We start from the raw sequence: 47,749 nt of genomic DNA on the forward strand, positions 1-47,749 counted from the left end.
AACCTCTGCCGTGCTCCCCTGCGCGGGCTGACTCGATTGCTGCGTTCAACGCAAGCAAGTTGGTTTGCTCGGCAACGGCGGTGATAGAGCGCATTGCGTCAGAAATATGCGCGCACTGCTCGTTAAGCGCCGAGTTTGTCTGCGCTGCCGCATTTAATGTGTTGCGCAGCGAATCTATGGTGCGGCTTGTGTTGGAAATAGAGTCGCGCGTAGTCTGCGAAGAACTTTGTGCCGCAGAGGCTTTGTCGCTGGCAAGGGTTGTTTGTTCGGTAGACAGCTGCATCGTTTGTGCGATTTCTTCTGACGATGCCGATACCATGGCAATCTCTTGGTCAGTGTTTCTGCTGATTTCAAACATGTTGTTTGCCGCCAGCTCCATCTTGTCACAGCCTCTAACAACTTCGTCTGTTAAATTTGAAGCAAGCTCAATTAATGCTTTTACTTGGTCGATGAGCTCTGCGAAAGGTCTCACAATCTTGTGGCCTCGGTTAAGTTCAATAGATAAATCGAGTCTACCGTCACCCTTTTGCATGGTCTCAATAGCTAAGCGCAGTTCAGCCGCACCGGCACCTTCTTGATGGCTTTGTTTAGCCATGTACATCAAAACACCGCCCTCAGAAAGCGCGAATACGGCGTGCATCAGCAAGATAGGAAAGGTTACGTGACCTTCTTCAAAAACAAATAACGGCGCGCCGCCCGCTTGTAAAAAGAAGAACGAAATATGATGGACAGCAACGACTGCGGTGCCGGTTGCCACCACTTTCCAGTCTCTAAAGTAGGAAAGAAATGCCAGAAGAACAAAGATTTCAAAGTGGACTTCAATTAACCCGAATGACTGGTGGATGTGGAGGGCTGTTAGCAGTTGAACACCGATAGCCGTCGCATGGCGACTTATCGCTGAATAGGGATTTTGCAAACTAAGTACAAGTGGTACGACAGCAATTGGAATACCAAGAACAAATGCAGGAAGAATCTCGCCAGTATAAAAACCGATGCCAATCGCAATTAGCAGTTGGATAACAATTACAAAGCGAAAAATCTTGTGACCTTCTAGGAGCCAAGGATACTGCATGCCAATCTCCGACAAGTATTTGGGATTAAGTGTAGGTTAAAAATAAGGGGTGTGCTAACTTCGCCACAGTTTACGTAAGTCACGGTTTTTACGCCATTTAACTTTTGTATAGAAGTTACTGTTATTAAAAAAGTTTAATCTTCGAATGCCTAAATAAGCTAAAGGACACAATCATGCCTGCCATCGCCTTTCTTTCTACTGACCACCTTGAAGACTTCTTTGTGTACGACGAGCTTTTGATCCCGTTTTTCAATGATAACGGTTGGTCTGTAGAAACCATATCTTGGCATAGTCAGTCAGAGAACTGGGATAGGTTTGACTACGTGATTGTGCGCAGTACATGGGATTATCAGCAGCATCCAGAGGCCTTTCTGGCTTGTTTAACTCAAATTGATGCGTCGAGCGCAACCTTGCTCAATCCATTGCCTCTTATGCAGTGGAATATTGAAAAGCACTACTTAAAAGACCTACAGGGCAAGGGCGTGCCTATTGTAAGTACACGGTGGAGTAATACATTTAATAACAGTGTTATTGATGAGGCCTTTTCCCATTTCAATTGCGACACTGTGGTGGTTAAACCTACGCTTAGCGCTAATGCTGATGATACGTTTAAGCTCTCGGTCTCAAATTGGCATGAACAGCAACAGGCGCTTTCTGATACGTTTAATCAACGTGATTTCATGATTCAACCTTTCTTAAATAGCGTGGTTGAAGAAGGGGAGTACTCGCTTTTCTATTTTGGAGGGAAGTACAGCCATGCCATTAAAAAGGTGCCGCAGAAAGGCGATTTTCGCGTACAAGAAGAGCACGGGGGGAGCTTACATCCCGTTGCCGTAGATGAAGAACAACTTGATATTGCCCAGAAAGCATTATCAGCAATGCCTTGCGAAGCACTTTATGCACGGGTTGATTTAGTCAGGCAGGGCAGTGGCTGGGCGATAATGGAACTTGAACTTATTGAGCCCTCTCTTTACTTCAATTTAGATGAACAGTCTCCCCTGCGCTTTGTCGACGCATTGATAAGCTTTCATTTGAATAGGGCCTAAGCGTTGAATAAATGAAAAGTGAAGCCAGCAAATTATAGGTTTGCTGGCTTGCTGATAGGAAACTAACGCTCTAATTTAGTGCTAACGCAGCGTCTTCTCAGTTCGTCCCTGCTTTATCGTCCTGTTTCTGCTTGATTCAGAATTCTTAACTTGAGCACGGCTTACTGAAGAAGTCCTCGCCCGCTCAATTCGTCTTGGCTTACTGCTCTCTCGAGCCACCGGCTTGTTTTGCGGACTCGTTCTTTCAATTCGCTCTCGATTTATGTTTTGTTTAGCTGGGCGTTTTAGCGTGTTTTCTCTATTAGCATATCGCTTCGACTCTGACGGCGTTGATATCCGAGCGGGTTTGTCCTGCTTTAACTGGCTTAGCGTCCGGTCTCTAGTCGGCTTCTCGCTTCTGCTCGCCGCTTGATTGCGTTTTAGCGCGTGCTCAATGGATTGTTTGCGGCTTACCGAGTCTTGTTTGTTCTGAAAACGACTTTCTCTAAGTGGCGTTACCTGTTTTGGCTCAATAGTGCGTCTTACCGTCTTGGTATTTTCGGTACGCGCTATGGGTCTTACGGTATTTCTGTCATTTTGGCGTTTCGATGTGTTTACCGTGCTAGCGTGTTTATTCGACAAGTGCTTTGCCCGCGACACACCCGCATGTTCATATCGCGAAGGCGCATTGTGAACTACTCGAGTAGAGTAACGCGCACGACGATGCACCGTGTTGTGTTCCCAGCGACGATAGTCTCGGCTTATCACGCGTTTTCTTGGGCTACCGTGATAATACCGGCGTACAGGCTCGCGGTGAATAACCACATGACGGTTATGCCAATGCACGCTACCAAAGAAAAAGAACGTAGAAAGATGGATGCTTGGAGACCAATAGACATTGCTATGATGATGATAGCTTACGTGATGACGCCAGCGAACTGGTGAAGTTGTGTGCCACCAGTGACCGTACACAACATGTGGGTCGTAATAAGGCACATACACCACTTCCCGCTGACGGGGCTCAATGTAAATTATTTCGCGAGTAGGCTCACGTTCCCGTTCAACTTCAATGTAGTCATTGGTCACCAGATTGCCAGTGTTGAGGGCGTGTTGTCGAAGCACCTGCACGCGGTCTAGCACACGGCTTTGATCAATTAATACGTTATCACCAAGTTGCTGTAACCACTGAAGATCATTCGCCATGGTGCTGAGTAAGTCGGTGAACGGAGCAAGTGCTTTTACGCTGGGATCCCAGTTAACACTCGCCAGCACATTTTCGACCTGTTCCGGGGTTAAATGCTTGTTGCTTTGGCGCCAGCGGTCGGCTGCAACTACATCAAGCGGGTAGGTAGCCGCAATCAGTATGTGAGTAAGCAGGGTATCAGGATAAAGCGCAATGGGCGCAAGTACACTGTCTAATTCAGCGTCAGAATATTGCTGCGTTGACGCAGAAACATGTGCAAGGTTGGCGTTCGACTGGGCGATGACAGGTAGCGCTGAAACACTAGACAGTGCGACAATCACAGATAAGGTTATGTTTTTCATACATTCTCCTTAGCGCATGAGCAACGGCTTTTCGCGCGCCAAATGGTAAGTCTGTATACGTTATAATCAGTCTATGATTAACCCAAGCTGAATAGAAAACGCCCACATCGGTGTGGGCGTTTTTAAATAACTCGTCTATTTGAAAACGTGGGGGTCGAAAGCGTGCCCAAGCTTTTCTGTTTTCGTCTTTAAGTAATGCTTGTTGTCTTTGGTGATACCGTGGTCAATAGGCTTACGTGCAACCACGTCTATACCAAGCGCTTTTAGTGCTGCCAACTTTTTCGGGTTGTTTGTCATAAGCTCAACATGCTTCACATTCAGCGTATCTAGCATCAGCTTGCAGATATCGTAACTTCTTAAATCGGCGTCAAATCCAAGATGTTCGTTAGCTTCTACCGTGTCCATGCCACTATCTTGAAGGTTGTAGGCGCGAATTTTATTTAAAAGACCAATACCGCGACCTTCTTGGCGAAGGTATAACAGCACACCGTGACCATTATCGACGATATTTTGCATGGCTTTTTCTAATTGAAAGCCACAGTCACAGCGAGTGCTAAATAAAGAATCGCCTGTTAAGCATTCTGAATGGATACGAATTGGCACTACGTCGTCTTCTTTCCACTCTCCATAAGAAAGGGCAACGTGTTCTTGGCCGCTGGCTTCAACAAAGCCGTGTATTTTAAAATCACCCATGCGAGTGGGTAATTTTGCGGTACTGACATATTCGTATTTAGGCTGTTTGCTACTCATGTTACTTCTACACTTTGGACAGTAGGCAATAAGTGGGGATGACTTCTTTTTTTGCAAGTCTACCATTTTATTATACGCGAGTTGACGCTAGTGCTATCACTTTTTTCGTAAGACGTATATTAAGTGCAGTTATTAAAGTGGGGTAAACTCTCGCAGCGGGGCAGGCTTTGCAACGCTATAGCCTTGGGCAAAATCAACGCCCATTTTGCCAAGTTGTGCCATGGTGCCTTCATTTTCAACGAATTCCCCGACGGTTTGCATACCCATGGCTTTCGCTACATCATTGATTGACGCAACCATAGCCGTGTCTACACTGTCGTTCAGCATATCCTTGATAAACATACCGTCAATCTTTACCTGATTAACCGGCAAGCTTTTGAGATAACTGTACGAAGAGAAGCCGCTGCCGAAGTCGTCTAGGGCAAACGAACACCCAAGGCGATTAAAGGTACGCATAAAGGCAAGGGTGTCCTCCATTTTTATAATCGCTACCGACTCGATCACCTCGAAACAGATCTTGTTGTAAGGAATATTAAAGGTTTCGAAAGCGTTTAAAATGAATAACGTAAAATCTCTGTCTGCTAATGAATGGCAGTTGAGGTTTATACTGCATCGCCTTAACTCAGCGAGATGTTCAGGGTTTTCAGACAGCCATGTGAACGTATTTGTGACTACCCATTTGTCGACATTTACATTCATTTCAAAGCGCTCGGCCGTGGGTAAAAAATTAGCGGGCTCAACAATTTTTCCGTCTTTTTCCCTTAGGCGCAATAGCACTTCATAATAGTGACCATCGCTGGCTTTGCTCAAAGGTCTTAAAGACTGGTAATAAAGTTCAAAGCGCCCTTCTTCCAAGGCGTTGTTTATAGAAGAGACCCAGTCCAACTCACGCTGATAGCGCTGCATGCTCTCGTCATCTTTATTATATTTATGCACCTGATTTCTGCCATGCTCTTTGGCAAAATAACAGGCGGCGTCAGCCATACTTAAATACTGCCCTGAGCTAACGTTACTATCGTCGCACACAACCATGCCGATACTTACGCCTAGGTTGAATATTCGGTTATCCCACATGAACCGATAGGCCTGTACTGCATTGAGTATTTTCACTGCATTGAGATATACCGCATCAGCATCTAAATCTGAATAGATAACGCCAAACTCATCACCCCCGAGTCTTGCTAGCTGCGCGTTGGGTAGCAGCGTATTTTCAATCAGGCGGGCGACGTCTTTTATGAGTACATCTCCCGCTTTGTGACCGCAGGTGTCGTTAACCACTTTAAATCGGTCTAAATCTAAAAAGAGTAGGCACACAGGTAACGCGCTGTGGTTATTCACTTTTTCCTTGAAGACAGATTCAAATTGCCGTCTGTTGTATACGCCGGTTAGTGAGTCGTGAGTGGCCAAATACTGAAGGCTTAAATCGGATTGCTTTTTTTCCGTGATATCAATAATTGAGCCGTACAGGTAAGTTCCTTCATCGTTCTCGCGGATCTGGCAAGACAATGAAAACCAGAACTCAGTGCCGTCCCGACGTTTTCCCCGTATCTCTTTTCTGGTGACATGGCCTTGCTGTGATATCTCACCTAACAATACATGTCTGTCTTCTGGTGATGCGTAAAAGGCTTTTGTGCTTGCTCCCTCGCTAAGCATTTCTTCCTCATTCTCATACCCAAACACCGTGCACATCGCAGGGTTAACTGAAATTAGCTTACCGTCCCAGGTTGATGTGTAGTGTCCTTCAGCGGAGTTTCGGAACAAGTCATAAAAGTGATTTAAGCTAGAAATTGTTTCAGCTTGAGAGGAGAGTTTATGTTGATTGAGTACCTGCTCTTTTGTGATGACCGCAAATCCAAAACACAGGAAACCCAAGGTTAAGAAAAACAGCATTCCCATCGCGACATCGACAGTATAAATAAGGTCGCTGAAAAGGTTTTGGGTCACCAAAGCGTAAAACGCAAAGAAAGATAGCCAGGCCAGAATATAAGTGGTGCTGACAACACTACTGCCTTTGTCTTTAAAGATAAGAGCAAGGGTAACGTGATACAAACCCATCGCCGCAGTGAGTATAAGCAGCGTGATTGTGACCATATAAGCATTTACGGTAAAACAGTAAATGGTAGCAGCAATAGGTAGGGCATAATTTAGCAGTCTTAAAACAAAAGGCACACTAGAGAACAGGTGATGAGTCACTTTTCCAATACACAGTAGTAATACGCCGAAGCATACGGCGTAAAAATGCTCGCTGGCGTTAGTCAGGCTAGGCCAAAACGCGAGGCCACCCTCTGTAATGAACAATAATGCAATAAGCACCAATGACGACATGGTTAGCCAGAAGCGGGTAGGGATACGCTGATATAAGTAGGAAAAAAGAAAATAGGAAGCAATGAGTGCCATCACACCCGACACAGCACCAAGCAAAGTCAGCATATTAGTGTCATGTTGAGTAAGCAGGTCTCGCTCCCATAGTGACATTGGAAAGTACTTTAGCCCCTCGTCTTTCACTGCGATTAGTAACCGAGCGTCTTGGTATGGTTGAAGGGTGAAAGCAAGCCTAATATTTGGAAGCGGTTGTCTTAACGAATAGTCACCTTTACCGGCTTGATAACGGTACGATTTTATAATTCGCTGGCTGCTGTCTAGAAGATAAATCTGCAAATCATCAACGTTTAGTCGGTCGATATTAAGCATTAAGGGAATGGCACTATAGCCAGAGTGAACAAGCTCTGTTGAATACCACACACGTTCTGTTGAAGAAGCCGTTGCTGTTGGTGTTTTTGTGGAGCTTCCCGTCAATACATCAAAATAGGTTGCGCTATTAGGTGCAATTGATACCCGAGCATAATGGTTGATGATTTCCCTTTCGAAAGACTCATCGATAACAAGCCGCGGGCTGGCAAAGGCGTTTATGCTTAGAACCACCCAACTAATGAGCAAAGCTGCAACGTACTTTGTTAGCTGGGAGATTGGCACTAGCATGATCCTTGAAGCGCTAATTATGTGTTTTCTATAGAATAATACTAGTCTGTCCTAAAAGCCAAACAGAAAGAAAAAGGCACGGTAATACTTACGTGTTTTGAAGATACTGGTAGATCGCATTCGGTGATTGTTGAGTGCCTACCGGTTCCAGCCAAATCGCCTCGCAAAGCCACTCAATGCAAAGTATGCATTGAAAATTTGTATTGCTGGATTGGGTGGTAACAAGCGCCTGAAAGCGATCGGCTCCCCAATCTGCGTCGGATAGTGAAAAGTGAAAAATTTCACAAAACTGCTCTGCCCACTGCTGAGTTTTAAGAGGCGTTAAAGGTAATGCAACGCGGATTTCTACGCTTTGTTCGTTAACCACGGCGTGCTGTTGAATATCTTCTTTGGTGAGATTTTGCATAGAACTTATCAATTCGCTGGTTATTGTAAACCTGCTTGCTTTATAAAGTGTATATAGTACAACACAAAAACAATAGCGTTAATTTAAGCGTATTAAGGACGGGGTATGCTAACACTTCACCATTTAAATAACTCTCGCTCGCAGCGAATTTTGTGGCTTCTTGAAGAGCTGGGCGTAGAGTACAAAATAGAATTCTATCAACGAGACAGTAAAACAAACCTAGCGCCGGATTCATTGCGCGCTGTTCATCCGCTGGGACGCTCTCCGGTGCTTACTACGCCGCACGGTTCTATTGCCGAGTCTGGTGCTATTGTGGAATACCTTGTTCGCCACCACGCTACAGACGCATTTTCTGTACCTCAAGACCCAGAGGCACTTCAACAGTATTGGTTTTGGCTGCATTTCGCTGAAGGTTCGCTAATGCCGCCACTAGTGGCAAACTTAGTGCTGGAGAAAGCACGTCAAAAAGGTTCGAAGCCTTTCTTTATTAAGCCAATTACTAACAAACTGATAGACGGTATTTTAAATGCCTATTATGGCCCTAATTTAGCGCAGAGCTTACGCTATGTGGAATCTTACTTATCGAAAAATACTTGGTTTGCGGGTGACGCACCCAGTGGCGCTGATGTTCAAATGATATTTCCGTTAGAGTCGTTGGTAGCCAGCGGGCGTGCGAAAGATTTTACTGCTATTCAGGGTTACGTTAAGCGGGTTCATGCCAGAGAAGCCTACAAAGCGGCGCTTGAGAAAGGGGGAGAATACGCTTACGCCTAGTGTGTTTATCTCTACTGCGTGCACTTTTACTTTGTGCAAACTGCGGCCAGCTGGAAAACAGAGTCTAGTTGGCCTGCAAGCCCTCAGTGCTCTCGATTTATGTAATCATCAATAAGCTGGATAAAAGCCTCACCATAGCGCTCGAGTTTGGTTTGGCCTACGCCGCTTACATCAAGCAAGGTGTTGCGCGTAGTGGGGAGTTTATATGCCATATCCACTAAGGTGGCGTCACTAAATACCACATACGGCGGCACTTCATTTTCTTCGGCCAACACTTTGCGTAAGTGCTTAAGACGGGTGAACAACGTTCGGTCGTAGTTAGCAGGCGCTTGTTTTGCTTTTTTCTTGTCGGGCTTAAATTCAAGTCGCGGAACGGCAAGCTGAACCACTACTTCACCTTTTAGCACAGGCCGAGCGGCCTCGGTTAAGCGCAATGCGGCATGAGCGGTAATATCAACGCGTATAAGGCCTTTATGAACAAGCTGGTTGATAATGTTGTGCCAGTAGCTATCCGATTTATCTTTGCCTATGCCGTACGTGGAAAGCTGGTGGTGACCTGCTTCCTGAAGGCGCCTAAGCTGCTTGCCTCGCAAGACATCAATGACATACTGGCTAGAGGCTTGCTGTGAGAGCCGAAGTACACACGACAGTACTTTTTGTGCAATCACCAAACCGTCGATCATCTTAGGTGGGTCTAGGCAAATGTCGCAGTTGCCACAGGCGCTGTCGCTGAACTGCGAAAAGTAATTCAGGAGTACTTGTCGACGACAGGTTTGCGCTTCTGAAAAAGCTTCCATAGCTGCAAATTTTTGTAACTCTATTTGGTTACGCTCGGCTATTTCCCCTTGCTCTATCCACTGTTTTACGCGGGCTGCGTCTTTTTCATCAAACAACAATAAAGCTTCTGACTCCAAGCCGTCTCGCCCCGCTCGGCCGGTCTCTTGATAATAGCTTTCAACACTGCGTGGAACGTCGTGGTGAACCACATAACGCACGTTCGATTTGTTGATACCCATGCCAAAGGCAACGGTAGCCACCACAATATCAATTTTATCGTTAAGAAACTGGCGTTGTACCAGCTCTCGCTCGTCGTTATCCATACCCGCGTGATAGGCCGCGCAGCGAAAACCTTGTCTGAATAATTTAGCGTGCAGATCGTCGACTTTCGCGCGGCTGTTGCAGTAAATAATGCCGCTACCTTCTTGCTGTTTTACGTAAGCAACAACTTGATCAAAGGCTTTGTATTTGCTCATTACGCGGTAGCGAATATTGGGTCTGTCGAAGCTGCCTTTATAAACCAGCGGGTCGTTAAGGTTTAGCTGCGTCAGTATGTCTGCTTGGGTGGCCGAATCTGCAGTCGCTGTGAGTCCAATAACAGGAATAGAGGGGAAGCGGGATTTTATTTGCCCCAGAGCGCGATAATCCTGCCTGAAATCGTGCCCCCAATGGGAAACGCAGTGCGCTTCATCAATGGCAAATAAGGCAATGTCGGCGTGCGCAAGCGACTGCTGAAAATAGTACTGCATTAAACGCTCAGGCGACACGTAGAGCAAGTCGAGCTTTCCTGCTTGAAGTGCGTCATTTATGCGTGCTTGTTCGTCTGTTTCTAGCGTTGAATTGAGATAGGCAGCTTTTACGCCCAGCGCTTTAAGCTGTTCTACTTGGTCCTGCATAAGCGATATAAGTGGTGACACAACAATAGCGGTGCCTTGGCGCACTAACGCAGGAATTTGATAGCACAGCGACTTGCCACCACCTGTTGGAAGCAAAACAAGTGCGTCTTTACCTTCACATACTTGGTGAATGACTTCGCCTTGACCGTCGCGAAAAGCATCGTAACCAAATACATCTTTTAAGACGGTTTCTGGTGCTTTTACACGTTGCGTTTCTGGCGCTAATTCTGATGGAGCTATTGCAGTTGTCATGGCGCTGGATTTTACGCGTTTTTGGCGACGTCTTCACGGGGCAATTTAAAAAACTAGACTAAAATTCAGCGATAGTCCTGATCAGAGGGGCAGCAGCTCTTATAATTTATTTTGATTCAACATCATTGGTTGGATGAATTTCCGTCAAACTTACGTTCGGTAGTAATGTTGCTTATAAGCACATTACAAATATCAATTCATCAAGGAAAGCGAGTGGATAACAAAACGACTAATAAAGACGAAGCTAAGGGCAGCGAAACACTAAACCATGAACTAATGATTAAACATGTAATTGCGCTTTTTCGTGATACTATGCCGTTTAACCAGTTGCTGGGCTTGGAATTTGTTACTGAAGGAGAGGGGCTGGATACAAGGATCTCCCTGCACCTTGATTGGCAACCAGCGCTGACCGGCAATCCAATGCAAAAAATCCTACACGGCGGTGTAACAGCGACTATGCTAGACACCATCGGTGGTTTAGTTTCAATTGTAGAAACCATCAAACAAACCGCACGTGAACACCTTGCGGACCTTCAAGTTAGATTGCCCACCATGGGCACAGTCGATATGCGCGTTGACTACTTAAGGCCGGGAAGAGGCGAGCGCTTTGTTGCGACAGCCACGATTATACGCAAGGGCAGTAAATTAGTGGTTTGTAGAATGGAATTGCACAACGAAAAAGGCGATCATATAGCCTTTGGCACGGGTACGTATATGCTGGGATAGCAGTGTCTTAATAGGTTTGCATCATCCCACAATGCCTGTTGTGACGTTGTGTAAAGGAAGTGAGCGGTATTAACGGGAGGTGTAGCATGGCAGAGCCATTACCAGATTTAATTGAAGAGATTGTTACCGAAAGTATGGGTGACGATCCGGCGACCTTGTTAGCGACCCTTGCGGGACAAGACGAGGTATACATCGCATCACTGTTAGAATCGTTGCCCGTAGAAAAACGTTTGGCGGTATGGGAAGGCATTCCTCGCGACCGTAAGCTCGACGTATTGGTTGAGATGCGTAGCGACCCCCGTGAAATTCTTATCGACAATACGCCGCACGACGAATGGGCGTCTATTTTTGCTGATATTGACGCAGAAGATTTACTGGAACTACTCGATTCATTGCCAAAACGGCTTGTCGATATGGCCTATGAATCACTTGATTCTAAAGAGCGTAAGTACTTCAGAGAAGCGACACAATTCCCCGATAACCAAATAGGGCACTGGGTTAACCACGAGCAGTTAGTGTTACCTTCGAACGCGAAAGTGCGCGAAGGACTACGCTTATTAAGACGTGACATACCTCAGCATTGTGACAGCATTTTTTTGGTGAACCGCTCAGGTCAATTTTCCGCGCTAGTTAAAATTAGCCACCTCTTCAATGCGCAAGATCATGTGTCGCTATTCGACTTGTCGGAAGAAAGTGTGACGACCATTCAAGGGGCTGACGACACTATGAATGCGTCGCTACTTGTTCAACGTTCTGGGCTTGCGTCGCTGCCGGTAGTTGACGAAAACAACAAGCTTCTCGGCCGATTAGATGTGACCTCTGCAAGTGAGTTGGTTAACGAGTTTTACGAACGCCAAGTGATGGCTTCGGCCGGTATGGATGAGGACGAAGATTTATTCTCGCCTGTGGCCAAAAGTGCGAAAAATCGTGCCCTTTGGCTTGGCATTAACTTGCTTACCGCATTTTTAGCCTCGTGGTTTATTGGATTGTTCGAAGGCACCCTTCAACAAGTGGTTGCCCTTGCGGTACTGATGCCGGTAGTGGCAAGTATGGGAGGCATTGCAGGTAGTCAAACGCTAACCCTGATTGTACGCGGCTTGGCGTTGGGGCAGGTCACGCCTGCCAACTTACGGGCGCTGATGGTGAAAGAGCTTAAAGTAGGCGGCGTTAATGGCGTGATTTGGGCCTTGGTAATTGGCGTTGTTGCTTATTTCTGGTTTACCGATGCCATGTTAGGGTTGGTTATCTGTTTGGCTATACTGTTCAACATAGTAGCCGCCGCACTTGCAGGCGTGTTTGTACCTGTAATATTGGACAAGCTGAAAATAGACCCTGCACTGTCGGGGTCGGTCATTTTGACTACCGTAACCGACATTGTAGGCTTTGTAGCATTCTTAGGTTTGGGCACACTGTTTCTGCTGTAGCACCACTCCCGCGATAAACCTTGTCCTGTTTTTTCATGACGAACGCATCTTAGGCCCCATTGAATGAGCACATTTAGTGGGGCTTTTTCATTTTTTGTTAATTACGTTTCATTAATTATGCCGCTTGTTACACGCCCTTTGCCGCAATGGAAAGCGTTAAGGGTTGTGTATTCACCTAACCTGATAAACAATACGCGCCTTCTTCCCCCGAATTTCGTTGGAGTCAGTCTTGTCTAAGCAAGCCAGTGCCGCTCAAGTCGGCGTTATTTGTGCAATTGCCGCATATAGCATGTGGGGTGTCGCACCTGTTTATTTCAAACAGTTGATGGTATTGCCGGCTGCTGAAATCCTGATGCACAGGATAATTTGGTCTGTGGTGCTTTTGGTTGGGCTTATAGCCGCGCTAAAGCAGTGGCCCAAAGTGGGCGCCGCCTTTCGCAATAAGCGCGTTATGCAGATTTTATTCGTTGCAGGGTTGTTACTCGGGGCGAATTGGCTCTTGTTTATTTGGGCAATTAATAACGACCATATTCTTGATGCAAGCCTTGGCTATTACATCAACCCTCTTATCAACGTATTTTTAGGGCGACTTTTCTTAGGTGAAAGGTTGCGTAACTTACAGCGTGTAGCCGTTGGGCTTGCCGTTATTGGCGTGGCTATTCTTATTTTCTCTTACGGCCACGTGCCGTGGATTGCCCTGGTGCTTGCGGGAAGTTTTAGCGTATATGGCTTATTGCGCAAGCAAGTGGCTGTAGACTCGCTACCCGGCCTATTCATTGAAACCTTAATGCTCTCGCCATTCGCTATTATTTACTGGGTCTTCTTTGGCTCTGAGTACAGTAACTTATTTAATAACGACGCCACGCTAAATACCCTTATTTTAGCGGCTGGCATTGTAACTACCGCGCCACTACTTTGTTTTACCGCTGCAGCAAGGCGCATTATGTATTCAACGCTGGGCTTTTTTCAGTACATTGGCCCTACGCTTATGTTCATTCTGGCGGTTTACCTTTACGGCGAACCGCTTGAAGAGTCGCGCTTGGTAACCTTCGGCTTTGTGTGGTTTGCGCTTATCTTGTTTAGTGCCGACTCGCTAGTTAATTACCGCAGTCAGCGTAAAGCGCGAAAGCTAGCGGTGGAGTAGGTGCTTTTGCGCACAAGTCTTTAATGAAACGTCGGACAGCTTAGCGGCGGTTGATTGAGTGAAAAGCTAAAGCAGTGAAGCTTGCTCTTGCTGAGGAACATCTGGTGGTTCGCACTTCACTTGGTTACGCCCACTATTTTTGGCGGCATAAAGCTGCTTGTCGGCAAGGCTTAGTAGCTTATCTACGCGCTGAGTGTGGGCGCCACTTACCCCAATACTGCAGGTCACTTTAATGTCGCTTTTAGGCAGCTGAATAATTTCCGCTTCCACCACTTTTCTGAAGTCGTCTAAACGCTCACAGGCTTCTTTTAGTGGTGTTGACGGCATGTATATACAAAACTCTTCGCCACCAAAGCGGGAAATAATTTCGTCTGGAAAATAAAACTCAATAAGGGCCGCCATGGCTTTTAGCACAATGTCACCTGCGTCATGGCCATGGGTATCGTTTATCGATTTGAAAAAGTCTAGGTCAATAAGGGCGAGAGCGTGATCCTCAGACAGGTTTTGGTGTTGTACAGTAACCATGTAGAAGAAGTGGCGCCTGTTAGGCAAACCTGTTAAATAGTCGGTGTTGGCCACACGACGAATTTCTTCAACGCTCTCAATATATTCCACGTTCTGCATCACGCGACACAAGAACTCTTCATGACAGTAGGGCACTCGCAAGAAGTCATTTGCACCACTTTTAATAAAGTGCGCAGACATTAACATGCCTTTGCCTCCAGCAACGCCCATAATTGCCAGCTGTTCTTTCGAAAAGGCTTTTCTTAAACTGGCGACAAAGTGCGTGCCTGTCATATCAGGCAACGTGTTGTCAGTGATAACAAGACGTACGTTTTTGTGTTCAGACAAGCATTGCATAGCGTCTGTAGCCGTTAGGCATTCAAACGCAATAAAATTGTGGCGCTGAAGTAATGAAACGGTTTTTGAGCGCAACACCCGATTAGTGCTTACGACGACGACGCCAGTAGACTTGTTTTTTTCTAATCTGCTAATAAGACGATTGAGGTAGTCGTAGTTCTGCGAATTTTCTTTGGGAATGTAATCGACAACGTCACGTTCTAGGACTTTATCGCGAATAGCGCTATCTAAACTTTCTGTTGTAGCAATGGTGGGAATGAAAGACTCAACCGTAAAGTCGATGGCTTCGCCTTTTGGTGCATCGGGAAGCGAGTATGCAACAATAGCACACAGAAAGGTTTCCGGCATATTTTGCGAAAACCGTGCTTTGCCTTCTGTCAGCGACGTTGCGCCAACGGGGGTAAGACCTGCCCGGCGTACTAATTTCGCTATAAGTTCAAGGTTGCCTTCACCATTTTCGATGATCAGCACGTGTTGCTGCATACATTTCAACTTAGGTTTAGGCTACCTTGCCTATTAATAATGTTACGCTTTCTCCAGCTTTGCGTAAGCAAGTACCAGCCATTTGCTGCCAAATTCGTCGAAGTTTACTTGAACTCGACCGTGCTCACCACTCCCTTCGTAGTTAAGTACGATCCCTTCGCCAAATTTACGGTGTACAACTCGCTCACCTAAACTAAAGCCCGTTTCTTCAAAACTGGCGTGCGACGTCGCTTGGCTAAAGCGGTTGTGCACGGGCCGCGAAATCGTCGATTTCAGCCTAACCTCTTCAACGCAGTCTGCTGGCATTTCGCGAATAAATCGAGAAGCAGTATGATACTTATCTTGGCCATAGAGTCGACGACTTTCTGCATAAGTAATATACAACTTTTGCATTGCTCTGGTCATACCAACATAGCAAAGTCTGCGTTCCTCTTCCATTCGACCTGGCTCGTCGTTGGTCATTTGGCTAGGGAACATGCCTTCTTCTACACCTGCTAAGAATACCAGCGGAAATTCAAGGCCTTTGGCGGTGTGTATGGTCATCATCTGGACGGCGTCCTGGTCTTTATCCGCCTGGGTTTCACCCGCTTCCAGCGACGCATGAGCTAGAAAGGCTGCCAGAGGCGACATTTCTTCGGCTTCTTCAGGCACGATAAAGGTCTTACATGCAGTAACCAATTCTTCTAAGTTTTCTAGACGTGCTTGAGCTTTTTCTCCGCGCTCTGCTTGGTACATAGCGTACAGACCAGATTGGCGAATAGCTTTATCGGCTTGTTGGTCAAGGGGCTCATCTAACGTGGATTGCTCTAGCTCAGTAATTAGCAACACAAAGCTTTGCATAGCGTTTAGCGCGCGGCCTTTGAAGCCACCTTCATTAATGAGCAACTGACACGCCTGCCACATTGAACAGTTGTGCATTCGCGCGGTGTCGCGCACTTGCGATAAGGTTTTCTCACCAATACCGCGACTTGGGGTGTTTACTACACGCTCGAAAGCTGCATCGTCGTGCGGGTGGCTTACCATGCGCATATAGCCAAGGGCGTCTTTAATTTCTTGGCGTTCGAAGAAGCGCAGACCGCCGTATATGCGATACGCCAGCCCTTCGTGTAGCAAGGCTTCTTCCAGTACTCGAGACTGGGCGTTGTTTCGATAAAGAATGGCGGTATCAGTAAGGGCGTTGCCTTGATTCAGCCAATCTTTGATTTTCGAAACAATAAAGCGCGCTTCATCTAGCTCGTTGAAACCCGCATATACAGAAATCAGCTCGCCTTGCGCGTCTTCCGTCCAAAGCTCTTTCCCTAAACGGCCCGTATTGTTGTCGATAACCGTGTTCGCCGCTTTAAGAATGTTTCCTGTAGAGCGGTAATTCTGCTCAAGGCGAATAGTAGTAGGCTCGTTGAAGTCTTTCAGGAAGTGCTGAATATTATCTACGTTCGCGCCGCGCCAGCCGTAAATAGACTGATCGTCGTCGCCAACAATCATAATGTTATTATTACCACCACTACACAGCATACGAAGCCATGCATATTGGATATTGTTGGTATCTTGGAATTCGTCTACCAACACTGCACGGAAACGACGTTGATAGTGGGCTAATACTTCTGGGTTTTTAGCCCATAATTCATGTGCGCGTAGCAACAGTTCAGCAAAATCTACCAAGCCTGAACGGTCGCAAGCGTCTTGATATGCCGCATAGACTTCGCGCATGGTCTTTTGAATATGATCGCCGTGGGTTTCAATGTGCTGAGGGCGCAAGCCTTCGTCTTTGTTGCCATTTATGTACCACTGAATTTGACGAGGTGCCCAATGCTTTTCGTCCAAGTTCATGGCCTTCAGAATGCGGCGAATAAGTCGATACTGATCATCCGAATCAATTATCTGAAAATTCTCAGGCAAGTTGGCTTCTGCATGATGCGCGCGTAACAGGCGGTGTGCAAGCCCGTGGAAGGTACCAATCCACATATTGTGCAGGCTGCGACCCATCAACGACTCTATTCGGCCGCGCATTTCTTTGGCTGCTTTATTGGTAAAGGTCACTGCCAAAATAGAAAAAGGGGCGATGTTTTCGACTTCCATTAACCACGCAATGCGATGCACTAATACGCGGGTTTTACCACTGCCCGCGCCAGCCAAAACTAGGGCGTTAGATAGTGGGGCTGCTACTGCTTCACGCTGTTTGTCGTTTAGCTCGTCTAGCAGTCGAGATACATCCATAGTGTGGTACCTGTTAGTTGATAGTGTTATACATTCAGCAGCGCGCTATTATGCCACCTGCCTGTTAATTTATACAGTCCAGTTTTTCCCAGTGAAGATAAACTTCAACGGCATTATACGTTCTTGTGCAATCATGATTTTTAGTATTATTTAATGAAAGATACGAGCGCTCTGGACGTTCTATTAAATTAATGGAAGCACTCAGTTAGACGCAGCGAGAGAGCAGAGTGCTTTAACGATGTATACATGTACGATACGGTTATTAGCTATAACGAATTAATTCGATAAATTGATCGAATTATGCGCTTGGTCGGTATCACATCGGTATTGCATCACATCAAACTCAGGTAAACTTTTATGCGTTTCTTTTTGTCAGCATAGATATGCACAGCAAGGAACAAGTTTAGATTGCTTACCCAATTTTCTGATAGAACACAGCATTTTTATATAACGGGACATGCTCATGACCGCACTTACTACGCCCATCGATTTTTGGTCTACGCTGAAACAAGAAGCGCAAGTTGTTGCTGAAAAAGAGCCTTTGCTGTCTAGCTATGTGCATGCCAGTGTTCTTGCACATCACAACTTTGAATCGTCGCTAAGCTTTATTCTGTCGAACAAAATGGCAGACGACGTTATGCCTGCGCTCGCCATTCGTGAAGTTTTCGATGAAGCTTACTTACTTGAGCCAGGCATCAGCGAAGCGGCTATTGCTGACATTCTAGCGATTAAGGCGCGGGATGCGGCGGTCAACGATTACCTTACTCCCTTACTTCACTTTAAAGGTTTTCATGCTGTGCAAGTACACCGCATGGCGCATTACCTTTGGGTTCATGGGCGTCATCAGCTTGCTTTATTCTTACAAAGCCGCAACTCGGCAAGCTTTGGTGTAGATATCCACCCTGCTGCGCGTATAGGTAAAGGCGTCATGTTTGACCATGCAACTGGCATTGTAGTGGGCGAAACTGCAGTGGTTGAAGACAACGTATCTATTTTGCAGAGCGTTACATTAGGTGGTACCGGTAACGAGTCGGGCGACCGCCACCCTAAAATTCGCCAAGGCGTGTTAATTGGCGCTGGCGCCAAGATCCTTGGAAATATTGAGATAGGTGAAGGCTCAAAAGTAGGCGCTGGTAGCGTTGTACTCAATAGTGTTCCAGCTCACGTTACTGTGGTGGGTGTTCCAGCTAAAGTGGTTGGGAGACCGGTTTGTCAAAGCCCATGTGAATCCATGCGCCAAAACGTACTAGAAGATAACTCCCACGTATAAAATTGGGGTCAGAGTACATTTCTGCTTTCGTAATAACGGGGTCAGAGTACATTTTTGTCGTCAGCGTATTTGAGCGATTAAATGTACTCTGACCCCATTATTCAAGGGTTATTGTGTTGCCGCCTTTTTCTTTTGATGCGTAGAGTGCCCGATCGGCGCGCTGAATAAGTGTCTCGAGTGTATCGCTTTGCTGCATGAGAGTGACGCCGAAGCTCGATGATAATGACACTTCTGAAATAACGATTGCGTTTATTCCTTCACGTACTTTTTCCACCAAATTAAGGGCGTTTTGCTCGCTGATATTAGGCAGAAGCAATACAAATTCGTCGCCGCCGAAACGGGCAAAAACATCAGCTTTACGCACAATATCCTTCGTCACCTGACTTAGTCGGCGCAATGCGTTGTCGCCGTCTACATGGCCTAATTCGTCGTTAATACGTTTAAACTTATCTAAATCAAACATAACGAAATAAAGCGAGCTTCCAGATTCACGGCTCTGAGCCATTTCTAGTGCGCTGCGCTGAGCCAAATACTCCCGCGTATAAGCTTGGGTTAAGGTATCCACAAAAACACGGTCTTTGAGCAAAGCATTGTCTGCTTGTAACTGAGGAATGGCTATACCAAATAAAGCGTTGGCTGCAATAACGTTGAGTGCAAACTGATACACCTTGACGTAATCCATTAAGGCGAATATATGCACCAGCAAAACAATGCATAGGCTGCTTATTGCAAGGCTTATAACATTACGCTTCGTGCTTTCAGTACACGCTATCCACATGTGGGTAATGGCGAGAAAAAAGATAGCAAATGCACTGTCACGAGACTGGGTAAGTTTTGCCAATAACATGACGAATAGTATGAGGGCCAAATTGATTGCCACTTTTTTAAAGTAGCTGTGTAAATCGGATGAAGCGCAGTTAGAAAATGCTAAGAGGTCTATTTTAGAAGCCGCACTTATTTTTACTAACAAGCCAGCAAAAAGAGGTGCAAGCACTACAACACCAGCCATATCCCCTATCCAAAAGGGCAGCATCGCTTCTTTAATATCCGCCGCTGACATCTGATTAGTGAGAACAAGTGAACCAATGACTAGTTGCGTAGCAACTAACGACGAAATACAGCCGATGATTAAGAACGAGACGATTAATTGGGGTGTGGTGACGTCGGGCTTTCTCAATAGATGGCCGAGAACACTGGCTCCTGCATAGTAAGGGAGCATATGTGCAACGCCGAATAACACGCCGCCCCACATCATTTCTACGTTACTTAACGGCAGCGAGTAGTTATGACCATTCCAGACGGTAATCGCAATGGCGGCCACCATAATAGGCACTACCGCGCGCCAACCTAAAACTAAGAAGCATGCAAGGGTGTAGCCTGCCGCAGGAAACCAAACACTGGCGTGTTCAGTGTATTCAACAATGCGTCCAATTTGCCATATGGCAATCCAAGACAAGATAATAAATACATCTTGATACAAGCCAGACAGTGGCTTAAACGGCCAAAAAGAGCGACCTGTCTCGGCATGTTCATGAACATTCGAGGTTGGCTTATCTACCTTGGACGCTTGTTGCGACCTTGACTTCGAGATAGCAGGTTTTTCCATGAGGACACAAAAACTACGACTTCAGTTTTCAGTGTATAACGAGTGAGCGTTAAAATCTATACACCCTAAGTGCGGCTCTCTAGACCTTTAATAATGCGGCTTACTCAAAGGTTCACATCCCGCAAAAGAATGAGTAGTAGAGGTCTGTATTTTCGAGATAAATAGCGCCTAGACAAATTGAATAAGCTCTTCTAATGAATCAAGTTGAACGTGTGGAAGTACTGAAACGGGTTCTAATTTCAACTGCATTGGACGATTACATGCAAACCAAGCCGACTGATAGCCTGCATTAATGGCACCGAAGACGTCTTTAATAATATTATCGCCCACATGTAAAATGTGCGACGGCGTTACCTTTATCAGTGAGGCCGCTTCATCAAACATGTTTTGAGCAGGCTTCATAGGCCGTTCCACACTGGCGTGTAAGATCGCCGTGAAGTAACGGTCTAACCCTACTTTTTGCGCGTTTACATTGCCGTTAGTAATACCAACGAGCGGTAAGTGCTGGCTAAGTTTATCGAGGGTGTGGTGAACATTGCTGGCTAATGCAAAATCGCTTCTTGCGTCATAAAAACAATTAAAGCAGCTGTCTACAGCAGCACGTAATGCAGTGTCTTCTGTAGGGACTATTGATAACTGGTTTGCTGGCGTGCCAGATAGTGCAGCGTTTAAAACAACGCGACGAAGCTGCCCCATATCAGAAGCCAACCGCGCGTCTTTGGCGATAGCCGCACGTTTAAGCTGTAGCCAATCAAGTGATGTTAGCTTAGCCGCATGTTTGTGATGTTCAGCAATATGCGCTTGAAGGGCTTGCTCTGCGCGTCGAATAATAGGTTCATTATTGTAGAGGGTGTCATCAAGGTCGAAGGTCATAGCCTCGACGTTATTGATAGACCTGAAAAACTGCATGGGGAAACCTTCTAGTAGCGTTATTTCTTGTGTGCGCGAGGGTGAGCCGCGTCATAAACCTTAGCGAGATGCTGAAAATCCAGATGGGTATAAACTTGTGTCGTTGACAAGTTAGCATGACCTAATAGCTCTTGAACCGCACGCAAATCTCCGCTGGATTCTAATACGTGGGTAGCAAAGGAATGGCGCAGTTTGTGAGGGCTTACTTTTTGTGACAGCGACTGTTCGCTTGCCATTTTATCGAGGCGATTAGCGACTTGTCGATTGGATATGCGGGTTTTGCGCTTACTCACAAAGACCGCACTTTCGTAAGGTGATGCGTAGGCAGGGCGTACCTTTAACCATGCGTTAAGTGCTTTTTGTGCGTGTCGGCCTAACGGAAGTATTCGCTGTTTACTTCCTTTACCCATGACCTTCACGGTACCGTCCTTTAGACAGTCGGCCAAATTGAGCCCAGTCAGTTCGCTTAAGCGCAGTCCACAGCCATAAAGTAGCTCAAACATAGCCACATCACGTAATTGCATACCCTCATCGTCGTCACTGCTTCGGGGGGAGGCATTAAGAAGCTGCTGCATTTCATCCACGCTTAGTTGCTTAGGCAATGGCTTCCCTTGCTTCGGAGCTTGAATACCTTCTACAGGGTTGCTGAATAGTTGCTGATGATCGATAAGATATTGGCAGAAGGTTCTAAGTGCCGATAGGCGCAATGCTATACTGCGCGGGCTGTGCCCTGACATCTTTGCATCAGCCATTACCCGCTTTATGTCGCTTGGCGTTAGTCCCGACCACTCGTAAAGCCCAAGTAACTTTGCAACTTCGGTAAGCTGGCGCTGGTAGTTTTTGATGGTGTGAAGAGATAGCCCACGCTCCACCTGTAGATGTAGCAGAAACTTATCTAGCCATTGCTGGCAAGGCTCGCTTATCAATGCGTCCGTAGACACTACACCTAATATCCCATCATTTCAGGCAAGATGATATTAAGCACTTGCTGAAGCTGTTGAAGTAACAAGGTGTCCATATCTGGGGTGAAGTGGCTGGCGTCACTGCTGCTAATACCTAAAATACCGAGTTCACGGTTGTCACCAAGCAGCATTAGCGCTACAGACTCCGCAGGGCTTTCTCCGAAAAGAAGCTGTCGTTCGTGCTGAGATAATCGACCGAAGAAAAAGTTGGTATTTTTAAAGCGTTTTTCAGTAAATAAACGTTGCTGTAGTTCGGGGATCGCGTGCGGACCTTTAAAGCTTTTAATGACCGCCGACGACAATTGTAAACGCTCTTGAAGCACATCTTCCAAAGTAAACTGAACTTCGGCAACACTTTCACAGCGCAGAAGCTGCACGTTTAAATCGGTGTAAACGCGATATATTTTTTCGTTTTGTTTAGCGATGCTCACCAGCTGATTGAGTTTAAAATTAAGCTGCCTAACTTTCTTTCGAAGCTGATCGCTTTGAATTTCTACCAGTGAAACACTGCCTTTCTGCTCGTGGGGAAGCTTAATTTTTTCAAGAAGGTCGGAGTGCTCGGCAAAGAACTCAGGGTTTTGTAACAAGAACGCGCGCACATCGGCACTCGACAATTCCGTTGTGTCGTTGAATGGCTCAATCAATTGCGTAGCGTTAGACTGCCCTGATAATTCGCTCATAGATTTATATGTCCGTCGTACACGTGCTCAGCAGGCCCTGTCATTTTTAACACGTTATCTGGGCCAGGCCAGCGTATACGTAAACTGCCTCCGGGTAAGTCCACCCGCACGTCTTTTCCTAATTTACCCTGAATCTGGCCAATTGCAACCGCTGCACAAGCGCCGCTACCACAGGCCAAGGTCTCACCTGAACCTCGTTCAAATACGCGAAGTTTAATATGTGACTCATTGATTATTTGCATAAAGCCAACGTTTACGCCTTCAGGGAAGCGTTCGTGCTTTTCAACAAGCGGACCAATCTCGGCCACATTAGCAGTATCAACGTCGTCGACTTCCATCACGCAATGTGGGTTACCCATCGATGCCGAACCAATGAATAGCGTGCTCTCGCCGACTCGCAATATGTAGGTGTTTTCTTGCTTATTGGCTTTAAGTGGAATATTCGCAGGTTCGAATTCAGGTTTACCCATGTTCACAGTAACCTGACCATCTTTCTCAAGATACAGCACCATTTTTCCAGCTTTGGTGCTTACGACAATTTTGTTGCGATTAATGAGACCTTTTTGCTTAACAAAACGTGCGAAGCAGCGTGCGCCATTGCCACACTGTTCTACTTCCGAACCATCCGCGTTGAAGATACGATAGTGGAAGTCTTGCTCAGGATCGTAAGGCGGTTCCACCATCAACAGCTGGTCGAAGCCAATGCCGAAGTTTCGGTTAGCCAGTTGCTGAATTTTTTCTTTAGAGAAAAAGACGTTCTGAGTAACGTTATCAATAACCATGAAATCGTTACCCAAACCGTGCATTTTAGAAAATTGAACCTGCATTAAACGCGCATCTATCTTGTTAGTTTGTCTCTAGTTTACGGAAGTTTGTACTCACCTTGCCAGAGATCTTTTTGTTTTTCTCTTTCACGAACCACAATTGCTTCGTCACCATCTACCATAATCTCGGCTGGACGACAGCGGCTGTTGTAGTTTGACGCCATAACAAAACCATAGGCACCGGCGCTGCGAACTGCAAGTAAGTCTGTTGGCTCAATGGCTAATTCACGATCTTTTCCTATAAAGTCACCAGTTTCACACACTGGGCCGACTACATCGTAAATACGTGCTGTTGCCGTAGTTTCTTCTTTTACAGGAATAATTTTTTGCCATGCTGAGTAAAGTGCAGGGCGTAATAAATCGTTCATTGCAGCGTCGACAATGGCGAAGCTTTTTTCTTCACCTTCTTTAATGAATTCAACTTCGGTAACTAAAATACCGGCGTTTGCTGCAATAGCGCGGCCTGGCTCAAGAATAAGCTTTAGGTTTTCACGGCCTACCATTTTTTCAGCCATGGCTTGTGCATAGGCTTTAGGATGAGGTGGTTGCTCGTTGTAATAAGTAACGCCAAGACCACCGCCTACATCTAAATGTTCAATGATAATGTTGCGTTCAGCTAATTCATCAATAAGCAGAAGCAAGCGCTCCAAGGCGTCTACAAATGGGCCGATTTCTGTGAGCTGCGAGCCGATATGGCAGTCCATGCCAACAACATTTAAATGAGGTAGCGATGCGGCCAATTCATAGGTAGCAAGCGCTCGCTCACGAGCAATACCGAATTTATTCGCCTTCAAGCCTGTAGAAATATAAGGGTGAGTTTTGGCATCCACATCCGGGTTTATGCGCAGTGAAATAGAGGCTTTCACGCCCATTTCGCCCGCAACCTGGTTAATTCGATGAAGCTCTGGCTCTGATTCTACGTTGAAACACATGATGCCTTGTTCTAGCGCATAGCGAATTTCATCATGCTTTTTACCAACGCCTGAAAATACTACCTTACTTGCATCCCCACCGGCCTCGATTACGCGAGCGAGTTCACCTGCTGAAACGATATCAAAGCCTGAACCTAATTTGGCTAGAACGCTTAATACACCGATGTTCGAATTCGCTTTTACCGCGTAACACACAAGGTGAGGATGCTCACCAATGGCATCATTAAATGCGTGCCAATGACGCTCTAATGTTGCACGTGAATAGATGTAAACCGGCGTTCCATGCTGGGCTGCAATATCAGAAACAGCCACTTGTTCAGCATGAAGCTGACCTTGGCTGTAGGCGAAATAATCCACTAGTTCAGCTCTCCAGAAGTAGTTGCGGGTGAAGTGTTATTGGTGTCAGAGTCGGCGCCGGTTTCTGCATTTTCAGAAGACGCTGGTTCAGCAGAGGTGTTTTGTGCAGGCGCCTCAGGAATGTAGAGCGCCCCTTTGTAACCACAGCCACATAATGCTGTGAGTGTTAGCAAGAAAACAACTGACTTTTTAAGCACGAAAAATCCCGCGAAGAATACGACAAATGCCGCTATCATCGCATTGCGGCGTTAAATTGCAAGAGCCAATAATCGTTCTTGTGTTTTATCGCCATATCGAACGTTTTTCCAAAGCGCATCGCACAGGCTCTGCGTATCAGAAAAATCTTTGTTTTTAAGCCAATCGATAAGAATATTGGGGTTGTCTGGAAAGGCAATTGCTTCGTTGTCAGGAGCTTCTAGCCACTCTTCAACAATGTCGGTATCAAGTTGAAACAGGGTTTGGCATAAATCCAATTTATTTAACGTAAGCACATTCGATAGTTGCTCAAACTGGCCGTGTAAAGGTTTTATAAGCAGCTTCTTGCCCAGTTGAAGTGCCTCACTCGATAGCTCAAACCCCCCATTGGCGATTACGCCGCTGGCGTGCTGTAGGGCTTTTTGAAAGTGCTTCTTAGACGTTGGGTGCCAATGAATATGTCCCACTTCTTTCGCTTCATCGATGTTCGGGTGAAAGCATTCGAAAACCTGATCGCTTAGCGGTTCCAACATTTGTTGAACATCTTCAATATCTTCAAAAGGTAAGTAAACCAGAACGTGACCATTTCCCGAAGACACAATCGGTTTTTCTGCAACGAATGGCGGAATAATCGGTTGATTGAAGTGATACCAGTGTACACCCAGTTGCATCTCTGTTGGTGCAAACACTTTCATGAGCAAGGAATCGAAAATCGTGTTGCCACTTTTAGGGACGTCGTAGGCAAATGCAGCCTGATGGCTAATCGAAATAGAAGGTAGACCTTGCTGTTTAGCTGCCCACGCCGTGACGGGCTCAAAGTCATTGACCAGCAAATCGTAGTTGCTGGTATCAAAGGCTTTCACGTCTTTAATAAACTGGCTTACATTTGCATCTTTAACGGTCGCCCATTTATCAACCCGGCCTCCTTTGGTGATAAAGCTCAGGCCAGTAAAGGTTCGGTATTCTCCGAATATTTCCATGTCGAAATACTTCTCAGGGGGACGACCGGTAAACACAAAGTCAACGTTAATGTCATCGCGCTGTGCCAGAGCTGCAGCCATTATTCGCGCACGGGCGATGTGTCCGTTACCGGTGCCTTGCACACCATACAATAATCTCATGCTACCCCAGAATAGAAATGCTCAACGTTGCTATTGTAACGCCTAGAAGCGTCCCTGCGATCACGTCTGACGGGTAATGAACACCCAGTAACACACGTGAAAGACCAATTAACGCGGCCCAGCTGTAAGCCAATACCGCAAACGACGGATAATAATGAGCCACTATACTCGCCATCAATGTGGCTGCTGCCGTGTGGCCTGAAGGAAGAGAAAATTTATCAGAAGGCGTGACATGTGCTGTTAAATTCATTAGAAAATCGCAAGGGCGAGGGCGCTTGAACATTTTCTTAAGCAGCACATAAATGGGTAATTCCAGCGCATAAGCCATCAGCGCTGTGTAGAGGAAAAGCTCACCGTGTTCAGGCTCAAATGCCCAAAGCAGCGCACCGATAACAAGGTACAGGTAACCATCGCCGGTTTTCGACAGCCAGATAATACTTCTGCAGTCTCTTTTTTGCGTCAGTTTGTACAGGCGATAAAACAAGTCAGTATCGTATTTGGTCAAGGATTTAATCAACATCGCCTTGTCCCCTATCGGTTAATTACTGCACAGGCTAAAGTTCATCTGTGACCAGTGGGTGACGAAAAAAAGAAACTTTTTTGACAGCGAGCTTCGCTTTTACTTTTTCTTTTGTCCTGGCGAACAGATATTGGGAATGGCTGTAAAAGACAAAAAGCTAAGCAAAATATGTGCTCATTTTGGGGAGGGGAGAGCAAGTTTTGATGAGTTTTGAAAAAAGTAGAAAATTCGACGAAAGGCGTTAAATCAAACGTTTGCATTGCCACATTTAATGCTATGCTAGTTTTAGAAGCGTAAGCAGCGCTTTGTTTTCACTTAATTTTAGTCTTCTCAATTTTAGTAAGGCAGAACGATGGAATACAACACATCTGAATTATGCGATTTGTTTGCTGATAGCGTAGACGTGGTAGATCCAATTTTCGCGAGCTTTGGTGGCCGGTATTCTTTCGGTGGTGAAATTACCACAATTAAATGCTTTGAAGACAGAGGCCTTATCGACCGAGTACTTGCTCAGCCCGGCGCTGGAAAAGTACTGCTTATTGATGGCGGTGGTTCTAGCCGTCGTGCACTGTTCGATGCATCCTCTGCTCAAGTTGCAATCGACAACGATTGGGAAGGGGTTGTGATATACGGCAGCGTGCGAGAAGTTGATAGCCTTGCCGAATTAGATATCGGTGTTTTGGCGGTAGCCGCCATTCCAGTAAATGCTGAGTGTGAAAGTATTGGTGAGGTAGACGTGCCCGTTAACTTTGGTGGCGTTACGTTTTTACCAGAAGATCATTTGTATGCTGATAGCACGGGCGTTATTCTCTCTCCTGAACCTCTCGATCTGGACTGAGTGCCATAAATAGCGCGTAATTTTAGGGGCGCACCTAGCGTTTATTAACCGATAAGTTCTGCAAACTCAGTTTAAGCAGGGGCTTTTGGTGCGAGCAATTTACGGGTTATATCCTTTTTATCTTACCGTTTTTTGGGCGATGTTGGCGTTGCCCTCAAAGGCAGAGACGCTTACTGTCGGATGGCTGAATGATAACGTTAACGAACGTTACTTAATCTCTGACATTGAGCAAGAATTTGCCAAAATAGCGCCTGATATTACGCTCAATGCGGTGGGCGTACATACCGATAAGTATAAGCAGCAAGTTCTCAAATGGCTTAAAACGGGTGAAGGGCCAGACGTACTTTATTGGTATGGCGACGAGCGGCTGCTCGACCTTGTTCGCAGTGGATGGGTGAGCGACATAAGTGACGTTTGGCAAGCACAGCGACTAACAGATGCGTTTAGAGTGTCGGTGTCCTCTCAAGTTAGCCTTAATGGCCGCTTCTACGCTATTCCGGTATCCCATTATCCGTGGTCATTTTTTTATAATGCTGAGCTTTTTGATTCTATGGGACTCGCTGCACCAAATACGTGGGACGAATTTCTTCACCTCTGTCAGGCTTTAAAAGAGAAAGGTATTACGCCCATAGCCATTGGGTATGATGCGCCGTGGGTATTAACAAGCTGGTTTGAATTCATTAGTTTACGGCTTTATGGAGAGTCCTTTCACCACGAACTGTTATCAGGCAGTGTCTCATATAAAGATGAGCGAGTCGTGCAGGTTTTTCTTCTGTGGAAAGTACTCATTGATAAGGGTTATTTCATGGATACGGGAGAGAACATGGACTGGTATGATCCCATGCCTTATCTATACCGAGGCTTGGCAGGCGTTACGTTAATTGGACATTTTCTAAGCTCGCGTATTCCTGAAAGTGCAGAGTCAAAAATTAGGATATTTTCTTTCCCAGAGCTCAGTCCCGGTCAAGAAACCATTGAGCTAGCTCCTTTGGATGTGTTTTTTGTTCGGGCTAGTTCTTCGAAGCAAAAAGCGGCGCGACAATTTTTATCGTTCATGGCGACACACAAGGCCCAGTCGCGATTTAATCTTCACGCAGGGGGATTTTCTCCTTTGGCGGGAAGTGAGCATTTTCCGAATTACTTTAACGATATGGGCGCAAAGCAGTTAAATACGGCAGAAAGCACAAGTCCATATTTCGATAGGGTCGTGCCTCACGAATTCGCAGAACCTGCCATGACACTGTTGAGAGACTTTATGAAATCAGCAGATGTAGGTAGTACGACAGAGGCTCTTGAAGCGCTAAGGTTGGAAGTGTATCAGCTCGATTAACTATGAGATGCTAATCGAGCTCAACTTTTGACTAGTGCTCTGCTTCGTCAAACACGTTGTTCAAATACATGGCAATTCGAATTCCCGCCATCTGCAAACGCTGTTTTGCAGTAGGCAGGTGGTTGTATAAATAGTCATAGCTCATATTGTTTGCGTCATCAGGATAAATGGTATCGCGAATAGCGGTGCTTTCTTCAATCCACACCATAGGGTCGGTGGTGGCCCAACTGCGAATATCCTTAGCCGTAATAGCTTTTGTTAACCAAGACGTCCACTCCGAATAAGACAGGTCGCGCTGATCTAGCATTTGCGAGTCCCACACGCGGTGTAGGTTAGAGTCTTGCCAGAAGAAGCGCACTTTTACGTCGTTACCACCACGATCAGTACCATTGCCGGCATGAAGTGGTTGATGGAGATCGCCAATAATATGCACAATGAACTGAAGGGCCAGACGCTTTTCTTCAATGGTGGCGGTGTCGCTTTTTAACGTTTCAGTAAACTGCTTTAACGCGGTAACCGCATCACCTTGCTTTGGTGCGCCAACTTCTTCGTAGGTCTTTCCTTCAGGTACAGATACATAGTGCCAAGGGCTAGCGGTTTTCTGCCAAAATTCGCTGGGGTCAGAACGCATTTCGTCAGCGTGAGTTGAGGCTTCAGCCAACGAACCGTGTGGTAATAACTCCATTAGTGCAGCTCGTGAAAGAGGGCTAAGATATTGCTCGGCAATAGCGCCAGTCACTCGGTGACCGGTTTGCCCCCATCCGAAAGCGGGTGATGAAATACACAATGTAAATAGCGTGCTCAGCGCAACTGCGCAAATCCTGTTTGCAAACGCGAACATGGTTAATCCTCAGAATGTTTGGAAGACTGGTAGCCCCATCTTGCGACAAGAGACTGCTCAATACCTAGGTGGTCTAGTATGCGCGCCACCACAAAATCTACCAAGTCATCGATAGTTTTAGGATTGTGATAAAAGCCAGGCGCTGCAGGCATAATAGTAGCACCCATTTGCGAAAGCTTGAGCATATTTTCTAGATGAATAGAAGAAAGTGGCATTTCACGAGGCACCAAAATAAGTTGTCCACGCTCTTTTAGAACGACATCAGCTGCGCGCTCAATAAGGTTGTCGCTAGCGCCAATGCTAATGGCCGAGAGGGTGCCTGTTGAACACGGGCAAACCACCATTTTTGCGGGGGCCGCTGAGCCTGAAGCTACTGGTGAAAACCACTCTTCTTTTCCAAATACCTTGATTTGGTCAGGTTTTGCATTGCAATGCTCGGTAAAAAACGCGGCAGCGTCTTCGGGACGCCCGGGTATCTTGACGTTCTCTTCGGTGGCAAACACCACTTTGGCAGCGGAAGAGATTAATACATACACTTGGTACTCGGCGTTAACTAGCGATTTCAATAGTGTAAGCGCATAAGGCGCGCCAGATGCGCCTGTGATAGCAAGCGTGACTTGCTTGTCATGTTTCATTGTATAGCCTCTGTAGATGACAAGCATAATGCGCTTGTCTATCGGGTAACACTTCGTTTTATTCTGTCTATTTACAATTTGGACTTCATTTTTAGGGCGTCGAGTATTCGGCCATGAATGCCTTCAAAACCGCCGTTACTCATTACAAGAATATGATCGCCCGGTTGTGCTACGTTGCAAACGCCTTGAACGATCTTCTCTACATCTCTGAAGCAGTGCGTAGGCGCGTTGCTGTGCGCTACCGAATCGACTAACGACCAGTCCATGCCTTCAGGTTCATAAAGGTAAACCTCATCGGCTTTCTGCCATGAGTTTGCCAGCGTATCTTTGTGCACACCCATTTTCATCGTGTTAGAGCGCGGCTCTAGCACAGCCAGAATACGGGCATTACCCACTTTCTTGCGCAGTCCATCAAGTGTAGTCGCAATTGCAGTAGGGTGGTGTGCAAAGTCGTCATAAAGGGTGATGTTGTTTACTTCACCCTTTACTTCCATGCGACGCTTAACATTCTTAAAAAATGATAAGGCGTCTATGGCATCAGGTAAGGTAACACCTGCATGGTGGGCGGCAGCTATGGCCATTAAAGCATTGTCCACATTGTGTTGACCAACCAAAGCCCAGGTTACCCTTCCAGCTATAACGCCGTTATGTAATACATTGAATTCACTGCCGTCTTTCTTTAACAGTTCTGCATGCCACTCTTTGCCCAACGATTGGCGAGAAGACCAGCAACCTTTCTTGAGCATATCCTCAATTGCGGGCGTATTGTTAGGTGTAAGAATAAGCCCGTTTTCTGGCACCATGCGAATCAAATGGTGGAACTGGGTTTGAATAGCCCGAAGGTCAGCAAAAATATCTGCATGGTCAAACTCAAGGTTGTTAATTACCAAGGTTTTTGGGCGATAGTGCACGAACTTAGAACGCTTATCGAAAAATGCGCTGTCGTATTCGTCAGCTTCAATGACAAAAAAGGGGCTTTCACCCACGCGAGCCGATACGCCAAAGTTCTCTGGAACGCCGCCAATTAAATAACCAGGGTTAAGACCAGCGTGTTCTAAAATCCACGCGACCATACTGCTGGTGGTTGTTTTACCGTGGGTACCTGATAACCCAATGACCCAACGATCTTTTAGTAAGTTATCAAGCAACCATTGTGGGCCACTGGTATAAGGCAGGTTTCGGTTTAACACGTATTCAACGGCGGGGTTACCGCGCGACATCGCGTTACCAATTACTACCATATCTGGCGCTGGATCAAACTGGCTTTCGCAATAACCTTCGGTCAACTCGATGCCTAATGCTTCAAGCTGGGTGCTCATGGGCGGATAAACGTTTTTATCAGACCCTGTTACTTTGTGGCCGAGTGATTTAGCAATAGCGGCGATGCCGCCCATAAAACTTCCACAAATGCCTAAAATATGTACATGCATAGCGCATTCTCAATGAATTATCATGTTATTGGGGTACTGTATCAGAACCCCGTGGCCTAAAGATAATTCAATTTTAATCATTCAATAAATGCCTTAAGCCGTTGTAATACGCTAAACACCTATGAATCTATGATGTGCAAACTGGTATGGTGTGTGTATGACATTTTACGGGCGTGTTCCACTTACCAAAGAACACGGTTACAATCTAACCACAGGTTTAAAACCTGTGTGTGCTTCAGACAAACGCCGGTAAGGAAAGCTGAGCGACTGGTAGCACAACACCCTACACACGAAAAAAAGGCTTACATTCAATGAAACGTTTAAATTCCCAATTGCAACAAGACGGTGCACCGCTTGAGTTAATTTTACTCATTCGTACACTGCTAGCGGGCTGTAAAGAAATTTCTTTCCGCGTGAGTCAAGGCGCACTTGCTGGCGTGCTCGGTTCAACCCTTTCAGAAAACGTACAGGGCGAAACACAGAAAAAGCTCGACGTTATCTCTAACCACATTTTAAAAGACACGCTAAGGGAATCTGGCTACGTAAAAGCCATTTCTTCTGAAGAAGAAGATGACGTTGTGCCGTGTAATCCAGACGGTAATTACTTAGTAAGCTTCGACCCGCTAGATGGGTCGTCAAACACTGAAATTAACAGCCTAATCGGTACTATTTTCTCTATTACCCATGCGCCTCAGTGGATGAAACCAGATGATCCGTCTGCTTTCTTACAGCCTGGAACGCAGATGGTAGCTGCAGGCTATGTGCTGTATGGCCCGTCTACTATGCTGGCGTTGACGACGGGTCGCGGCACGCACATTTATACGCTTGATAAAACCCACGGTGGTTTCCTGCTTACTCACCCTAATATTCAAGTACCTGAGCAAACGTCAGAGTTTTCGATTAATGCGTCGAACCAGCGTCATTGGGAACCTGCAATGCAGGCATACATTGCCGACCTTCTAGCAGGTAAAGATGGCCCTAGAGGCAAAAACTTTAATATGCGCTGGGTAGCGGCAATGGTGGGTGATATCCATCGTTTGCTTTGTCGCGGTGGCATCTTTATGTATCCATTCGATAACAGGGACCCGTCTAAGCCAGGTAAATTACGCTTGCTTTACGAAGCTAACCCGATGGCATTCTTAATGGAGCAAGCAGGTGGAAAAGCAGAAACTGGCACTGGTCGAATTCTGGAAGTTATGCCTGAAGAAATTCATCAACGTGTACCGTGCATTATCGGCTCTAAAGAAGAAGTTGAGATGTGCTTGAGCTACAACGACAACGCGAAATAGCGAAAAAGCAGCAAAATTTAACGAAAAATAAAGAGATTAGTACGACATGGGTCGTAAAGCGTTTTTATTTTGCTGCTGTCACCGTATACTTAACCCAAAATTTCTTATACATCATTGAAAGGACCAAAGAATGAGCTTGAGTGCTATTTCTGCTGGTAAAAACGTACCAGACGAAGTAAATGTGATCATCGAAATTCCAGCACACGCTGACCCGGTGAAGTACGAAGTAGACAAAGACACAGGTGCACTATTTGTTGACCGTTTCATGGCAACTTGCATGCACTACCCAACTAACTACGGTTACGTGAACAACACGTTGTCTGAAGATGGCGACCCAGTTGACGTTCTAGTAATGACTCCGTTCCCACTACTTGCAGGTTCTGTCATTAAGTGTCGTCCAGTTGGCGTACTAAACATGACTGACGAGTCTGGTAAAGACGCAAAAGTACTAGCGGTACCAGTAGACAAGCTTTCTACTATCTATCGTGACGTTAAAGAAATTGCAGACGTACCTCCGCTTCTTCTTAAGCAAATTGAGCACTTCTTCGAGCACTATAAAGATCTTGAAGAAGGCAAATGGGTGAAGATTGACGGTTGGGCAGACGCTGCCGCTGCAAAAGAAGAAATTACCGCAAGCATCGCGCGTTTCGAAGCAGAATAATTCACGCTGCTTTAAATTGATGATACAAAGGGCTGGTGTAATACCAGCCCTTTTTGTATGTGGCTAAAAAGTGAAGATTGAAAACGACAAGCAAAAGCCGATACAAAAAAGCGAACAAAATACTCAACGATAGAGAGCAGTATGATCCACCATAAATTATCCATGACTTCATTGTTTGCTGTAATAATGATGGTTGTAACTTTCAACTCTTTGGCAGATGAAACTCCTACTGAAGTATACTGGGAAGACCTAGTGCCTGAGGGCTTTAATGAGCTCGCGCCACCTTCAGTTCAACATAATGGCGAGATGAGTCAGCTTCAGCCTGACGCACCCGTTGTCGATACCTTTGATGGTAAACGGGTGAAAATCCCGGGTTTTGTTGTGCCGCTAGAAGGTACGGCAGAGCTAACCACTGAGTTCTTACTTGTTCCATATTTCGGAGCCTGTATTCACGTACCACCGCCGCCGTCTAATCAAATTGTTTACGTAAAATTTGAAGAAGGTGTGCGCATAGATAATATTTACGATGCAATTTGGGTAACCGGCGAACTGTCGACTGACGGTTGGAAAGGCGACATTGCGTCTGTAGGTTACCGTTTGAAAGGCGAAGCCGTAGAAGGGTTTTAAGCATTAAACGTTTAAAAAGGATATCAGGTGTTTACAGGATTATCAGCGTTTCCCATTACTCCATTCAAACAAGAAGCTATTGATTATAAAGCGTTTAAAGGGCTTGTTGATAATTTGGCTTCGGCGAATGTAGATTCAATTTGCGCGATAGGCTCAACTGGGCTGTATCCTTATCTAACGCGAGAGGAAAAGTACGACGTAGCCAAGCTCGCCGTCGACCACGCAAATGGCATTCCTGTTATGGCAGGCGTTGGGGCGCTGCGTACCTATGACGTGCTAAAAAACGTTGAAGCTGTGCAGCAAGCAGGTGTTAATGCTGTGCTGTTAGCACCCGTTTCCTATCAAGTGCTTAACGAAGAAGAAGTGTATGGCCTATATGAGGCAGTGAGTCACGAGGTATCTGTGCCTATCTGCGTTTACGAAAATCCTCGCGTGACTAATTTTACCTTCAGCGATGATTTATACCGCCGTATTGGAAAATTACCGAATATCGGAGCGATTAAAATACCCGGAACTCCATTTGCCAAAAGCGCAATGGATAATAGTTCCAGCAAGGATATCCCACCCTCTGGAGCAAGCAATAGCGAAGGCGCTCGTCGATTAGCATCATTACGAGAGATAATGCCTGCACACATTGCTATAGGCGTGAGTGGTGATAGTTTTGGCGCAGCAGGAATGAGTGAAGGTTGTGACCTTTGGCTCTCTGTTATAGGGGGGATATTCCCGCGAACTGTAATGCGCATAATCGACGCCGCTCAGTCTGGTAATGCTGTTGATGCACAGGCTCAGTCACAAGCGTTAAGCGGAATATGGAGCATGTTTGCGCGCAATGGCGGCGGCTTGCGTGTGGTTGCAGCCGCGGCAGAAATTTTGGGCTATTGTGAAACGCCTAGCTTACCTGCACCCTTCTTACCTATCGACAAAAATGAGTACAGCGAGCTAGAGCACATCATCACGAAGTTATCGTTAAGCTAGCCCTGCGTATAAATCTGTTCAGCGCGGTTAAACAGAAGCCAAGACGTTAAAATGTACTTGTCGTTACTTTTTGGAATTTGGCCGCGATGCGTGTGAGTAAAATAGGCTGGCGCAATCACCATTCTGCCTGCTTTAGGCTTAACCGCACGGTTTTGATAATAAAATTCCGTCTCGCCGCCTTCTTCCACATCGTTTAAGTAGTACATAAACAGCAATACGCGGTGCAGTGCGTCGTTATGTTGAAGCTGTGGATAGACCTCTGAATGCCAGTACGGGTAGCCACCATTGCCCGCGGTGTAGCGCTGTGCATTTACATCGCCGACCCGAAACAGGTAATTCACCAAATTCGCCAAATTGGGTTTGCCCACTTCATCAAAATTTTCACCTGTTACTTTTACCGGTTCACCAGTTTTTGGATGGCGTACGGTCAAGCCAATAGGCCCAACAAGCGCAAAGTAGTACTTTTCAATGTAGGAGACCAGCTGCTGCCCGGTGTGCTGCATCACTTGTTGAAATAAGTCTTTAAATTCCGGGTTGCGGCTTATCGATACATCCATGCTGCGCTTTTTATCTAAGTCGACGCCACCACCGGTGCGGCCTTGAGACAAATTAGGGCTGCTTTCAAAGCGTTCCATGAGTTGTTTGCACAGCTCTGGTGGTAACACATCATCAATAACTTCAATTAAATCGCTCATGGATACCTCGTACTGCGCTTTATTACTGAGTTGGTACTTCTTTAAAGTGAGACTGTAGTTCTGATTTCACTTTATCTGGGATAGGCGCAGAGCGCTGTGTTTTATAGTCAAAATGTACCATGGTGGTGATGCCTGTTGAGCACAGCTTATCGTCTTGCCATAACTCTTGAAACACGTCGAACGCACTGTTGCCTAGCCGGCTAACGTAGGTTTTAACCGTCACAGGTTTGCCATAAAAAATTTGAGCTAAAAAATCGACTTTGTAGCTGGCTAAAATTAGCGGCCAATTTTGTAAGTCTAGTTCAGGGGTAAACATTCTGAAAATAGGCTCTCTGGCTGCTTCAAACCAAGCGACTAATGCTGTGTTACTTACATGCTGTAAGGCATCTGTTTCACAAAAACGTACGTCGAATGACGTAACTAATGGTACTGAATGGCTCATATTTTTTAGTAGGGTTCGTTGTTTATTTAGCTTTCACTCTAGCATTATGCCGCAGCTATTTCAGTCATTTATCAAACAGTAATTGATCCGGTTGGAAAACATTTTTAACACCTAACCAAAACATACACATTCAAAAATAAGTTGATTTGTGCAAAATTTTGCGCAAATATTTGCATAAATGAGTTTGAAGAAAAATCACAAGGTGCCTATTTATGATCAGAAGTCCTCAGTTTGGCGCGATACTGTTGCGTGCTAGCGAGCTTATTGCAACTCAAGGCCAAGAGGTATTTGAAGCGCTTAATATTAGTCTGCCTGCAAATCGTATTTCTCTGGTACTGGCGATTCATACTCAAGGGCCTCTTTCGTCAACTGAGCTAGCAAGTCACATTGGTCTTTCACGTCAACTTATTGAAAGTCGGTTGAAGCAAAGTGTTGCAGACGGCTTTTTTGTTTCTGTGCCCGATGAACGAGACTCGCGAAAGCGCGTGTACGATATTGCGCCTAAAGCAAAGGCCGAGGCGGCGCAGATAGTGACGATAATGCAGGAATTTGAAGACGTATATGATGCCCTTTGGGAAGAAATAGAGGTCAATCTTGAAGCCTCTCTTAAAAGCATGGAGCAGGCGCTAAAAAAACAATCGCTTCTTACGCGCTTAAATGAACAATTTCCTTATCACTCCAATTCATAATAGGGAACATTATGATTTATCGAATTATTTTATTGTTGTCACTACTTCTTCCGCTAAGCAGCTGCGCACAAAGCCAGGATTTCAATACGAAAGAAAGCTGGCAAGCCTTTGTTCAAACTGTTGAAGATAACTATGCCTACTTAGATACGGCACCTACCGACTGGGAAGCTTTAAAAGCGTACTACCAACCCCTTGCAATAAACGCGACAACGCAAGAGGAGTTTGTCGACGTATTGCAGGTGGTGAAGCAGTTTTTTATCGACCCGCATTTTAACGTATCACCGCTCAACGAAGAGGACTACAGCGTCACGCCAACGGGGTCTGATATTTGGGTGGAAAAGCAAGGCGATGACTTTGTTATAACACGTATTAAAGCGGGCAGTGCTGCTGCCAATAGCCAGTTAGCCTTAGGTGACGTGATTGTGGGTATTGACGGCGAGTCTACTGAAGCCGCAATACATCGCGTTTTTGGAAACACATCGCTACCGATTACTGACGCACACAAAACGTGGGCGGTTAACGTGGCTTTAGGTGGACGTCGCAATCAAGAAAGACACATTGAAGTGGCGTCTGATTTTGATGATGCCAAACGCGTGCAATTAGCAGCTAGTTACTATGCTATTAATCTACTTCGAACAAAAGCTCCTCTGGTAGTTAAGCAGAAAGAGGGAATCGGGTACATCCGCTTTAATAATAATCTAGGTAATTCTGAAACCGTTCGTGCGTTCAAAGAAGCTCTTGAGTCACTTGAATCAACACAGGGGTTAGTGATTGACCTGCGTAATACGCCGAGCGGGGGAAACACTGGTGTAGCTGAGCCTATCTTGGGGCACTTTGTAAATGCCAAAACCGCATATCAAGGTTACAAAATTCAAAATGCGGGAAAACCCTACCAAGAAGCAGAGCTACACTTGGCCTATGTTACCCCTTCATTACCTTATTACAGTAAGCCAGTAGTGGTACTCGTTGGTCATTGGACCGGCAGTATGGGAGAAGGTATGGCTATTGGCTTTGATGCCATTGGTGCAAAGGCGGTAATCGGCACACCCATGGCTGATTTACTTGGCGGGATAAATCAATTTCAACTACCTGAATCGACCATAACTTTAGAGCTGGGTTTTGAACGTCTTTACCATGTGAACGGCTCATATCGAGAGGACTTTGTGCCCGAGGCGGTATCTTGGGACGGGCATACAGCCAGTGACTCAGAATTAAATGCTGCAATAGCTCTGTTAAAAGCAATATAGCTCAATTACATACAAAGCTAGAAAGCACTTTCGTATTTACTTACAATCCGCTTCTAACTTTTTGAGCGAACATACTATGACTGCGATTGGGATTGACTACGGTACATCAAATTCTGAGGTTGTGTATTTTGATGGAACGGCCCATCAGCACATCAAACTCGACCCGTTAGATAAGAAGGGCAATAAAATCCGTTCTTCGGTGTTCATCTATTTTGAAGATGAACTGCCGCCGCCTCCTGATGCCATGGTTGAAGCGAAAGTGGCGCAGTTACAGCGCGTTATCAGTGAGCAAATAGATAAGGCGAAGGACGGCTATTATTCGGCAAAAGATCCAAAAGAACAGGCGATGTATAGCGACCGTATCGACTCGTTACGCGGTGATTTGCACAACAAGCCTGCACTACAGCGTAAAGCGATTGCGCAATTGATGCATGCCATGTCGCTAGACGAAATCCCTTTGCTGCGCTTAGTAGAGCACGGCAAGTTTGCGTTTGGTGAAGAAGGGTTTAGACGCTTTCTTAAAATGCCTGATAAAGGCCGTCTAATTTATTCACCTAAGAACTTTCTAGGCGCCTCGCTAGACGGTGACCAAAAACAAGCATTCATCGGTATTATTGCTAAGCAGCTGGCCTATTTTAAACAGTGTGCAGAGCAACAGCTAGGCAAGGCTGTTAATAATGCAGTTATTGGCCGTCCTGTTAAGTTTCACGGCACCCGCGGTGAAGAGGGGAACGCGCAAGCCATTCAAATTATGACTGAAGCGGCGACGAAAGCCGGGTTTACAGGGGTTAATTTCCTAGATGAACCTATCGCAGCGGCGTATAAAATTGAGCAAACCCTACCAAGGGATACCACTACGCTGATTGTCGATATTGGTGGGGGGACCACGGATATTTGCTGTATTAAGCTTTCCCCAGAGCGTTCAAATCAGCTTGATCGCAAAGATGATGTTCTGTCGGTAACAGGCAGACGATTAGGCGGTATGGATTGCGATAAAAGCTTGGTGCTTAAGGCTATTGCCCCAGAAATGGGAATGGGCCTTAAGATGATTAACGGGCTTCCTGTTCCTCCCACGTACTTCTCTGACATGTGTGCGGTTGATAACATTCCTGCTCTTACTCGCTTTTTCTCTGACGATTACGGGTTAGATATTTCTCAAACCATGTCTGTGATTAAAGAGCCAGCCCAACTAGAACGCTTGCTTATTGTTCAGGAGAACAAGTTGTCTGCCCGTGTGGTGAACTCGGCTCGATTAGCCAAGGAACTACTGTCGAGTAAGCAGAACATTACCTTGCCGCTGCACTATATCGAAGATGATTTTGACGTGGAGATTTCGCAAGACTCGCTCAAAAAGGCATTAAAACCTTGGCTTGATAAAGTGAAAGCGCTAGTGGTGGAATGCTTGGAAAACAGCAGTGAAAAGCCAGAAGTGGTGATGATCACAGGTGGTATGAGTTTATCGCCAATCGTGGTTGATGCGCTATATGAAAACCTGCTTACCGGTTTACCGCGATTAGAGAATGACGCCTTCAACTCGGTGTGCGAAGGATTAGCTATTCAAGCGGCGAAGCACGCTTAACCTTTTCTATTCTTTTATCGATATGAAAAACACTAAGCCTTAGCGTAGTAGCCTTTACTACGCTAAGGCTTTTTTGATCAGTGCTTAAGGATATTGTGTTCTTTTAGATAAATCGCGATGGCCTCAGGCGACTCGAAGGCTTTTAACAGCATTTCTTGTGCGCGTGCTTTCACATCATTGTCTTCTGATGATGACAGTAGGTGATACCATGTTTTCACTAAGGCTAATGGCGGCGTTTGGTTCATTAGTTGTCGCTCCAGCAATTCTTACTGCAAAAATACACAAAAATCATCGTAACGTATGATTTGCCAATACAAGCTCTGACCAGCATGGAAAAACGTGTAAATAAACGTCAACGCGCACTTCTTACAAGCTGCTGTGTAAATTACACAGCAGCAAAATAGAAAACGAGTGCGCTTTACGCTAACGGATCTACCTCGTTACCGGCTCAAGCTTGTGTGAGCATGGGTTTCAGGAATCGACCTGTATGTGAAACTTCTTGTTGTGCCACATGCTCAGGTGTTCCCTCTGCAATAATCTGGCCACCTCCGGATCCACCTTCGGGTCCAAGGTCAACAATCCAGTCTGCGGTTTTAATCACATCTAGGTTATGCTCAATAACCACAACGGTATTACCGTGATCGCGCAGCCTGTGAAGGACAGCTAATAATTGTTTAATATCGTGGAAATGCAATCCGGTGGTTGGCTCATCCAAGATATAGAGTGTTTGCCCAGTGTCTCTTTTTGACAACTCTTTCGCCAATTTCACGCGCTGCGCTTCACCGCCTGATAACGTAGTGGCTGCTTGGCCTAGTCGAATGTATGACAAGCCTACGTCCATAAGGGTCTGCAACTTACGTGAAATAGCCGGAATAGCATCGAAGAACTGACGGGCATCTTCCACCGTCATTTCCAACACTTCGTGAATGTTCTTATCTTTATACTTTATCTCAAGGGTCTCACGGTTATAGCGTTTGCCCTGACACACGTCACAAGGCACATACACGTCTGGCAAAAAGTGCATTTCCACTTTAATTACGCCGTCACCCTGACACGCCTCACATCGACCGCCTTTCACGTTAAAGCTAAAGCGGCCAGGCTTGTAACCCCGTGAACGCGACTCTTGTGTACCGGCGAACATTTCGCGAATTGGAGTGAAAATGCCAGCGTAAGTCGCTGGGTTAGAGCGCGGTGTTCTGCCGATAGGGCTTTGATCTATATCGACCACTTTGTCTAGCTGGTCTAATCCGGTCATCGACTTATGTGGTGCCGGTTCAGACGTGGTCGCCTTGTTCAGCTCGCGCTGCGCTATTTTGTAGAAGGTGTCATTAATCAGCGTTGATTTGCCCGAGCCCGATACACCCGTCACACAGGTCATTACACCGGTAGGTATACGCAAATCAACAGACTTCAAGTTGTTGCCGGTAGCGCCTAAAAGCTCTAGCCACTTGTCGTCTTTTACCGGCGTGCGTGTTGCAGGAATATCAATCTTCTCTCTACCAGATAAGTATTTTCCAGTAAGTGAGTGTTCACTGTTTTTGATATCTTCCAGCGAACCTTCGGCGATAATCTCACCACCATGCACACCCGCCCCCGGGCCGATATCTACAATGTAATCGGCTTCGCGAATGGCATCTTCGTCGTGCTCTACAACTAACACGGTGTTACCTAGGTCGCGCAAGTGTGTAAGCGTGCCAAGTAAGCGTTCGTTATCCCGTTGATGAAGTCCGATAGAGGGCTCATCCAGCACGTACATAACGCCCACTAAGCCTGCGCCAATTTGACTTGCCAGTCGAATACGCTGAGCTTCACCGCCCGATAGGGTATCGGCGCTGCGCGACATAGAAAGATAGTTAAGACCTACGTTTACCAAGAAGCGCAAGCGGTCCATGATTTCTTTCAAAATCTTCTCGGCTATCTGAGCACGTTGACCTTCAAGTTTCAGTGTCTCGAAGAAGCCGTACGCATCGGCAATCGACATGTCAGCAATGGCTGGCAGGTTGGTATCTTGTATAAATACATTACGTGCTTCAACACGCAGACGCGTGCCGTTACAGCTACTGCAGTGCTGTTGGCTTAAATATTTTGCTAGCTCTTCACGCACCGAGTTCGACTCGGTCTCGCGATAGCGACGCTCCATATTAGGGATAATGCCCTCAAATGGATGCTTGCGCTCCATTACGTCGCCACGCTCGTTTATATACTTAAACGACAGTGACTTGCCTTTAGACCCGTAAAGCACAATGTCTTGGTGCTTTTTATCGAGCTCTTCAAATGGCGCGGTAAGGCTAAATTTATAATGGTCTGCTACGGCCTGTAGCATTTGAAAATAGTAATAGCTGCGCTTGTCCCATCCGCGAATAGCGCCGCCAGACAAACTCAATTCGGTATTGCCGACTACGCGTGCCGGGTCAAAGAACTGTCTTGTGCCTAAGCCGTCACAGGTAGGACAGGCACCCGCAGGGTTGTTAAATGAAAACAGGCGCGGCTCTAGTTCGCTAATGCTGTAACCACAATGTGGGCAGGCGAAATTAGCAGAAAACACAATTTCTTCTGCGTCTTTATCGTCCATATCAGCCACAACCGCGTTACCGCCAGCAAGGCTCAGCGCCGTCTCGAACGATTCCGCTAAACGCAGCGCCATGTCATCGCGCACTTTAAAGCGGTCGACCACAACTTCGATGGTGTGCTTCTTGTGCAAATCGAGAGGCGGCGGATCGGATAGATCACACACTTCACCATCGATACGCGCGCGAATAAAGCCCTGAGCAGACAGGTTTTGCAGCGTCTTAACGTGCTCGCCTTTACGCTCTTTAACAATAGGCGCTAGCAGCATTAACTTACTGCCCTCGGGCATCGCTAACACTTTATCGACCATTTGGCTGACCGTTTGTGCATCTAGCGGCACATCGTGGTCTGGACAGCGTGGCGTGCCCACTCGCGCGAACATCAAACGCAGATAGTCGTATATTTCAGTGATGGTACCCACCGTTGAACGAGGGTTATGCGATGTTGATTTCTGCTCAATGGATATTGCTGGTGATAAACCCTCAATATGATCAACATCTGGTTTTTCCATCATAGATAGAAACTGACGAGCATAGGCAGACAAAGACTCAACGTAACGACGCTGACCTTCTGCATAAAGCGTGTCGAATGCAAGAGACGATTTACCCGAGCCAGAGAGGCCGGTTATCACCACCAGTTTGTCTCGTGGCAGTGTTAAATCGATGTTTTTCAAGTTGTGGGTGCGAGCACCGCGAATTTCGATTTTATCCATTGAAGCCTAAATGAGAGAAAAAGAATCAGTATGCCATAGGTGTCAAGTAAAGTGATATGACATTCAAGTTATACTGTAAGCGGAGTAAGCAGATCACCTCACGGACATAAGCTTACGATGAGTTCTCGCTTAACGTCATTGCAAAGTGGTGATTTTATCCCCACTTTTAAACCCCTAGTAAGAAAAAGGGTAGTGCGAGAGGGCTAAATCTACCTCGCGAGCAGAAGAAAATACCAATTGTATTATGCTACACTTCGCGACCTTATTCTTAATGCAGCAGAAACAGGTGTTCTCTGCGCGCTTTTATGTTTTTTTGATTTTATTTATTGAGGGAAACAGACGCTTTGAACGCTTTGGAATTACGCGCTGCGCTTGCACTCGCCTCCGTTTACGTATTACGCATGATGGGGCTGTTCATGGTTATGCCCGTGTTGGCTGTAGCCGCAATGGACTACCCGGATTACTCGCCGCTGTTGGTAGGACTTGCCGTGGGTGGATATGGCCTAACCCAAGCTGCGCTGCAAATTCCTATGGGTATGATGTCTGACAAATGGGGGCGTAAACCCGTTATTTTGCTAGGGCTTGCTGTATTTGCATTAGGAAGCTTTGTAGCAGCAAACGCCGACAGTATGGCCATGATGATTGTTGGGCGTATTCTTCAAGGTGCTGGGGCTATTGCAGGTGCGATAATGGCGCTAGCTACCGATGTAAGCCGGGAAAGTCAGCGAGCCAAAGTGTTAGCTATTATAGGCATAGCCATTGGCTTTTCATTCTATTTAGCCGTTATTTTAGGACCTCTCATTGCGAACAGCTACGGGCTTGCAGGTGTGTTTGGTATTACTGGTATTCTGGCCATTCTTTGCATGCCGCTGGTTAAATGGGTAGTGCCAAACGGTGTGCAGCTGAGCAGTGGCGATACACTCCCACAAAAAGACCAGCTAAAGCGCTTAGTCTTCTCTTCTCAGTTATGGCGTTTAAATATCAGCGTGATGATTCTACACATGATGATAACGCTGTTGTTTGTTCAACTGCCCGTTACGCTACTGAATTTTGATATGACGTTAGATAGCCATTGGACGGTCTACTTACCCGTTTTAGGCGCGTCAATTGTAGGTCTAATTATCATGATGGGAGCAGCAAGAGGTCGTACGCCTAAATCGCTCCTTGTAACCGGCGTTGTATTCATGGGCGGCGCGTTTTTGGCGCTGAGTTTAGAGGACCATAGCTGGTGGTGGGTTACCGCGGCCGTAGTGCTTTTCTTTACCGGCTTTAATTATTTGGAAGCGAATTTCCCTGCATTGGTGTCGAGCATTGCGCCTGCGGGACAAAAAGGAACGGCCATGGGCCTCTACGCCAGTTTTCAATTTTTCGGTGCGTTTTTGGGCGGTGTAATTTCAGGTTTAGTCACCGATATTTGGTCGCAAGAGTTAGCTTATGGCATTGGTGCTGCTAGCACCCTGCTTTGGCTTTTTATCATTCTTGGTGTTAAAGAAGTGAGCCGGGTTAAGCGTGTGATGATGAATGGAGATTTTGATAGTTCAAATGTTTCCAGCATTGAAGCCGAGCTGCTGTTAGTGCCTGGTGTGTTGGAAGTGACATTAAACAGTCAAAATAACGCGGTATACCTGAAAGTTGATCGTGATTTTGATGCGGTAAAAGCGCGAGACGTGTTGTCTGCATAGTTGCTTATTTCATTGCAACCATGAAAGGTTAGCATCACACTATTTTTGAAAAGGAAGCGAACACCATGATTGACCTAAGCAGCTACAAAGCCATTATTTTTGATATGGATGGCACCTTGGTCGATTCAATGGGCGCGCATATTGATGCGTGGCAGCTTACGTGCGATGCGTTTGGTTATCCCTTCGACCGAGACTACCAATACAGTTTAGGTGGTGTTCCTACCTTTGAAACCGTACATCTTATGAATGCAAAGTATGGAAAAAGCCACGATCCAGCAGAGGTTGCTCTATATAAAAAACAGGCGTTTGAAGGGCTAGACCAAGTGCCAAGGCTTATCCAAGATACCCTGGACGTGTTTAACCATTATAAGGGAAGCGTGCCCATTGCAGTGGGGACAGGCTCAGATAGGCAGCATGCGCAAATGGTGTTAAATGAACACGGCCTGCTAGCCCAACTATCTGCGCTGGTTACAGCCGATGACGTCACTCAAGGTAAACCTCACCCTGAAACCTTTGTGCGTGCGGCAGAATTAATGGGTGTAGCACCACAGCATTGTGTGGTGTTTGAAGATACCGACATGGGACGAAAAGCGGCGATTGACGGTGGCATGGCGTGCTTTATGGTCGACAATACGCGGCTTATCTACTGAATCTTACCCTGATTGAAAGTTCAAGCTTAGGGCTTACGCTCACTCAATCGCGTTCACTTTATAGTTTCTTAGGCTTATACCGCCTCTAGTTCGCTTAGCGCATTTCCGCAGTTGTGTAACAGTGAAGACTTTATACGTTTGGTGGCATCATCAATGGCGGTTTTCATTGCATCGATAGCAATCTGATTGCTCTCTTTTTCACTGACACTGGCGTTCACATTCATGCTTTGCCCTCTGAAGGTAGTGGCGGGTGAATACTCATCGGCATAGTCAGGTTTGTACTTAACATTAAGCACCACGGTGGCAACCATATTACTGCCTAAGCTTTTTATAAACGCGCGGTTTAGTACTACTTTCACGCTGTTGGCTGCTTCAATATCTGGGCTGACATTCATCGCTTCTAAGCTTTGCTGTAACAGTGAATAGAGCGTGTCTTCTGTTACATTACTGCTTCCAACGAGCAAGTCTTTACTTGACCGTATGTCGATTAGTTCTGCCAAGTTAATTGGACAAGCTTTCGCTTTAGACATGGTTAGCTGATAGTCTTTTCTCTGCGACGCAGGAATTAATGATGAGTCAAGCTCGGGTGACGTAGACTCGCAGGCAATAAGTAAGGATAGGGCACAACAGGCAACAATAAGTCGAGCTGGTGATGTAGCGTAAGACATGGAAAATGTTCTACTTTTCATTAAATTATTTTTGTTTTATGCAGATAAATTATGCAAGTAATATTGTCTTTAGTATAAGAAAGTTTGTATCGCTAAGAAACAGAACAACTGTTGCAAACTGTTACAGCTTGTTTAGCATAGGTGTGGGACTGTTGATTTTGCTGAGCGAGTTTTTGATCAGCGACACAACCATTACACCTATGTAACCTGAATAAAAATTTCGCCATAACCATTCAACACGGACAGTTCTTTAATGATGAGCTTAAAAAACGCGGTAATTAGTGTAGTTGCAAGTGTGTCACTTATTGGGTGCGCAATTAACGTGTCCCCTTCGGCCTTCTTTTATCAAGACACTCAGCAAAAGCCCCTTGATACTACGAAGCTACACGCGGCAATTCAAAAAGACAAAACCTCAGCGGGCATAACCCGTGTTGAAGTTAAAAATGAAGCTGGGTTAACTTTGAGAGGCGTTGCTGTTTCTTACCCTGACCCTATTGTTAACATTGTTTTCTTTGCAGACAATCGTATGCCTGTAAGCGAAAACAACAGCGTTATTCATAGACTGGGTAAGTTGCCCGCTAATATATTGTGGCTCGATTATCAGGGAGTAGGAGCCAGTGATAAAGCGAAGGACTTAAGTATTAACGCTATTAAACAAGATGCGTTAACCCAGTTTGACTATGTAGCAAGTGCGTTTGACGCCTCAATTCCCACTATCGTTCACGGCCGAGGTATAGGCAGCTATTTCGCAAGCTATGTTGCTGCAAATAGAAAGATAGACGCTTTAGTATTAGACGGCGCTTTCAATAACATCTCTGATTTAATTGCCAACATGGTGCCAGGCTTCTCTAATTCATTCACAAACATGAAGCTTCACGATGAAGTTCATAGTATGCAAATAGCCCCAATCTTGCGTCACTATGAGGGACCGCTATGGCTGGTGGTGGGTGAGGAAGACAAAATAACGCCTTACCCGATTAGTCAGCAGCTATTAGAAGATGCATCAAGTAGCGAAAAGTATATTTCGGTCATTCCTGGTGCGACGCACAACGCAACGCTAAAAAGTGACTATGCCATACAAGAGTACAAACAGTTTTTAGCAAGATTCACTAAGTAATAGAAACCTTACTCGTTGTGGATAAGTAGTGGAAAACCTTGTTGGTAAGTCTGTTAATAGCCATATAGAACAACAGATCACGATCTTTTCATCACTTTCTGGTCGGATCACGAAATGTCAGTTAAATCAAGCGCTGTAGAGCAACTGTGCTCGATCTTAATCTTTTTTGATCGTAAAGCTGTGCAGGATCAGGCAATTTTGCTCTTTGGGGATAAAAGTTCGAGGCAAAACGATCAAGCGGGTATTTTTGTCAATAGTTTCGTGTCATGAAATTTTTAGAACACAGTTGCTCAACTATACATCGAATTACGATTAATCATCCATCAAACTGGCTTGTAAGTGATTAAATAAAATACCCGCCATAGGCGGG

The 47,749-nt window shown here is 45.9% G+C and carries 43 protein-coding genes (1 of these 43 running past the window's edge); 18 read left to right on the top strand and 25 right to left on the bottom strand.

From position 1 onward, the window contains the following. A protein-coding gene (locus ACFI6L_RS08185; RefSeq protein WP_462573758.1) for a methyl-accepting chemotaxis protein crosses the window boundary here: on the bottom strand, positions 1-1,072 show its 5' portion. 410 nt of this gene lie to the left of the window's left edge; the window shows 1,072 of its 1,482 coding nt (coding positions 1-1,072); it begins with the start codon at positions 1,070-1,072; its stop codon lies off the left edge, out of view. A gap of 173 nt (positions 1,073-1,245) precedes the next feature. On the opposite strand from ACFI6L_RS08185, the gene ACFI6L_RS08190 reads away from it, so the two are divergent. After that, a complete protein-coding gene (locus ACFI6L_RS08190) occupies positions 1,246-2,118 on the top strand; it encodes an ATP-grasp domain-containing protein (RefSeq protein ID WP_061439009.1) in 873 nt (290 codons plus the stop codon). An 81-nt stretch (positions 2,119-2,199) separates the two neighbouring features. Here the strand turns inward: ACFI6L_RS08190 and ACFI6L_RS08195 are convergent, their stop codons facing one another. From ACFI6L_RS08195 to ACFI6L_RS08210, 4 genes are all read right to left on the bottom strand, one after another. Beyond that, positions 2,200-3,642: a DUF3300 domain-containing protein gene (locus ACFI6L_RS08195; protein WP_462573759.1), complete on the bottom strand. Its 1,443-nt coding sequence runs from the start codon at positions 3,640-3,642 to the stop codon at positions 2,200-2,202. A gap of 135 nt (positions 3,643-3,777) precedes the next feature. Then, on the bottom strand, positions 3,778-4,392 hold the full coding sequence (gene ribA, locus ACFI6L_RS08200) for a GTP cyclohydrolase II (protein ID WP_014947836.1): 615 nt from the start codon (positions 4,390-4,392) through the stop codon (positions 3,778-3,780). Positions 4,393-4,524: 132 nt separating this feature from the next. After that, positions 4,525-7,371 carry an EAL domain-containing protein gene (locus ACFI6L_RS08205; RefSeq protein WP_462573760.1) on the bottom strand — a complete coding sequence of 949 codons (2,847 nt, stop codon included), beginning with the start codon at positions 7,369-7,371 and terminating at the stop codon, positions 4,525-4,527. Between the two features lie 88 nt (positions 7,372-7,459). Beyond that, entirely contained in the window at positions 7,460-7,777 is a 318-nt protein-coding gene (locus ACFI6L_RS08210) for a hypothetical protein (protein WP_014975341.1), read from the bottom strand. Between the two features lie 105 nt (positions 7,778-7,882). Between ACFI6L_RS08210 and ACFI6L_RS08215 the strand changes: the two genes are divergently transcribed. Further along, complete coding sequence (locus tag ACFI6L_RS08215) at positions 7,883-8,551, top strand: glutathione S-transferase (protein ID WP_462573761.1); 669 nt, start codon at positions 7,883-7,885, stop codon at positions 8,549-8,551. Between the two features lie 83 nt (positions 8,552-8,634). On the opposite strand, the gene recQ is transcribed toward ACFI6L_RS08215, so the two are convergent. Beyond that, positions 8,635-10,476, bottom strand: coding sequence for a DNA helicase RecQ (gene recQ, locus ACFI6L_RS08220; RefSeq protein ID WP_462573762.1), 1,842 nt, complete (start codon positions 10,474-10,476; stop codon positions 8,635-8,637). A gap of 213 nt (positions 10,477-10,689) precedes the next feature. On the opposite strand from recQ, the gene ACFI6L_RS08225 reads away from it, so the two are divergent. From ACFI6L_RS08225 to rarD, 3 genes are all read left to right on the top strand, one after another. Beyond that, complete coding sequence (locus tag ACFI6L_RS08225) at positions 10,690-11,202, top strand: thioesterase family protein (RefSeq protein WP_049587099.1); 513 nt, start codon at positions 10,690-10,692, stop codon at positions 11,200-11,202. Positions 11,203-11,288: 86 nt separating this feature from the next. Then, a complete protein-coding gene (locus ACFI6L_RS08230) occupies positions 11,289-12,626 on the top strand; it encodes a magnesium transporter (RefSeq protein ID WP_014977961.1) in 1,338 nt (445 codons plus the stop codon). Between the two features lie 229 nt (positions 12,627-12,855). Then, positions 12,856-13,770 carry an EamA family transporter gene (gene rarD, locus ACFI6L_RS08235; RefSeq protein WP_462573763.1) on the top strand — a complete coding sequence of 305 codons (915 nt, stop codon included), beginning with the start codon at positions 12,856-12,858 and terminating at the stop codon, positions 13,768-13,770. Positions 13,771-13,836: 66 nt separating this feature from the next. On the opposite strand, the gene ACFI6L_RS08240 is transcribed toward rarD, so the two are convergent. Together ACFI6L_RS08240 and uvrD are read right to left on the bottom strand one after the other, a co-directional pair. Next, on the bottom strand, positions 13,837-15,114 hold the full coding sequence (locus ACFI6L_RS08240) for a GGDEF domain-containing response regulator (RefSeq protein WP_014977963.1): 1,278 nt from the start codon (positions 15,112-15,114) through the stop codon (positions 13,837-13,839). A gap of 42 nt (positions 15,115-15,156) precedes the next feature. Then, entirely contained in the window at positions 15,157-17,328 is a 2,172-nt protein-coding gene (gene uvrD / locus ACFI6L_RS08245) for a DNA helicase II (RefSeq protein ID WP_014977964.1), read from the bottom strand. Between the two features lie 463 nt (positions 17,329-17,791). On the opposite strand from uvrD, the gene cysE reads away from it, so the two are divergent. Then, positions 17,792-18,598: a serine O-acetyltransferase gene (cysE, locus tag ACFI6L_RS08250; protein ID WP_014947845.1), complete on the top strand. Its 807-nt coding sequence runs from the start codon at positions 17,792-17,794 to the stop codon at positions 18,596-18,598. Between the two features lie 97 nt (positions 18,599-18,695). Here cysE and ACFI6L_RS08255 read toward each other — a convergent pair whose 3' ends face one another. The 9 genes from ACFI6L_RS08255 to ACFI6L_RS08295 form a co-directional block, all read right to left on the bottom strand. Next, positions 18,696-20,204 carry a sensor domain-containing diguanylate cyclase gene (locus ACFI6L_RS08255; RefSeq protein WP_462573764.1) on the bottom strand — a complete coding sequence of 503 codons (1,509 nt, stop codon included), beginning with the start codon at positions 20,202-20,204 and terminating at the stop codon, positions 18,696-18,698. Between the two features lie 168 nt (positions 20,205-20,372). Beyond that, positions 20,373-21,113, bottom strand: a complete 741-nt coding sequence (locus ACFI6L_RS08260) for an HAD-IA family hydrolase (RefSeq protein WP_014947847.1) — start codon at positions 21,111-21,113, stop codon at positions 20,373-20,375. A gap of 20 nt (positions 21,114-21,133) precedes the next feature. Then, the gene (gene xerC, locus ACFI6L_RS08265; RefSeq protein ID WP_014947848.1) at positions 21,134-22,054 is read right to left on the bottom strand and encodes a tyrosine recombinase XerC; all 921 of its coding nucleotides are present in this window, start codon (positions 22,052-22,054) and stop codon (positions 21,134-21,136) included. Between the two features lie 5 nt (positions 22,055-22,059). Then, the gene (locus ACFI6L_RS08270; RefSeq protein ID WP_014975351.1) at positions 22,060-22,755 is read right to left on the bottom strand and encodes a DUF484 family protein; all 696 of its coding nucleotides are present in this window, start codon (positions 22,753-22,755) and stop codon (positions 22,060-22,062) included. Next, on the bottom strand, positions 22,752-23,582 hold the full coding sequence (dapF, locus tag ACFI6L_RS08275) for a diaminopimelate epimerase (protein WP_014947850.1): 831 nt from the start codon (positions 23,580-23,582) through the stop codon (positions 22,752-22,754). Before dapF ends, ACFI6L_RS08270 begins: the two co-directional genes overlap by 4 nt. A gap of 35 nt (positions 23,583-23,617) precedes the next feature. Further along, positions 23,618-24,868, bottom strand: a complete 1,251-nt coding sequence (gene lysA, locus ACFI6L_RS08280; RefSeq protein WP_462573765.1) for a diaminopimelate decarboxylase family protein — start codon at positions 24,866-24,868, stop codon at positions 23,618-23,620. Continuing rightward, a complete protein-coding gene (gene lptM, locus ACFI6L_RS08285; RefSeq protein ID WP_014975353.1) occupies positions 24,868-25,104 on the bottom strand; it encodes an LPS translocon maturation chaperone LptM in 237 nt (78 codons plus the stop codon). The genes lysA and lptM overlap by 1 nt, the downstream gene beginning before the upstream one ends. A gap of 12 nt (positions 25,105-25,116) precedes the next feature. Continuing rightward, positions 25,117-26,184, bottom strand: a complete 1,068-nt coding sequence (locus ACFI6L_RS08290; protein ID WP_287149005.1) for an MJ1255/VC2487 family glycosyltransferase — start codon at positions 26,182-26,184, stop codon at positions 25,117-25,119. A 1-nt stretch (position 26,185) separates the two neighbouring features. After that, entirely contained in the window at positions 26,186-26,704 is a 519-nt protein-coding gene (locus ACFI6L_RS08295) for a phosphatase PAP2 family protein (protein WP_014947854.1), read from the bottom strand. Positions 26,705-27,056: 352 nt separating this feature from the next. On the opposite strand from ACFI6L_RS08295, the gene rraA reads away from it, so the two are divergent. Further along, positions 27,057-27,542, top strand: coding sequence for a ribonuclease E activity regulator RraA (rraA, locus tag ACFI6L_RS08300; RefSeq protein WP_014947855.1), 486 nt, complete (start codon positions 27,057-27,059; stop codon positions 27,540-27,542). A gap of 88 nt (positions 27,543-27,630) precedes the next feature. Then, complete coding sequence (locus ACFI6L_RS08305; RefSeq protein ID WP_462573766.1) at positions 27,631-28,872, top strand: ABC transporter substrate-binding protein; 1,242 nt, start codon at positions 27,631-27,633, stop codon at positions 28,870-28,872. A 31-nt stretch (positions 28,873-28,903) separates the two neighbouring features. Here the strand turns inward: ACFI6L_RS08305 and ACFI6L_RS08310 are convergent, their stop codons facing one another. The 3 genes from ACFI6L_RS08310 to mpl form a co-directional block, all read right to left on the bottom strand. Continuing rightward, entirely contained in the window at positions 28,904-29,713 is an 810-nt protein-coding gene (locus ACFI6L_RS08310) for a S1/P1 nuclease (RefSeq protein WP_462573767.1), read from the bottom strand. Between the two features lie 2 nt (positions 29,714-29,715). After that, a complete protein-coding gene (locus ACFI6L_RS08315; protein WP_462573768.1) occupies positions 29,716-30,348 on the bottom strand; it encodes a flavin prenyltransferase UbiX in 633 nt (210 codons plus the stop codon). 71 nt (positions 30,349-30,419) lie between these two features. Then, positions 30,420-31,778, bottom strand: a complete 1,359-nt coding sequence (mpl, locus tag ACFI6L_RS08320) for a UDP-N-acetylmuramate:L-alanyl-gamma-D-glutamyl-meso-diaminopimelate ligase (protein ID WP_462573769.1) — start codon at positions 31,776-31,778, stop codon at positions 30,420-30,422. Between the two features lie 311 nt (positions 31,779-32,089). On the opposite strand from mpl, the gene ACFI6L_RS08325 reads away from it, so the two are divergent. From ACFI6L_RS08325 to ACFI6L_RS08340, 4 genes are all read left to right on the top strand, one after another. Further along, on the top strand, positions 32,090-33,067 hold the full coding sequence (locus tag ACFI6L_RS08325) for a class 1 fructose-bisphosphatase (RefSeq protein WP_014947860.1): 978 nt from the start codon (positions 32,090-32,092) through the stop codon (positions 33,065-33,067). A 130-nt stretch (positions 33,068-33,197) separates the two neighbouring features. Then, on the top strand, positions 33,198-33,728 hold the full coding sequence (gene ppa, locus ACFI6L_RS08330; protein WP_014947861.1) for an inorganic diphosphatase: 531 nt from the start codon (positions 33,198-33,200) through the stop codon (positions 33,726-33,728). A 141-nt stretch (positions 33,729-33,869) separates the two neighbouring features. Continuing rightward, positions 33,870-34,355: a DUF3299 domain-containing protein gene (locus tag ACFI6L_RS08335; protein ID WP_014947862.1), complete on the top strand. Its 486-nt coding sequence runs from the start codon at positions 33,870-33,872 to the stop codon at positions 34,353-34,355. A gap of 27 nt (positions 34,356-34,382) precedes the next feature. Continuing rightward, complete coding sequence (locus ACFI6L_RS08340; protein WP_462573770.1) at positions 34,383-35,330, top strand: dihydrodipicolinate synthase family protein; 948 nt, start codon at positions 34,383-34,385, stop codon at positions 35,328-35,330. On the opposite strand, the gene ACFI6L_RS08345 is transcribed toward ACFI6L_RS08340, so the two are convergent. Further along, positions 35,327-36,025, bottom strand: a complete 699-nt coding sequence (locus tag ACFI6L_RS08345) for a 2OG-Fe(II) oxygenase (protein WP_014975360.1) — start codon at positions 36,023-36,025, stop codon at positions 35,327-35,329. The genes ACFI6L_RS08340 and ACFI6L_RS08345 overlap by 4 nt on opposite strands. Before the next feature lie 22 nt (positions 36,026-36,047). After that, positions 36,048-36,467: an acyl-CoA thioesterase gene (locus tag ACFI6L_RS08350; RefSeq protein WP_014947865.1), complete on the bottom strand. Its 420-nt coding sequence runs from the start codon at positions 36,465-36,467 to the stop codon at positions 36,048-36,050. Between the two features lie 212 nt (positions 36,468-36,679). Between ACFI6L_RS08350 and ACFI6L_RS08355 the strand changes: the two genes are divergently transcribed. The 3 genes from ACFI6L_RS08355 (at position 36,680) to ACFI6L_RS08365 (ending at position 39,982) form a co-directional block, all read left to right on the top strand. Next, on the top strand, positions 36,680-37,156 hold the full coding sequence (locus tag ACFI6L_RS08355; RefSeq protein WP_014947866.1) for a MarR family winged helix-turn-helix transcriptional regulator: 477 nt from the start codon (positions 36,680-36,682) through the stop codon (positions 37,154-37,156). A gap of 11 nt (positions 37,157-37,167) precedes the next feature. Then, complete coding sequence (locus ACFI6L_RS08360; RefSeq protein WP_462573771.1) at positions 37,168-38,403, top strand: S41 family peptidase; 1,236 nt, start codon at positions 37,168-37,170, stop codon at positions 38,401-38,403. Between the two features lie 76 nt (positions 38,404-38,479). Then, entirely contained in the window at positions 38,480-39,982 is a 1,503-nt protein-coding gene (locus ACFI6L_RS08365; protein WP_014975364.1) for an Hsp70 family protein, read from the top strand. Positions 39,983-40,059: 77 nt separating this feature from the next. Here the strand turns inward: ACFI6L_RS08365 and ACFI6L_RS08370 are convergent, their stop codons facing one another. Continuing rightward, positions 40,060-40,227, bottom strand: a complete 168-nt coding sequence (locus tag ACFI6L_RS08370; protein WP_012516741.1) for a hypothetical protein — start codon at positions 40,225-40,227, stop codon at positions 40,060-40,062. Between the two features lie 203 nt (positions 40,228-40,430). Further along, positions 40,431-43,262, bottom strand: coding sequence for an excinuclease ABC subunit UvrA (gene uvrA / locus ACFI6L_RS08375; protein WP_014975365.1), 2,832 nt, complete (start codon positions 43,260-43,262; stop codon positions 40,431-40,433). A 344-nt stretch (positions 43,263-43,606) separates the two neighbouring features. On the opposite strand from uvrA, the gene ACFI6L_RS08380 reads away from it, so the two are divergent. Then, a complete protein-coding gene (locus ACFI6L_RS08380) occupies positions 43,607-44,944 on the top strand; it encodes an MFS transporter (RefSeq protein WP_462573772.1) in 1,338 nt (445 codons plus the stop codon). Positions 44,945-45,009: 65 nt separating this feature from the next. After that, positions 45,010-45,594 (top strand): HAD family hydrolase, encoded by a 585-nt coding sequence (locus ACFI6L_RS08385; protein ID WP_462573773.1) that lies wholly within the window; start codon positions 45,010-45,012, stop codon positions 45,592-45,594. A gap of 74 nt (positions 45,595-45,668) precedes the next feature. Here ACFI6L_RS08385 and ACFI6L_RS08390 read toward each other — a convergent pair whose 3' ends face one another. Continuing rightward, on the bottom strand, positions 45,669-46,283 hold the full coding sequence (locus ACFI6L_RS08390; RefSeq protein ID WP_462573774.1) for a hypothetical protein: 615 nt from the start codon (positions 46,281-46,283) through the stop codon (positions 45,669-45,671). Between the two features lie 232 nt (positions 46,284-46,515). Here ACFI6L_RS08390 and ACFI6L_RS08395 point away from each other — a divergent pair, with 232 nt between their 5' ends. Next, positions 46,516-47,379, top strand: a complete 864-nt coding sequence (locus tag ACFI6L_RS08395) for an alpha/beta hydrolase family protein (protein ID WP_131137530.1) — start codon at positions 46,516-46,518, stop codon at positions 47,377-47,379. Positions 47,380-47,749: the final 370 nt, after the last annotated feature.

Source organism: Alteromonas sp. G4i35 (assembly GCF_054960375.1).

What these genes read in the sequence shown, in the direction of transcription:
- ACFI6L_RS08190 (WP_061439009.1), top strand. Translation starts at nt 1,246, where the DNA reads ATGCCTGCCATCGCCTTTCTTTCTACTGACCACCTTGAAGACTTCTTT.
- ACFI6L_RS08195 (WP_462573759.1), bottom strand. Translation starts at nt 3,642, where the DNA reads ATGAAAAACATAACCTTATCTGTGATTGTCGCACTGTCTAGTGTTTCA.
- ribA (WP_014947836.1), bottom strand. Translation starts at nt 4,392, where the DNA reads ATGAGTAGCAAACAGCCTAAATACGAATATGTCAGTACCGCAAAATTA.
- ACFI6L_RS08205 (WP_462573760.1), bottom strand. Translation starts at nt 7,371, where the DNA reads ATGCTAGTGCCAATCTCCCAGCTAACAAAGTACGTTGCAGCTTTGCTC.
- ACFI6L_RS08210 (WP_014975341.1), bottom strand. Translation starts at nt 7,777, where the DNA reads ATGCAAAATCTCACCAAAGAAGATATTCAACAGCACGCCGTGGTTAAC.
- ACFI6L_RS08215 (WP_462573761.1), top strand. Translation starts at nt 7,883, where the DNA reads ATGCTAACACTTCACCATTTAAATAACTCTCGCTCGCAGCGAATTTTG.
- recQ (WP_462573762.1), bottom strand. Translation starts at nt 10,476, where the DNA reads ATGACAACTGCAATAGCTCCATCAGAATTAGCGCCAGAAACGCAACGT.
- ACFI6L_RS08230 (WP_014977961.1), top strand. Translation starts at nt 11,289, where the DNA reads ATGGCAGAGCCATTACCAGATTTAATTGAAGAGATTGTTACCGAAAGT.
- ACFI6L_RS08240 (WP_014977963.1), bottom strand. Translation starts at nt 15,114, where the DNA reads ATGCAGCAACACGTGCTGATCATCGAAAATGGTGAAGGCAACCTTGAA.
- uvrD (WP_014977964.1), bottom strand. Translation starts at nt 17,328, where the DNA reads ATGGATGTATCTCGACTGCTAGACGAGCTAAACGACAAACAGCGTGAA.
- cysE (WP_014947845.1), top strand. Translation starts at nt 17,792, where the DNA reads ATGACCGCACTTACTACGCCCATCGATTTTTGGTCTACGCTGAAACAA.
- ACFI6L_RS08255 (WP_462573764.1), bottom strand. Translation starts at nt 20,204, where the DNA reads ATGGAAAAACCTGCTATCTCGAAGTCAAGGTCGCAACAAGCGTCCAAG.
- ACFI6L_RS08260 (WP_014947847.1), bottom strand. Translation starts at nt 21,113, where the DNA reads ATGCAGTTTTTCAGGTCTATCAATAACGTCGAGGCTATGACCTTCGAC.
- ACFI6L_RS08270 (WP_014975351.1), bottom strand. Translation starts at nt 22,755, where the DNA reads ATGAGCGAATTATCAGGGCAGTCTAACGCTACGCAATTGATTGAGCCA.
- dapF (WP_014947850.1), bottom strand. Translation starts at nt 23,582, where the DNA reads ATGCAGGTTCAATTTTCTAAAATGCACGGTTTGGGTAACGATTTCATG.
- lptM (WP_014975353.1), bottom strand. Translation starts at nt 25,104, where the DNA reads ATGATAGCGGCATTTGTCGTATTCTTCGCGGGATTTTTCGTGCTTAAA.
- ACFI6L_RS08290 (WP_287149005.1), bottom strand. Translation starts at nt 26,184, where the DNA reads ATGAGATTATTGTATGGTGTGCAAGGCACCGGTAACGGACACATCGCC.
- ACFI6L_RS08295 (WP_014947854.1), bottom strand. Translation starts at nt 26,704, where the DNA reads ATGTTGATTAAATCCTTGACCAAATACGATACTGACTTGTTTTATCGC.
- rraA (WP_014947855.1), top strand. Translation starts at nt 27,057, where the DNA reads ATGGAATACAACACATCTGAATTATGCGATTTGTTTGCTGATAGCGTA.
- ACFI6L_RS08310 (WP_462573767.1), bottom strand. Translation starts at nt 29,713, where the DNA reads ATGTTCGCGTTTGCAAACAGGATTTGCGCAGTTGCGCTGAGCACGCTA.
- ACFI6L_RS08315 (WP_462573768.1), bottom strand. Translation starts at nt 30,348, where the DNA reads ATGAAACATGACAAGCAAGTCACGCTTGCTATCACAGGCGCATCTGGC.
- mpl (WP_462573769.1), bottom strand. Translation starts at nt 31,778, where the DNA reads ATGCATGTACATATTTTAGGCATTTGTGGAAGTTTTATGGGCGGCATC.
- ACFI6L_RS08325 (WP_014947860.1), top strand. Translation starts at nt 32,090, where the DNA reads ATGAAACGTTTAAATTCCCAATTGCAACAAGACGGTGCACCGCTTGAG.
- ppa (WP_014947861.1), top strand. Translation starts at nt 33,198, where the DNA reads ATGAGCTTGAGTGCTATTTCTGCTGGTAAAAACGTACCAGACGAAGTA.
- ACFI6L_RS08335 (WP_014947862.1), top strand. Translation starts at nt 33,870, where the DNA reads ATGATCCACCATAAATTATCCATGACTTCATTGTTTGCTGTAATAATG.
- ACFI6L_RS08345 (WP_014975360.1), bottom strand. Translation starts at nt 36,025, where the DNA reads ATGAGCGATTTAATTGAAGTTATTGATGATGTGTTACCACCAGAGCTG.
- ACFI6L_RS08350 (WP_014947865.1), bottom strand. Translation starts at nt 36,467, where the DNA reads ATGAGCCATTCAGTACCATTAGTTACGTCATTCGACGTACGTTTTTGT.
- ACFI6L_RS08355 (WP_014947866.1), top strand. Translation starts at nt 36,680, where the DNA reads ATGATCAGAAGTCCTCAGTTTGGCGCGATACTGTTGCGTGCTAGCGAG.
- ACFI6L_RS08360 (WP_462573771.1), top strand. Translation starts at nt 37,168, where the DNA reads ATGATTTATCGAATTATTTTATTGTTGTCACTACTTCTTCCGCTAAGC.
- ACFI6L_RS08365 (WP_014975364.1), top strand. Translation starts at nt 38,480, where the DNA reads ATGACTGCGATTGGGATTGACTACGGTACATCAAATTCTGAGGTTGTG.
- ACFI6L_RS08370 (WP_012516741.1), bottom strand. Translation starts at nt 40,227, where the DNA reads ATGAACCAAACGCCGCCATTAGCCTTAGTGAAAACATGGTATCACCTA.
- uvrA (WP_014975365.1), bottom strand. Translation starts at nt 43,262, where the DNA reads ATGGATAAAATCGAAATTCGCGGTGCTCGCACCCACAACTTGAAAAAC.
- ACFI6L_RS08385 (WP_462573773.1), top strand. Translation starts at nt 45,010, where the DNA reads ATGATTGACCTAAGCAGCTACAAAGCCATTATTTTTGATATGGATGGC.
- ACFI6L_RS08390 (WP_462573774.1), bottom strand. Translation starts at nt 46,283, where the DNA reads ATGAAAAGTAGAACATTTTCCATGTCTTACGCTACATCACCAGCTCGA.
- ACFI6L_RS08395 (WP_131137530.1), top strand. Translation starts at nt 46,516, where the DNA reads ATGATGAGCTTAAAAAACGCGGTAATTAGTGTAGTTGCAAGTGTGTCA.